A 56,984-nucleotide genomic window follows, 5' to 3' on the forward strand; every position below is an offset into this window, starting at 1 on the left:
ATGTAGGTGTTGATCAATTCGGCCATCTGGTTGTCGCGGCTGCCGCCGGATTTCCCGCCTATGACAACTGCTACGATGCGGCGATCGCCGTCGTCGACCGAGGAGACGAGATTGTAGCCGGAGGCGCGGGTGTAACCCGTCTTGATGCCGTCGACCCCCTTGATGCGCCCAAGCAGGCGGTTATGGCCGTTGATGCGCTTGCGGCCGTAGAGAAATGAACGTTGTGAGAAATAGCCGTAGTATTGGGGAAAATGCTCCCGTAGCGCGATGCCGAGCACCGCCATGTCGCGCGCGGTCGTGAACTGACCGGGATTTGGCAAGCCGTGGGCGTTGCGGAAAACGGTCCCCTTCATGCCCAGTGCACGCGCCTTGGCTGTCATCATGTGGGCGAAATTGGCTTCGTTGCCGCCGAGAAGCTCGCCGAGCGCCGTTGCCGAGTCGTTTGCCGACTTGGTCACCATCGACAGGATCGCGGTCTCGACCGTGATCGCGCCGCCCGGTCTGACGCCGAGTTTCGTCGGCGGTTCGGCAGCAGCATTGGCCGAGAAGACGACCCGGGAGTTCTTGCTGATCTTGCCCTTCGCCATGGCCTCGAAGGCCATGTAAAGCGTCATCATCTTGGTGAGCGAGGCGGGATAGCGCCGACCATCCGCATTCGAAGAATAAAGCACCTTGCCGGTCTTGGCGTCGATGACGATGGCCGCCGACCTCGCCGCCATGGACGAAGCAGCGTCGGCGACGACGAATGTCATCGCCAAAGCGAGGATCATGATCGTTTTCAAAGAGGATTTGGAGAGAATGCCCGACAACGCCTGACGCACCGATGGTTCCTTTGGATTTTTTGTTGCCCTGGAGGCGGCAAAGGTTCCTGCCTCACTTCCAGCCAAGCTATCGCGGTCAGCGTTACCAATCCGTTTATGGTAACCGCCACGTTCACCATTTTCTTCGGGTTTGAGCTTCTCTTTATTCGAATTTTAGCCACCGCTAGTGCCTGGGCCGGCGACCGGGTCGATGTGCCGGGCCGGCGTGCTGGCGTCGCACTCGGCGAACATTGACTTTTTGTGCATTGCACAATATATTGCTTGCATTGCACAACGCGGCCCGGACAGGGCGCGTCCGCCGTTCAAGGGCAACCGTCAAGGGAGCGTGAAATGACCCAGACCTATGAAGATTTCAGCAAATACGGCAAGGAGTTTGCCGACACCGGCTTGAAGAGCTTCGCATCCCTTTCCAAGGGTGCGCAGGCCATCGCCACCGAGGCGGGCGAGTACACCAAGAAGAGCTTCGAAGCCGGCAGTGCAGCAGCAGAGAAACTTTTGTCGGCCAAGTCGCTGGAGAAGGCGATCGAGATCCAGTCCGATTTTGCCAAGCAGTCCTACGAATCCTTCGTCACCGAAGCGACGAAGATCGGCGATCTCTATGCCGAGCTCGCCAAAGAAGCCTACAAGCCGTTCGAATCAATCGTCGCAAAAGCGAAGTAATCTCGCTATAAAATGTGAAGATGGCCCTCGGGCCTGCAAGACAGACCCGGTCGCGAACGCGCGGCCGGGTTTTTTCGTGGCAATTTGAAATTAGGGGCTCTGCCGCCTTCACGATTTCGAAAATCGGCCAAGTTTGGCCACCTAGCCATATTGTCAGCTAAACAGAAGGGCTTAAAATCGTCCATCGAACACCTACATGTCGAACTCGCTTGGGGATTCGAAAAAGGCAGGACTACGTGACTACAGGTTTGACTGCCACAGGAGATGTGGTGCGTATGCAAAACGGCAGCGACGGCAACGAGGCCGGTCGCGGCACGGCTGTTATCACGCGCACTAAAACCAAGACCAAGAAGCCTAGCCTTTATCGGGTCCTCATTCTCAACGACGACTACACACCCATGGAATTCGTGGTTCACGTGCTAGAGCGTTTTTTCCAGAAGGACCGTGAAGCCGCCACACGCATCATGCTACATGTTCACAATCATGGAGTTGGCGAGTGCGGGGTCTATACATTCGAGGTGGCCGAGACCAAAGTGTCTCAGGTCATGGATTTCGCCCGACAGAATCAGCATCCGCTGCAATGCGTGATGGAGAAGAAGTGAGGTAACATGCCGGCTTTCTCCCAAGGCCTGGAAAAGGCGCTTCACCAGGCGCTGACGCTCGCCAATGAGCGGCACCACGAATACGCAACCCTTGAACATTTGCTGCTCGCCCTCATCGACGATACCGAGGCGGCCGCGGTCATGCGCGCCTGCAACGTCGACCTCGACGAGCTGAAGCATACGGTTCTCACCTATATCGACACCGAGCTCGACAATCTCGTCACCGGATACGACGAGGACTCCAAGCCGACGGCCGGTTTCCAGCGCGTCATCCAGCGCGCGGTGATCCATGTTCAGTCGTCCGGCCGCGAGGAAGTGTCCGGCGCTAACGTGCTCGTTGCCATCTTCGCCGAGCGCGAGAGCCATGCCGCCTATTTCCTGCAGGAACAGCAGATGACCCGCTATGACGCGGTCAACTACATCTCGCACGGCATCGCCAAGCGCCCCGGCGCATCCGAGACGCGGTCGCCGCGCGGCGCCGACGACGAGCAGGGCGGCCAGAACGGCGCCGAGCCGCAAGAGGACGGCGGCAAGAAAAAGCAGCAGCAGGACGCGCTGACCGCCTATTGCGTCAACCTGAACAACAAGGCCAAGGCCGGCAAGATCGATCCGCTGATCGGCCGCGAGTCCGAGATCAACCGCACCATCCAGGTGCTGTGCCGCCGCTCCAAGAACAATCCGCTCTATGTCGGCGACCCCGGCGTCGGCAAGACGGCGATCGCCGAAGGCCTTGCCAAGCGCATCGTCGAGGGCGACGTGCCGGAAGTGTTGCACAACGCCACCATCTTCGCGCTCGACATGGGAACATTGCTGGCCGGCACGCGCTATCGCGGCGATTTCGAGGAGCGGCTGAAGCAGGTCGTCAAGGAACTCGAGGATTATCCGGGCGCGGTCCTGTTCATCGATGAGATCCACACGGTGATCGGGGCAGGGGCGACGTCAGGTGGCGCCATGGATGCGTCGAATCTGTTGAAGCCGGCGCTGTCGTCCGGCGCGATCCGCTGCATCGGCTCGACCACCTACAAGGAGTTCCGCCAGTTCTTCGAGAAGGATCGCGCCCTGGTGCGGCGCTTCCAGAAGATCGACGTCAACGAGCCGACCATCGAGGACGCCATCGAGATCATGAAGGGTCTGAAGCCGTATTTCGAGGAGTTCCACAAGGTTCGCTACACGGCTGAGGCGATCAAGGCTTCGGTCGAATTGTCGGCGCGCTATATCAACGACCGCAAGCTGCCGGACAAGGCGATCGACGTGATCGACGAGACCGGCGCCTCACAAATGCTGGTGCCGGAGGCCAAGCGCAAGAAGACGATCGGCATCAAGGAGATCGAAGCGACGATCGCCACCATCGCCCGCATTCCGCCGAAGACGGTTTCTGCCGACGACGAGAAGGTGCTGGCCGGTCTCGACATCGAGCTGAAGCGCGTCGTCTACGGTCAGGATACCGCGATCACGGCGTTGACCTCGGCGATCAAGCTGGCGCGGGCGGGCCTGCGCGAGCCGGAGAAGCCGATCGGCTCCTATCTGTTCTCGGGACCGACCGGCGTCGGCAAGACCGAAGTGGCAAAGCAGCTCGCCGCTTCGCTCGGTGTCGAGCTGATCCGCTTCGACATGTCGGAATACATGGAACGCCACACCGTCTCGCGACTGATCGGCGCGCCTCCCGGCTATGTCGGCTTCGATCAGGGCGGCCTGTTGACCGACGGCGTCGACCAGCATCCGCATTGCGTGCTGTTGCTGGATGAGGTCGAGAAGGCGCATCCGGACCTGTTCAACATCCTGTTGCAGGTCATGGACCATGGCAAGCTGACCGACCACAACGGGAAGCAGATCGACTTCCGCAATGTCATCTTGATCATGACCACCAATGCGGGCGCCTCGGATGCGCAGCGCGCGGCGATCGGTTTCGGCTCGACCAAGCGCGAAGGCGACGACGTCGAAGCGATCAACCGGCTGTTCACGCCGGAGTTCCGCAACCGTCTCGATGCGATCATCCCGTTCGGCTCGCTGCCGGTTCCGGTCATCCACCAGGTGGTGCAGAAGTTCGTCATGCAGCTTGAGGCCCAGCTTTCCGAGCGTGGCGTCACCTTCGACCTGTCGCAGGAGGCGATCGCCTGGCTGGCCGAGAAGGGCTATGACGAGCGCATGGGAGCGCGGCCGCTCGGCCGGGTCATCCAGGAGCACATCAAGAAGCCGTTGGCCGACGAGGTGCTGTTCGGCAAGCTCAAGAAGGGCGGCACGGTGCGTGTCACCGTCGAGAAGAAGGAAACCGGCGAGACCGGCCTGAAGCTCGAGTCGCTCGCCGACGAGGCGCCGGTCAAGCCGAAGAAGGAAGAACCGGACGACACGCCGAAGCCCAAGAAGGCTGCCGCCAAGAAGCCCGTCGCGAAAAAGGCGATAGCGCAGAAGGCGGAGCCTAAGAGCAAGGATGGCAGTAAGCGCAGCCTGGTGCCGCAACTGCCCCGCAAGGCGTGATGGCCCTGAAAGCTGAAAAAAGCCCCGGAAACGGGGCTTTTTTGTTGGATAAAGAGTGGCCGAAGGCATTGTGCGCGCCGCCCGGCTTCAGTTTCCCAGCGCCGTCCGTATCTTGCCAGCGTTCTCAGCCAACACTTCCGGTTTCTCCATCTGCCCGCTATGTGGCTTCAAGGGGATGCCCTCGAAGCGTGGAATGACATGGACATGGAGGTGAAAGACGGTCTGGCCTGAAGCAGGCTCGTTGAACTGCATGATGGTGACGCCATCGGCATCGAAGGCCTTTTTCACTGCCCGCGCAACTTTCTGGACATTTGCGAAGAGCGGGCCGAACACTGCCGGGTCCGCGTCAAGCAGGTTGCGCGACTGCGCCTTCGGCACAACCAGTGTATGACCCGGCCCCTGCGGCATTACATCCATGAAGGCGACAACTGCGTCATCTTCATAGACGCGATGCGACGGAATTTCACCGAGCAGGATTTTCGCGAAGATATTGTTGCTGTCGTAGGTGGGGTCGGCCATGGCGTGCGCTCCCGATTGTGCCTTGCTCTACCGCATCGACCCGAAAATCGGAATCGATTTTCGGAAAGTACGATGAGGAGGTTCAAAGTGTTAGAGCGTACTTTGTGCGTCCAATTGGACGCACGTCGCTCTAATCGTCCGCCAGATCCTTGCGGAACGGAGTGTGTTCTTCGAGATAGTCGCCCATCCGCTCGACCTCGCGCCGCTCGCGTCTGAGATAGTCGGCGACCGCATTGCGCAAGCCGGGATGCGCGATGTAATGTGCCGAATGCATGGTCACCGGCCTATAGCCGCGCGCCAGCTTGTGCTCGCCTTGCGCGCCCGCCTCGACCACTTTCAGCTTACGGTCGATCGCGAAGTCGATCGCCTGATGATAACAGACCTCGAAATGCAGGAAAGGATGGTCTTCGATGCAGCCCCAGTTGCGCCCGTAGAGCGCATCGGAACCGATGAAATTGATGGCGCCGGCAATGTAGCGTCCATTGCGCTTGGCCATCACCAGCAGGATATCGTCGGCCATACGCTCGCCGATCATCGAGAAGAACTCGCGGCTGAGATAGGGCCGCCCCCATTTCCTGCTGCCGGTATCCATGTAGAAGGCAAAGAAGTCGTCCCAGACCCTTTCGGTCAGGTCCTTGCCGGTCAGCCAGTCGATCGAGATGCCGTGAGCGAGCGCCTCGCGCCGCTCCTTCTTCAACGCCTTGCGCTTGCGCGATGCCAGAGTGGCGAGAAAATCGTCGTAGGTCGAAAAACCTTCATTGAAGAAGTGGAACTGCTGGTCGGTGCGGTGCAGAAAACCCGCCGCTTCCAGCGCCCCGACATCTTTCTCCTGCGCGAAGGTCACGTGCGCGGAAGATACGCCGAGCTTTTCCGTCACCGCTTTCAGGCCTGCTGCCAAGCCGGCCTTCACGGCGCAACTGTCCTCGCCCCTGTTGACCAGCAGGCGAGGGCCGGTGACCGGCGTGAACGGCACGGCGCATTGCAGTTTTGGATAATAGCGCCCGCCGGCGCGCTCAAACGCGTCCGACCAGCCGTGGTCGAAGACATATTCGCCCTGGCTGTGCGATTTCAGGTAGCAGGGAACGGCACCGAGCAGTTTTCCCTGCGCTGTCTCCAGCCTAAGATGATGGCCCTGCCAGCCGGTGCGCCGCACGGCGCAGCCGGAATCCTCGAGTGCACTCAGAAAAGCGAATGAAACGAGTGGGTTGTAGCCGTTTTCTGTATCGCCGCGGGTGGTGCCGCCGAGGCCATCCCATTCCGCGCAGGTAAAGGCTCCGATGCCGGAGGCAACCCGGATCGCATACTCTCCATTCGCCGTTTGCCCGTCGCCTTCATCGCCTTGATCCATTGGGCTTATTTAAGCTCCATGCCGGTCCATGCAAGCCCGGTTCAAGCGACCTGTATAAGATCGGGTTCGAATCCTTCGAACGTCATCTGATCGGCATATCTGAAGGTCAGGTCGACCGCCGGTTGGTCGAGCACGGTCCAGGTGATTACCGGCATTTTGAGCCTTTCGCGCACGAAGGAGACGAACCGGTTCGGCAGGTCGCCGGCGGCATAGGAGGTGAAGGCGATGTCATGCGCCAGCATGGCGAAATGCGCCTCGATCAGGGGTGTGTCTTTGCCATAGGCGGTCAGCCCGCCCGGAATGCCGGGCGCGTGTTTCGGGAAATCGCGGATCAGCCAATGGTCGAACGACATGATCGCCGCGTTGCCCTTGTAGCGCTTGAGCATCTTGCCGACGCTTTCCACCAGGCCTTCGTCATGGCCGGGGGCCCCTTTCAGCTCGACGACCATCGGCACACGACCATCGACCAGGTCGAGTGCCTGCTGCAGGGTCGGCAGATGGTCTGATGTGCCGCCGATCTTGAGCGCCGTCATTTCCGCTGCCGTGCGCTGCCAGACGAAACCGTCCTGGCCGGTCAGCCGCTTTAGATCACGGTCATGGATGATGACCGGGATGCGGTCAGACGACAGATGCACGTCGCATTCGATCGCATAGCCGCGTTCGGCTGCAGCGGCGAAGGCGGAAAGCGTGTTCTCCCAGCGCGTCTTGTTCATGTCGTGGAGGCCGCGATGGGCGACGGGTCGGGCGGTCAGCCAAGAAAGGTCGGTCATGTCTGGCTCATTCGACTTCGAAGATGGCTTCGATTTCCACTGCGGCATTAAGCGGCAGGGAGGCGGCGCCGACGGCGGAGCGGGCATGTTTGCCGTGATCGCCGAGCACTGCAACCAGAAAATCCGAGGCGCCGTTGGCAACCAGATGCTGCTCGACAAAATCCGGCGCCGAGGCGACGAAGACGGTGATCTTCACGAGGCGGCGGATTTTCTCAAGATCGCCAAGTGCTGCCTTGGCCTGCGCCAATATGTTGATCGCGCAGTATTTTGCTGCTTCCTTGCCGGTTGCAGTGTCTACGTCGTGGCCGAGCAGTCCGCTCGCCTGCAGCTTGCCATCCTTGAGCGGCAGCTGTCCGGCGGTGAACAGCAGATTGCCTGACCTGGAATAGGGCACGTAGTTGGCGGCGGGCGCGGCGGCGATCGGAAGCGTCACGCCTAGATCGCTTAGCCGCTTTTCGATTGTTTCATTCATGGTATTTCCCTATTGCTTGATGACGCCGCGCAGGTCGGGCCGAAATTGCTATTTTTGCCTCGCTTCCGCCACGACTTTTTTTAAGCTGGACCATCTTTCCCTGCGGCCTGCCATCAGGCGCGATGATCGGAGCCACTCATGCGCGCAACACGCCTCGCATTCCATGCAGTCCTGCTGCCAGCGGTGTTCTCGATGGCGCCGGCTTTTGCCGTACCGGCACTGCAGGCGCATCGCGCGGTTTACGATCTGAGCCTGGACAAGGCTTCCGATCGCTCGGGAATCACTGGCATTTCCGGCCGCATGGTCTATGAGTTCAACGGCTCGCCTTGCGAAGGCTACACGGTGAAGTTTCGCTTCGTCACCCAGATTGCCACCAACGACAACACAACAAAGCTGACCGACCAGCAGACGACCACTTTCGAGGACGCCGAAGGCAAGACTTTCTCGTTCGTGACAAAATCCTTCGTCGACCAGAACCTTGACAAGGAGGTCAAGGGCACGGCGACGAAGGAGACGAAGGGCCTCAAGGTCGACATCGACAAGCCGGAGAAGAACAGCCTCGAACTGGCCGCCACCCAGTTTCCGACCCAGCATCTGGTCGAGCTGATCGACAAGGCCGAAAAAGGCGAAAATTTCTACGAAACCAATCTGTTCGACGGCTCGGAAGATGCAGACAAGGTGATGACCACCACCGTCGTCGTCGGCAAGAAAGCCGATGCCGACAAGACCGATCCGGAAGCGCCGGCACTGGCGAAACTCGCCACCGACAAATACTGGCCAGTCGACATCGCCTATTTCGATGGCACCGACAAGACAGGCGAGGAGGTGCCGGAGTACCGGATCAGCTTCAAGCTGCATGAGAACGGCATCACGCGCGACCTCGTCATGGACTACGGCGAGTTCTCGATGACCGGCAAGCTGGTCAATCTGTCGTTGTTCGATCAGTCGAAGGCCTGTCCGCCGAAATAGGGCTTTCAGCTTAACCACGCCACAAAGCGGCGGCGGCGAATGACTTGAACACGCCGCAATTGCATCTCAACCTCTACGCCGACGGGTCGATCGGGGGGATGGGTTGAACAGAATCGATGTGTTCGTGGCGCCGAGGCCCAATCCGGCGCTGATCAGGATCATGACTGTCGTCAACCGGCTTGTCATGCTGCACGGCATTCCCGGATTTCGCGACCTGTTGCCGTTCAACCGCCTGGCCGGATTGCGCGGCGTCGCCAATGTCCGCCATATCGACTTTCCCGACGACGACCGGCAGCGGCTGAAGGCCTGTTGCGGGCCAGGCAAGGCGACCTTCATCACGCCCAATCATCCGGAATTCTTTACCGACTGGATGATCGACAAGGAGGTCGTCTCGCAGGTCAGTCCGCTCGCGGCATCCTGGGCCACGCATGGCGTCGTCAACGGCCTCGGCCGGATCATGCAGAAATTCTGGCTGGCCAACAATCTGATCGCCCAGATTCCCGGCAACAGTGGGGCTGCCAAGGAACACTCGATCGCCTGGGCGCTGAAAGGGCATGGTGTGCTCTTGCATCCCGAAGGCGGCGTCGGCTGGCATGCCGATGTTGTCGGTCCGCTTCTCCCGGGCGCGGTCGAGATGGGATTCGAAGCGCTCAAGCGCGCTCGCGCCACCGATCAGGATTCTAGGGTTTGGATCGCGCCGGTTGTCTGGAAGCTCGCCTTCACCAAGAATGTCGAGCCGGCTCTGGCGCAGGAATGCGCCTATGTCGAGAAGAGCCTGAAGATCGAGCGCCGTGCCGGCGATACGCTGCCGGAGCGCGTCCACCACATCTATGCGACGCTGCTGTCGCGCGATGAGATTGCCTGCGGCATGGCGCCCGACGAGCGGGCTTCGTATGCCGCGCGTCAAAAGCAACTGCTGCTCGAGCTGAGCCGGCGTCTGGGGGAGGGTATTTCGGTCGATCCCGGCGCCAACGAGGCTGCCGAGCTTTTGCGCCGGTCGCGCCGCTGGCTGCGGGGAAACACCGGTGACGCCGAACGGCAAAAGCAGGTCCGGGCGCTGGCGGACACGATCCAGCGTCTCCAACGCGTTGGGAAGTGGGCCTCAGCCAACCCGCGCATCACGCAAGAGGAGATCGCCGAGCATCTGAAGCGTATCCGCAATGATTATTGCAAAGGCACGCTGCGCGACACGGTCAACCGCTTCGTGCCGCAACCGGCCGGGCCGCGCTGCGCTCATATCCGGGTGCCGGAGCCGTTGGGATTGCACGCCTATCCTGGCTCGATCGAAGATGCGCTTGCAGAGTTGCACAGCCGCATGCAGGAGGCCGTCACCAGGACCGTAGCCGAACTCGAAGCCGCCGGCGGCTTCATTTTCTATCCGAATCCCTTCTATCATCACTAGCATTGGATCTTGGCTCCATTTGAGCTGGCTCCGCTGGACGGCGCAAGATGAAGGAGTGCGGCGAGCCTCATGGCGGTCTATGTCGACGCGGCGATCTGGAAATGGGTCGGCCACCGCTGGTGTCACCTGCTGGCCGACGACACCGACGAGTTGCACCGTTTTGCAGCACAGCTCGGCGTCAAGCGTTCGTCCTATCAGGGACCGCCGAAGACATCGGCGCCGCATTATGACATAACCGGCTTCGAACGCGACCGCGCGGTACGGCTAGGCGCCCTCGAATGCAGCCGCGAGGAGATCGTTGCTGTTTTCCGGCGTGTTCGCGTGCCGAAGGGGAAGATACGACCATGACGCTGACGGTATTTCTGGCTTACTGCGCCGCGATCACATTTGCCGCCGCCACGCCTGGCCCCGCTGTATTCACGGTCATCGCCAACGGCGTCTCGCGTGGCTTCGTTCGCGCTTTCCTGGCTGGTCTCGGCATCGCCGCCGGCGACGCGGTGCTGGTGACTTTGGCGCTGCTCGGTCTCGTGGCACTGGCACAGACCTTCGAATGGGTTTTTCTCATCCTGAAATATGCGGGTGCTGCCTATCTGATGTTTCTTGGCATCAGGATGTGGCGATCGGCTTCGGCGGAATCGAGCGGACTGCAGGCAACGCAGGCAAGACTGTCCCGATCGTTTTTCCTCGGCATCTCCATTGCTCTGGGCAATCCCAAGGCGATCCTGTTCCACGCCTCGATTATGCCGCTGATCCTCGATCTCAACACGATGAGCCTCGCTGAGGGGCTGCTCGTGGTTGCGGTCGTGATCGGCGTCAACATTATCACCATGGGCGTCTATGCGGTGCTTGCCGGGCAGGCTTCGAGCTGGTTCAAAACGCCGAGGCGGATGCGCTTGATGAACAGGTTTGCCGGCGGCGCCATGATCGGCACCGGTGCGCTGATCGCCGCACGCTGAGCCGCAAGACACCGCAGCGCTTGCGTTTGTCGCGCATCCCCTCTATATGCGCGCTCATTCCACACACGGACTTTGGTGTCTGCCCGGGAGAAATCCGGCTGAAACCTCCGGTGGCGTTCGAGGACAAAGTCCAGAAATGCCTGTGTCCGTGGAGGCTAACCGGAAAGGATACTCGAGAATGGCTCTGCCTGATTTCAGCATGCGTCAGCTTTTGGAAGCTGGCATTCACTTCGGCCACCAGACCCACCGCTGGAACCCGAAGATGGCGCCCTATATCTATGGCGCCCGCAACAACATCCACATCATCGACCTCTCACAGACGGTGCCGCTGCTGCACCAGGCGCTGAAGCAGGTTTCCGACACCGTCGCCAAGGGTGGCCGCGTGCTGTTCGTCGGCACCAAGCGTCAGGCGTCCGACATCGTCGCCGACGCCGCGCAGCGCTCGGCCCAGTACTATGTCAACTCCCGCTGGCTCGGCGGCATGATGACCAACTGGAAGACGATCTCGAATTCCATCCAGCGCTTGCGCAAGCTCGACGAGATGCTGGCAGGCGAGGCCCAGGGGCTCACCAAGAAGGAGCGCCTCAACCTTGATCGCGAGCGCGAGAAGCTCGACAAGGCGCTGGGCGGCATCAAGGACATGGGCTCGACGCCCGACCTGATGTTCGTGATCGACACCAACAAGGAAGCGATCGCCATCCTCGAGGCCAAGCGTCTCGGCATCCCGGTCGTCGCCATCATCGATTCCAACTGCGACCCGGACAAGATCGATTTCCCGATTCCGGGCAATGATGACGCTGCCCGCGCCATCCAGCTCTATTGCGATCTGATCGCCAAGGCTGCAATCGACGGCATCGCCCGCCAGCAGGGCGCGCTCGGCGTCGATGTCGGCGCTTTGGCCGAGGCTCCGGTCGAGCCGGCACTCGAGCCGACGCCGGCCGCCGAGACACCGGCTGCCCAGACACCGGAAGCGTAACAGCGAAGGCCGGTTTCGGCCTTCATCTTTCTCATATTTTGGCGCGCTGAGCGCTGGCGCCAGGCGCATCATCGAGGACCGGTGGTGCGTCGGTGCATTTTAAAACAAAGAGGCGACAATGAGCATTTCGGCTGCACAGGTCAAAGAACTCCGCGACTTGACCGGCGCGGGCATGATGGATTGCAAGGCGGCGTTGAACGAGACCAACGGCAACATGGAAGAGGCCGTCGACTGGCTGCGCAAGAAGGGCATCTCCAAGGCCGACAAGAAGGCCGGCCGTACCGCGGCCGAGGGTCTCATCGGCGTCGATTCCGGTATCCGCGAGGCGGCAGTCGTCGAGGTCAATTCCGAGACGGACTTCGTTGCCCGCAACGCCGCCTTCCAGGAGATCGTCGCCAAGGTTGCCAAGGTCGCGCTCGCCTATGGCGGCAAGACCGAGGCCGTCGCAGCCGCGCCGTATCCGGGTTCGGACAAGTCGGTCACCGAGACCATCAAGGACGCTGTCGGCACGATCGGCGAGAATCTTGGTTTCCGCCGTTCGGCCAAGCTCACCGTCGAGCACGGCGCTGTTGCGACCTACGTCCACAATGCGGTTGCCGACGGCCTTGGCAAGCTCGGCGTGCTGGTCGCCATCGAAACAACAGGCAACGCGCAGGCAGCCAACGCCTTTGCCCGCCAAGTCGCCATGCATGTCGCCGCCACCAACCCGATGGCGCTGACGACGGAACAGCTCGATCCGGCCGCGGTCGAGCGCGAGAAGGCGATCTTCGCCGACCAGGCGCGCCAGTCCGGCAAGCCGGAAGCGATCATCGAGAAGATGGTCGAGGGCCGTCTGCGCAAGTTCTACGAAGAGGTCGTGCTGCTCAAGCAGGCTTTTGTGCTCAATCCCGACATCACCGTCGAGAAGGCGCTGACGGATGCCGAAAAGGAAATCGGCGCACCGGCCAAGATCACTGCCTATCTGCGCTTCGCGCTCGGCGAGGGCATCGAGAAGGAAGAGACCGATTTCGCGGCGGAAGTCGCGGCAGCGGTCAAGAAGTAAACCGCACTCTATCTTTCTGAAAAGACTTTACGGCCGGGTGTCCGCGAGGATGCCCGGCCGATTTCTTGCGCGGTGTCGATGAAGGCCCTGAGCTTCGGCGCCATCGCCGCCCGGCGTGGAAAATAGAGGAACAGCCCCGGTTCATCGATCGAGGTGTCGCGCAGGACTTCTACCAGCCGGCCGGCCTCTACGTCAGCCCGGACAAGCGGCTCGAACAGATAGGCGAGGCCGATGCCGGCCAGCGCCATATCTCGCGCCGAAAGCGGATCGGTGAGGACGACGCTGCCGCGCGTCTCGACGCTGATATCCTTGCCCTGGTCGTTCAGGTCCCAGCGGTAGAGAGCACGCGATCGCAGGAGCCTATATCCGATGCAGTTGTGCGCCGAGAGATCGGCCAGCGTCCGTGGCTGCCCATGACGGCCGACATAGGCCGGAGAGGCGACGACGATGGTGCGGAAAGGCTGGGTCAGCCGCACCGTCACCATGTCCTCGGCGATCATCTCGCCAAGCCGGATGCCAGCGTCGAAACCTTCGCCGACGATGTCGCTCAAGCGTTCGTCGGTGACGATCTCCACCGTCACGTCGGGATAACGCTCCGCCATTGCCGACAGGATGGGCATCAGGGCCAGAGGCAGCGCAATGCGCGGCGCGTTGATCCTGAGCAGCCCGCTCGCTCTGCCTTTGACCGAGCGGATACGCTCCATCCGGTCCGCGATGTCTTCCAGCGCCGGCTCCGCTGCCGCGACAAGCGCCTCGCCGGCCTCAGTCAGAGCGACACTGCGCGTGGTGCGGGCAAACAGCGGTTGGCCGATCCGCTCCTCCACCAGCCGCACCGCATGGCTGACTGCCGACGGACTCATGCCGAGTTCGGCGGCGGCCAAGGCAAAGCCGCCGCGCCGCGCCACAGCGACGACGACAGGAAGATGGCTGAGCAGGTCTCGATCCATTCATGAACAATATCGCATAGTCCATGCTAATAATGCAAACCTATCAATCGGACAGAGGAGGCGCATCTAGGCTGCATTGAACACCAATTCTGTAAGCAGCAAGGAGACGACCCATGACCATGTCCTATTACACGCTCGGCAACAGCGGGCTGCGTGTCACCCGCCTCGCGTTCGGCACTATGACCTTCGGCACGGAATGGGGCTGGGGAGCCGAAAAGGAAACGGCCCGCGCGATGGTCGATGCCTATGTCGAGGCCGGCGGCAATTTCTTCGATACGGCCGACGCCTATACCGGAGGCACATCCGAAACCTGGCTTGGCGAATTCATCGCCGAGCGTGGGCTGCGCGACAAGGCGGTGATCAGCACCAAATTCAGCATGAACCTCGAAGAAGGCAATCCGAATGCCGGAGGCAACGGCCGCAAGAACATCATCCGCGCGGTCGAAGGCTCGTTGAAGCGCCTCAGCACCGATTATATCGATCTCTACATCCTGCATGCCTGGGACAGGCTGACGCCTCCGGAGGAGGTGATGCGGACGCTGGATGATCTGGTCCGCGCCGGAAAGATCCGCCATGTCGGCCTGTCGGACGTGCCGGCGTGGTACGCAAGCCGGGCCCAGTCGGTAGCCGAGCACCGCGGCTATGAACCGGTTTCGGCGCTTCAGCTCGAATATTCGCTGGCGGAGCGCAACATCGAACATGAGTTCGTGCCATTCGGCACGCGCCACGGTGCGGGTATAATGGTCTGGAGCCCGTTGGCCAGCGGTCTGCTCAGCGGGAAATATCGTTCCGATACAGTGAATGGGGCAGGCGGCAGGCTGGAGACGATGCGCGGCTCGACCAATCCTGGGTTTCAGAAATTCAACGATCGCAACTGGGAGATCGTCGCCGAGCTGGAAAAGGTCGCAAGTCAGCTCGGCCGCAGCATGGCTCAGGTCGCCTTGAACTGGGCCGCGACCCAGCCCGGCATTGCGTCGGTGATCATCGGTGCGACGAAGCTGGATCAACTCAAGGACAATCTCGGCGCGCTCGATTTCGACATTCCGCAGGAGCTTCGGGCACGGCTCGATGCGGTGAGCCGACCAATCACACCCTTTCCGTATTCGTTCTTCGGCTCGGAAATACAGGGCGGCCTTACGGGAGGCCAGGCGGTCGGCGATAAGCCGGCTGGCTATCTGCCGGATCTGCTCATGCAAGGTGCTTTTGCTGGCGTAAGCTAAGAGGGGAAGAGAGTTTTCCGGCTCGGGCGCCGCGTGACATCGCGGCGCCCTTCGTGTATCGGAACGCCAATGTTTCGGGGCAGCGCCTGCGCGGGGAAGCCGCCCCAGACGCGTCACACGCATAATGATGAGGACCAGATGACGGTGAAGCCCCTCTATCGACGTGTCTTGCTGAAAGCTTCGGGCGAAGCGCTGATGGGTGAACAGCATTTCGGCATCGACGTATCGGTGGTCGATCGCATCGCTGCCGACATCGCCGAGGCCCGCGCCCTGGGCATCGAGGTCGGCGTCGTCATCGGCGGCGGCAACATCTTTCGCGGCGTGGCGGTTGCGTCCAAGGGCGGTGACCGGGTCACCGGCGACCACATGGGCATGCTCGCCACCGTCATCAACTCGCTGGCGCTGCGCACTTCGCTGAACAAGATCGGCGTCGACGCGGTGGTGCTGTCGGCAATCGCCATGCCAGAGCTTTGCGAGAGCTTTTCGCAGCGCCAGGCGACCGCCTACATGAACCAGGGCAAGGTCGTCATTTTCGCCGGCGGCACCGGCAATCCGTTCTTCACCACCGATTCGGCCGCGGCGCTTCGCGCGGCGGAAATCGGCGCCGATGCGCTGTTCAAGGGCACGCAGGTCGACGGCGTCTATTCGGCCGATCCCAAGAAGGACCCGAATGCTACACGCTTCGAGCGCATCAGCCATGGCGACGTCATAAAACGCGGCCTTTCGATCATGGATACAGCCGCGATTGCACTTGCGCGCGAAAACAACATTCCGATAATCGTCTATTCGATCCACGAGAAGGGTGGTTTCGGTGATATTCTGAGGGGCGGCGGCCGTTGCACGGTCGTCGCGGACGACTGATCGGGAGCACTATCCCGAACCGAGGGTCCGCGTAAGCGAAAAGCGGGAGCCGGTTTCGGATTGAGGCTCGAACACGGGGTTATCCCTGAACAGTGAACCCGGGCTAACGGGTCGAGGAGACGATGATGAGTGGCGAATACGATGATCTCAAACGGCGCATGGACGGGGCGATCGCTGCGTTCAAGCACGATCTGGCTTCGCTGCGGACCGGTCGCGCCTCGAGCAACCTGCTCGACGCAATCCAGGTGCAGGCCTATGGCACCACCATGCCTATCAACCAGGTGGCGAACGTGTCGGTGCCGGAGCCGCGCATGATTTCGGTTTCGGTCTGGGACAAGTCGATGGTCGGCGCGGTCGATCGCGCCATCCGCGAATCCAATCTCGGCTTCAATCCGATCGTCGACGGCACCAATCTTAGAATTCCGCTGCCCGAGCTCAACGAGCAGCGCCGCAAGGAGCTGGTCAAGATCTCGCACGGTTATGCCGAGAATGCCCGCATCGCCGTGCGCCACGTGCGCCGGGACGGCATGGAGTTTCTCAAAAAGGCGGAAAAGGACGGCGATATCAGCGAGGACGATCAGCGCAAGCGGTCCGACCAGGTCCAGAAGCTCACCGACGAGATGATCGGCACCATCGACCATCTGCTTTCCGATAAGGAAGCCGAAATCATGCAGGTTTAAGGGTCCGACCCGAAAGCGAAACTATGACAAGCCCCGCGCATGTCGCGATCATCATGGACGGAAACGGACGCTGGGCCAAAGCGCGCGGCATGCCGCGGCTTGCCGGGCATCGTGCCGGCGTCGAGGCGCTGCGCAACACGGTGCGCGCCGCTCCTGGCCTCGGCATCTCCTTCCTGACCGTCTACGCTTTCTCGTCGGAAAACTGGTCGCGACCGAAGTCCGAAGTCAGCGACCTGATGGGCCTCTTGAAAATCTTCATCCGCCGCGATCTCGCCGAACTGCACCAGAGCGGCGTGCGGGTCAGGATCATCGGCGACAGGGCAGGGTTGCAGCCTGATATCAGGACCCTGCTTGAAGAGGCCGAAACGCTGACCATGCGCAACGAGGCGCTGACCCTGGTCATCGCCTTCAACTATGGCGGGCGTGACGAGATCGTGCGCACGGCGCGCAAGCTTGCCTCGGCGGTGGCGCGCGGCGAGCTCGACAGCGAGGCGATCACGGCCGAATCCTTTGCCGGCTCTCTCGATACCCAGGGTATTCCGGACCCTGAACTGGTCATCCGCACCAGCGGCGAACTCAGGCTGTCGAATTTTCTTCTGTGGCAGGCGGCCTATAGCGAGCTCGTCTTCCTGCCTTGCTACTGGCCCGATTTCAGCCGCGAGCATTTGGCCGACGCATTGCGCGATTTCGCTGGCCGCGAGCGCCGTTTCGGCGGGCTTGGCTCTCAAGACGTCGCCGTGACGGCCAAGGGATGAGCAACCTCCAGCTTCGTGTTATTTCCGCCATCGTGCTTGCCGTCGTCACGCTTGGTCTGACCTGGCTCGGCGGACTGCCTTTCCGGTTGCTTTGCGCCGCCATGTCGATCCTGATCTTCTATGAATGGACGCGAATGTGCCGCCCGGTCGCCGCCACGGGTCTTGGTCTTCTGCCGGATGCGCTGCTTCTGGTCTTCGTCGTCGCCTTGGTTGCCGGCCTGCCTGCGTCCTGGCTGCTGCTTCTTGGAGCAGTGATGGTCGTTGTCACCGTGGTCGTGGGTTCGATGCGCCAAACGGGACAGTGGGACCCGTCAGGCCTTGCCTATGCCGCCATTTCTGGCCTGTCGCTTGCTCTTTTGCGCGACGGCGATCATCCCGGCCTCGTCGCCATTCTTTTCCTGTTCGCGGTGGTTTGGGCGACCGACATATCAGCCTATTTCGTCGGCCGCGCTGTCGGCGGCCCGAAACTGGCGCCGTCGATCTCGCCCGGCAAGACGCAGAGCGGGGCACTCGGCGGCGCGGTCGGCGGCGTGGTTGCCGGACTGCTTTTGGCCGCCGCGGCCGGAGCCGGCAATCTCGCAGTGCTTGGCGTCGTTGCGCTCGTGCTTTCGATCGTCGCCCAGGCCGGCGACCTTTTCGAATCATGGGTGAAGCGCCGCCACGACCGCAAGGATTCGGGCACGCTGATACCTGGCCATGGCGGTGTCATGGACCGGGTCGACGGGCTTGTCGCGGCGGCCTTCGCCCTGTACGTCATCGGCTGGATTTCGGCGACCGCCGACCATCCGGCGCAGGGGCTGTTTCCAGCTTGATCGGCATTGTGTCTTGACTTGCGCAGGATGCGCCATGGATTCGCCTGGATTGATGTCACAGTCGCGGTACGCCCGTGCTGCGGACGAGTTTTGAGGACATGAGTTGAACGAGATTCTTCACGCGGTTTTCAGCACGGAGGGCTTTTTCCTCGGCACGCTGGTGCCTTTCCTGTTCGTGCTGACCGTGGTCGTGTTCGTCCACGAGATGGGCCATTACCTCGTCGGCCGCTGGTGCGGCATCGGCGTAAAGGCCTTTTCGATTGGCTTCGGCCCGGAACTCTTCGGCTTCAATGACAGCCATGGCACACGCTGGAAACTCTGCGCCATTCCGCTTGGCGGCTATGTCAAATTCGTCGGCGACATGAATGCCACATCGAGCCAGCCCAGCTCGGAGGAGCTCGAATCGCTGACCACTGCCGAACGCAAGATTGCCTTTCACACGCAGCCGGTCTGGAAGCGCGCGGCGACTGTGGTGGCCGGCCCGCTGTTCAATTTCCTGCTGACGATTGCCGTCTTTGCGGTGCTGTTTTCCGCCTATGGCCGCCCTGTGATGGAGCCAATGGTGGCTGAAGTCACCGCCGGCAGTCCGGCCGCCAGGGCTGGCATCCTGCCCGGTGACCGATTCGTCAGCGTCAACGGCAGCAAGGTCCAGACGTTCTCCGACGTCCAGCGCCTGGTTTCGGGCCGCGGCGGCGATGCTATCACCTTCGTCATGCTGCGCGACGGCAAGGAGATCACCGCCACGGCGACGCCGGAGCTGATGGAGCAGCAAGATGGGCTGGGCAACAAGGTCAAAGTGGCCGTGATCGGCGTCGTCAACAATCAGGAATTCGGCCAACCCAGGCTAGTCACTTACAACCCGATCGAAGCGGTAGGGGCGGCGGTCGAGGAGACGGGATACATCATTCAGCGCACCGGTCAGTTCCTGCAGCGTTTCGTCGTCGGGCGCGAAGACAAGTGCCAGCTGGGCGGCCCAATCAAGATCGCAAAGATGTCGGGGCAGGCGGCGAAATTGGGCTTCGACTGGCTTGTGCAACTTGTCGCGCTGCTGTCGGTCGGCATCGGCATTCTCAACCTTTTGCCGATTCCCCCCCTCGACGGCGGCCATCTCTTATTCTACGGCGTGGAGGCCGTCATTCGGCGACCGGTGTCGGAGCGGATGATGGAGATGGGCTATAGGGCTGGCTTCATGCTCGTGTTGGGCTTCATGGGGTTCGTTTTCTGGAACGATCTGTTTGGGTGCTGAAATCATGAAGAAATTTGGCTTCGGCACAGCCAACGTTGAGACGCCGTTTACCATGCATGGGGATATGCGTGACGCGAAAGCCACGCAACAGGGTTAAGTAAATACAAATTAACCAGGAGCCTTGCGTGTAGGGAAAATCCGGTTAATACGGTAGGGGAAATTACCGCACGTCCGGTTTTCTCGCCGTGGGGACTTCGAGAAAAGGTACAAAAGCCCGATGAAGGCAGCATCCAAGTTTTTGAGCGCCGCGTCCGCGGTGGCCCTGTCCGCCGCTCTGGTCGTGCCAGGTGCGCTCGCAGTGCAATTCGTTGCCACATCGGCGGCCGAGGCCGCTGTTGTCTCAAGAGTTGAAGTCAGCGGCAATCAGCGTGTCGACGCCGACACGATCCGCAACTACATCACAATCAAGCCCGGCAAGGCCTTTTCCAGCGCCGATATCGACGATGCGGTCAAGGCGCTGTTCGGCACCGGGCTGTTCTCGGACGTCCAGATCAACCAGGTCGGTTCGTCGCTGGTCGTCAAGGTTTCCGAATATCAGGTCGTGAACCAGGTGCTGTTCCAAGGCAACAAGAAGCTCAAGGACAACGCCCTTGCGGCCGCGGTTCAGTTGAAGCCGCGCGGAACATTCTCGCAGCAGGCGCTCGATGCCGATGTCGAGGCGGTCAAGGCCGCCTACAGGCGTATCGGTCGCGACGACGCCGCCGTGACCACCCAGATCATGGATCTCGGCGACAACCGCGTGAACGTGGTCTTCAACATCAACGAAGGCGGCCGCACGCAGATCGCCGCGGTCAATTTCGTCGGTAACAGCGCCTATTCAAGCCGTCGCCTGTCCGACGTCATCTCGACCAAGCGCTCGACCTTCCTCTCGTTCGTGCTGCGCGACGACGTCTATGACGACGACAAGCTGCGCGCCGATCAGGAGCTGCTGCGCCGTTTCTATTACAATCACGGCTATGCCGATTTCCAGGTGGTTTCCGCGGTCGGCGAACTCGACGAGACCACCAACAAATATACGGTGACCATCACCGTGCAGGAGGGCGATCGCTACACATTCGGCGACGTCAGCGTCGAGAGCACGATTCCCGAGGTCGACGGTGCGTCGCTGCAGTCGGTGGTCGAGACCCACAAGGGCGATGTCTACAACGCCAAGAACGTTGAAGACACCATCATCGCGCTGACCGAGAAGGTTGCCGGTTCCGGCTATGCCTTCGCTCAGGTGACGCCGCGCGGCGACCGCAATTTCGAGAACCACACCATTTCGGTGGTCTATACGATCGACCAAGGCACCAAGGCCTATGTCGAACGCATCGAGATTCGCGGCAACGACCGGACACGCGACTATGTCATTCGTCGCGAATTCGACGTCAGTGAGGGCGATGCCTTCAACCAGGTTCTCATCCAGCGCGCGAAGAAGCGGCTGGAAGCGCTCGATTACTTTGAAAAAGTCGAGGTTTCCACCGTGCCCGGCTCTGAGCCAGACCAAGTGGTGCTCGTGGTCGACGTGGTCGAGAAATCGACCGGCGAGTTCTCGGTTGGCGCCGGCTATTCGACCGGCGGCGACACGTCAGGCCCATCCATCGAAGGCTCGATCACCGAGCGCAACTTCCTCGGACGCGGCCAGTTCATCAAGTTGTCGGCGGGCGGCGGCAAGAATTCGCGCGACTACAGCTTCTCCTTCACCGAACCCTATTTCCTTGGGCGGCGTATCGCTGCCGGTTTCGATGTCTTCAACCGGACCAGGAACTACGACGAATACGAGAGCGAGACGATAGGCGCGACAGTGCGCTTCGGCCTGCCGATCACCGACAACATCTCGACGCAGCTTGCGTATAATATCTCGCAGGAGAAGTATAAGCTCGATGACGACTGCGATGTTGACAATGATGGCGAGCCCGACGCCGGCTGCGACGTCTCTGAGGCAATCTTTGAAGGTATTCAGGAAAGCCCGTGGCTCAAGTCGTCGGTCAGTCTCGGCCTGGTCTACAACACCATCGACGACATGAAGAACCCGCATGAGGGCATCTACGCCAATGTCACCACGGAGGTGGCCGGGCTCGGCGGTGACGCCAAGTTCGTCAAGGTGACGGCGCGTGGCAGCGTCTACCAGACATTGTCGGAGCAGCTTGATCTGGTCGGCTTGGTTTCGGGCGGGGCAGGCCACGTCCAAGGCTTCGGCGGCGGCGATCTGCGCATCTTCGATCATTTCCAGAGCAGTGACCGCATGATCCGCGGCTTTGCCTATGGCGGCATCGGCCCCGTCGACTCGGACGGATTTGATGACCATCTCGGCGGCACCACCTATTTCAACGCCTCGGCGGAAGCCCAGTTCCCAATGCCGGTCATTCCGGAGAGCTTCGGCCTGCGCGGCGCGGTCTTCGCCGATGCGGCAACGCTCTATGGCAGCAAGGTCAGTGCTGATTTGGTCGATCAATCGACAACCGACATGCAGTGGCGCGCCTCGGTCGGCGTTGGTCTGATGTGGGCGTCGCCGTTCGGCCCGATCCGCATCGACTATGCGATCCCGGTCCTCAAGGAAGACACCGACGACGTGCAGGAATTCAACTTCGGCATATCGACCCGCTTCTGATCGGCGGCAACGATGTTTCCGGGCCGTTGGGGCCCGGAAGAGAGTGATCCGACACTACAGCGCCGCGCGTCCTCTTGGACGCGCAAAGAACGCTGTAGCACTTTGATTTTGCGCATGATCCCCAGCGAAAATCGATTCCGATTTTCCGGGTCATGCGCTAGCTGGATATAGCTTCTGGAATGACCGATCCGGTGTTCTTCGCGCCCTCACGCCGGTACACGGCTGGCGAAGTCGCGAATCTGACCGGCTCGGTGCTTGTCGATACCGGCCTTTCCGATATATCGATCGAAGCCTTGGCACCGGCAAGCGAAGGCGGTGAGCACGCCCTTGTCTTCGTCGACGGCAGACGCAACTTCGCGCTGATGCAATCGCTGCGGGCGGCGGCGGTCCTCTGTCCCGCCGAATTTGCCGGCAAGGCGCCGGCGGGCATCGCGGTTCTGGTCCATCCGCGCCCGCAACAGGCTTTCGCGATGGTCGGACGGCTTCTTTTCCCGGCTGCCGCTACACCGGCGCCGATGACCGGCGAAACCGGTATCTCACCGCATGCCCATATCGATCCTTCGGCGCACATTGAGGCCGGCGCGATCATCGAGGCCGGCGCGATCATCGGCCCCCGCGCTTCTATCGGCAGCGGATCCGTCATTGCTCCTCATGCCGTTATCGGTCCCTCCTGCCAGTTCGGCCGCGATGGCTATGTCGGTCCGGGCGCCAGCATCCAATACGCCCTGATCGGCAACCGCGTCATCATCCATGGCGGCGCCCGCATCGGTCAGGACGGTTTTGGCTTCGTGGCCGGCGCCAAGGGCCCGGAGCGCGTCCCGCAAATCGGCCGGGTCGTTATCCAGGACGATGTCGAGATCGGCTCGAACACCACGGTCGATCGTGGCGCCATGTCCGACACGATCATCGGCCAGGGCACCAAGATCGACAATCTGGTGCAGATCGCCCATAACGTCCGCATCGGCCGCAACTGCATAATCGCCGGTCTTTCGGGTATTTCCGGTTCCGTAACGGTGGGCGACAACGTCACCATGGGTGGCGGTGTCGGCCTTGCGGATCACCTGACCATAGGGACAGGGGCCAAGCTTGCCGCAAGAAGCGGGTTCATGAGCAACGTCCCTGCGGGCGAGATTTGGGGAGGGTATCCGGCACAGCCGATGGCGGAAGCCATGCGGGAGATCGCGGCTCTGCGAAGACTGGCCAGGGCGCGCAAATCCGGCGACGGAGGGAATAGCTGAGATGGTGGCGGCGACGACGCTCGAGGCGGTCGACATATTGGGGCTGATGAAGCTCCTGCCGCATCGCTATCCGTTCCTGATGATCGACCGCATTATCGACATCGATGGCGACGAGTCCGCTATCGGCATCAAGAACGTGACCATAAACGAGCCGCATTTTCAGGGTCATTTCCCGGACCAGCCGGTTATGCCCGGCGTGCTGATCGTCGAGGCGATGGCGCAGACGGCCGGCGCCATCTGCATCCGCAGCCTTGGCACCGAAAAACCGTCGCTGGTCTATTTCCTGACCATCGACAACGCCAAATTCCGCAAACCGGTCGTTCCCGGCGACCAGTTGAAGATCCATGTGAAGAAAATCAAGAAACGCGGCAACCTTCTCAAATTCGCCTGCGAGGCTCTGGTCGACGGCGTCAAGGCCGCGGAAGCCGAGATCTCGGCGATGATGGTTACGAGCGACTGACGATCGAATGCTTATGAAAATCCAGACAGTGATCCATCCATCTTCGGTCATCGAGGCAGGCGCTAAAGTCGGCGAAGGCGTCCGCATCGGGCCGTTCTGCCACATCAGCGCCGACGCAGTGATCGGCGACCGCGTCGAACTGGTCAGCCATATCTCGGTGATGGGCGCGACCACCGTCGGCGCGTCGACCAAGGTCTATCCGATGGCGACACTGGGCGCGCCGCCGCAGAACACCAAGCACAAGGGCGGCCGCACCACGCTGGTCATCGGTGAGAACTGCACGATCCGCGAAGGCGTGACCATGCATCTCGGCACCGATTCCAGCCGCGGCGAGACGACGATCGGCGACAATGGCAACTTCCTTGCCTACGCCCACATCGCCCATGACTGCATCGTCGGCAATAACGCCACCTTCGCCAATGGAGCGACGTTGGGCGGCCATTGCGAGATCGGCGACAACGTCTATATCGGTGGCCTCACCGCCGTTCATCAGTTTGTCCGCGTCGGCGACAACGCCTTTCTCGGCGGTTGCTCGGCAATCGTCGGCGATGTCATTCCCTACGCCATCGCCGTCGGCAATCGCGCCAAACTTCGCGGCCTCAACATCATCGGCCTGAAGCGCGCCGGCCTGCCGCGCTCCGAGATCCATACGCTGCGAAAGGCCTACAGGACGATCTTCGATCGCTCCCGAACCGTCGGCGAAAACGTCGAGTTCGCCAAGGCGGAATTCGCCTCGTCACCGACCGCCATGAAAATCATCGATTTCATCGCCAGTCGCGGCAAACGGCACTATGCCGTCCCGTCGCTTAGGGGTGGCGACGGCGACGATGCAGATGACGAAGATTGAGGCCACCCGGACGGGCCTTGATCTCGCGCCAGATGCCAGGGTCGGCATCATCGCCGGCGGCGGCAGTCTGCCGGTCGAAGTTGCGATCAGCCTGGCCGGACAAGGCTACCCGCCCGTCATTATCCGGATCGAGGGCGAAGTCGACCGCAAGTCCGACCTCAGCGGCTACGAGCATGAGAGTCTCGCTCTGGAAGACATCGGTTCGCTGGCTTCGTTACTGAGGCGTCGACGGATCAGCCATCTCGTCCTTGCCGGCGAGATCAGGCGCCGGCCGAGACTGATCGACATGCGCCCGAGCCTCGGCTTGCTGGCTGTGGTGCCGTCGGTGGTCATGGCGCTTGCCCGTGGTGACGACGGCCTGTTGAAGGTCTTGACGCGGGCTCTGGAGGCGCGTGGGGTCAAGGTCGTCGGCGCCCATGAGATCGTGCCGGAGCTGGTCGCGGCCGAAGGGACGCTGACCAAGGCAGCGCCGCGCAAATCCGACTGGCGCGACATCGAAGCGGCGCATGCCGCGGCAAAGGCCATCGGTGCGCTGGATATCGGCCAGGCAGCTGTCGCGATTGGCGGCCGCGCCATCGCGCTGGAGGGCGTCGAGGGCACCGATGGATTGCTTGATCGAACAAGGCAGTTGCGCGGCCATGGCAGACTTGCCGGCAGAACGCGCGGCGTCCTGGTCAAATGCGCCAAGCCCGGCCAGGAGTTGCGCGCGGACCTGCCCTCCATCGGCCCACAGACGATCGAGGCGGCGCATGCCGCCGGACTTGCCGGCATTGCCGTCGAAGCCGGCCGCTCGCTGGTTCTGGAAGGCCCCACCGTCGTCGCACGCGCCAATGCGCTCGGCCTGTTCGTGATCGGCCTGCCCGCTGCGGAGCCGGCGCATGGCGACTGACAAGCCGCTGAAGATCGCCATCGTCGCCGGTGAGGAATCCGGCGATCTGCTTGGCGCCGACATCGTAGAGGCGCTCAAGCGCACGACCGGCCGCGAGGTCCGGCTCGTCGGCATCGGCGGCCGCCATTTGCAGGCGCTCGGCCTCACGCCGCTCTTCGACGGCGGCGAGATCGCGCTGATGGGCTTGAGCGCCATCCTGCGCGACCTGCCGCGCCTGATGCGGCGGATCAGCCAGACGGCCAGCGCGGTCGTCGGTGAAAAGCCCGACTGTCTCATCACCATCGACAGCCCGGATTTTTCGCTGCGCGTGGCGAAGAAGGTTCGCGCCGCCGATCCGACGATCCCGATCGTTCACTATGTCTGCCCGAGCGTCTGGGCGTGGCGACCGGGCAGGGCGGTGGCGATGAAACCGTATGTCGACCATATCCTCTGCATCCTGCCTTTCGAAGTGAAGGAGCTCGCACGCCTCGGCGGTCCGCCCGGCACCTATGTTGGCCATCGCCTCACACATGATCCGGGCGTGCTCGGCGCTGCCAAAGCGCAAAGCCTGCCGCGCGATCTGTCCGACGATCGTGTGAAGACGCTGCTGGTGCTGCCCGGCTCGCGTCGCGGCGAGGTGCGACGGCTGGTCGGCCCGTTCGGCAAGACGATCTCGATCCTGCGCGCGCGCGGACACCGCTTGCGCCTGCTGTTGCCGACTGTGCCGCATGTCGCCGACCTGGTCAGGGCTTCGGTCGCAAGCTGGGACGAGAAGCCGGAGATCATCCTTGATCCCGAGCGCAAATGGCAGGCCTTCGGCAAGGCCGATGCGGCGCTGATCGCATCGGGAACGGTGTCGCTGGAGTTGGCGCTGTCGGGTGTGCCGATGATCTCCTGCTACCGGCTCGATCCGGTCATGCGGATGGCCCAGCGCCTGATCACCGTATGGAGCGCCGCCTTGCCAAATCTCATCGCCGACCGTCCGGTCGTGCCGGAAAACTACAACGAATATGTGCGGCCGCATTATCTGGCGCGGCAGTTGGAGGGGCTGTTTTCTGACACCCCCTATCGCGCATGGCAGAAGGACGGTTTTGCCGAGGTGGCCAGACGCATGGCCATCGACAGACCTTCGGGCGACATCGCAGCGGGGGTCGTGATGAAGTACATCAAGGGGTGAGTAGTGAGTAGTGAGTAGTGAAGAAAATTCCTATTTACTACTCACTACTCACTTTTTCTTTTTACCGCTTCGCAATCGGCACGTAGTCGCGTTCCGGCGCACCTGTATAGAGCTGGCGCGGGCGGCCGATCTTCTGGTGCGGATCCTCGATCATCTCTTTCCACTGCGCGATCCAGCCGACGGTGCGGGCGACCGCGAACAGCACCGTGAACATGGTGGTGGGGAAGCCCAGCGCCTTCAGCGTGATGCCGGAATAGAAATCGACGTTCGGATAGAGCTTCTTCTCAATGAAATAGGAATCGGTCAGCGCGATCTTCTCCAGCTCCATGGCGATGTCGAGCAGCGGATCGTCCTTGATGCCGAGTTCGCCCAGAACCTCATGTGCCGTCTTCTGCATGATCTTGGCACGCGGATCGTAGTTCTTGTAGACGCGGTGGCCGAAACCCATCAGCCGGAACGGGTCGTTCTTGTCCTTGGCGCGGGCGATGAATTCCGGGATGTGGTCGACATGGCCGATCTCGCCCAGCATGTTCAAGGCCGCCTCGTTGGCGCCGCCATGGGCCGGTCCCCACAGGCAGGCGATGCCGGCTGCGATGCAGGCAAACGGATTGGCGCCCGACGAGCCGGCGAGGCGGACCGTCGATGTCGAGGCGTTCTGCTCGTGATCGGCGTGCAGGATAAAGATGCGCTCCATCGCACGGGCCAGCACCGGGTTGATCTTGTATTCCTCGCACGGCACGGCAAAGCACATATGCAGGAAGTTGGCCGCGAAATTCAGCTCGTTCTTCGGGTAAATGAAGGGCTGGCCGATGTGATATTTGTAGGCCATCGCCGCGATCGTCGGCATTTTCGCGATCAGCCGCATCGATGCGACCATGCGCTGATACGGGTCCGAGATGTCGGTGGAATCGTGATAGAAGGCCGACAGCGCGCCGACCACGCCGCACATCACCGCCATCGGGTGCGCGTCGCGGCGAAAGCCGGTGAAGAAGCGCGACATCTGCTCATGCACCATGGTGTGGCGCGTCACCCGGTAGTCGAAATCGTCCTTCTGCGCCTTGGTCGGCAATTCGCCGTAGAGCAAGAGATAGCAGACTTCGAGGAAGTCGCCATGCTCGGCCAGCTGGTCGATGGGATAGCCGCGATGCAAAAGGATGCCGGCATCGCCGTCGATGAAAGTGATTTCCGACTCGCAGCTTGCCGTCGACGTGAAGCCGGGATCGTAGGTGAAGGCCCCGGTGGTGCTGTAAAGCGAGCCGATATCGATGACATCAGGTCCGACCGAGCCGCTTCGCACCTTGAGTTCGTGAGTTTTGCCGCCGAACTCAAGTTTTGCAGTCGACGCCTGGGTTTTGCCGCCAAATTCCATTTTTGTCGCAGCTTCGGACATTGCAAACTCCTTTTGGTTTTCTCATGCCGGCAAAGGCGAAATATCTGCAACGCAACACGTCGAAAGGATCGGAGTCCGCGCGTTTGCGCCCGCAATTGGATTTGCGTGCCAAATTGGGCCAAGACCTAATGTTGCACTGCGAAACCCACCTTTCAATGCCAATCTTCTTGGGCCAGTTTTGCTAATCGATTTGATCCGTGACGCGCGCCAGGCTTTCCTCGCGGCCAAGCACGGCAAGCACGTCGAACACGCCGGGCGAGGTGCTCTTTCCGGTGAGCGCGGCACGCAAAGGTTGGGCCACGGCGCTGAGCTTATGGCCGCCCGCTAGCGTATACTCGCGGATCGCTGCTTCCGCCGCTTCGGCCGTCCAATCGCCTGAAATCGTCTTCAGCGCCGCGTGCGCGCCCCGCAGGATCTCGCGCGCCCCACCGCCGAGCAATGCAGCCGCCTTCTCATCGATCGGCAGCGGCCGCTCGGCGAACAGGAAGGCGGCACCGTCGGCCAGCTCGACCAGCGTCTTGGCGCGCTCCTTCAGACCTGGCAGGGCGGCAAGCAACTGCGCCTTGCGCGTGTCGTCGAGACGCGCGGCGATCGCCGGGCCGCCTTCGAGATAGGGCAAAGTGGCGATGAAGATATCGAGCAATTCGGCGTCGTTCATGCGGCGCATGTGCACGCCGTTCAGCGCCTCGAGCTTGGCGAAGTCGAAGCGGGCGGCTCCCTTGTTGACGTCGCCGATGTCGAACCACGCAATCATGTCGGCGATCGACATGATCTCGTCGTCGCCGTGGCTCCAGCCGAGCCGCGCCAGGTAGTTGAGCAGTGCCTCGGGCAGATAGCCCATGGCACGATAGGCTTCGACGCCGAGGGCGCCGTGCCGCTTCGACAGCTTGGCGCCGTCGGCGCCATGGATCAGCGGGATATGCGACATCGACGGCACGTCCCAGCCCATGGCTCGATAGATCACCATCTGGCGGGCGGCATTGGTCAGATGGTCGTCGCCGCGGATGATGTGGGTGATGCCCATGTCATGGTCGTCGACGACGACGGCATGCATATAGGTCGGATTGCCGTCCGAGCGCAGGATGATGAAATCGTCGAGATCCTTGTTGGGAAAGCGGACATCGCCCTGCACGAGGTCATGCACCACCGTCTCGCCGTCGGCCGGCGCCTTGATGCGGATCGCGCCCTTGGCGCCGGCCGGCGCCTCCGACGGGTCGCGATCGCGCCAGCGGCCGTCATAGCGGGGAGGCAGCCCCTTGGCCCGCGCGCTCTCACGCATCGCCTCCAGCTCAGCCGGCGTCGCATAGCAGTAATAGGCTTTGCCGAGGCGTACCAGCTCCTCGGCGACAGCGCGGTGGCGCGGCGCGCGCTCGAACTGCGATACCGGCTCGCCGTCCCAGGTGAGGCCGAGCCAGGAGAGCCCGTCGAGAATGGCGGCGGTTGCCGCGTCGGTCGAACGCTCACGATCGGTGTCCTCGATGCGCAGCAGCATCTTGCCGCCGGTGTGTTTTGAATACAGCCAGTTGAACAGCGCCGTCCGGGCTCCGCCAATATGCAGGAAGCCGGTGGGCGAGGGGGCAAAACGGGTGACGACCTTGTCGGGCATGGAACTCTCGGGCAAGCGCAGGAAACCGATGTGGTTGCGCGGACTTTCGCGCGTCGCGCGTTCATGTAGCATAGGAGGTCAAGGGCGCAAGGGGCAGACCCGATGGCTGGACCAGGCCGCGGCGTGGACGAGAGCGAGGGCGCGATCGCGAGCGTCAGCGAACGATCGCTGTTTGCCGACGTTTCTCCCGTCGAGCCGCTACCCGTTTCGCTGCCTGCGTCGCAACCCGGCATCCAGCCTCTCTCGCCGGACCGCTCCGCGCCAATACCGGCTCCAATACCCGGGCCTGTCGTTCATTTCCGCCGTCTTTCACTATCCGCTATCCGCAACAGCGTGGTTTCGGCGGCGGGCATGGAGCTCGACCGCGGCGTCGCCTTCCTGCTGGTGCCGGTTTTCCTGGCATCCGGAGTGATCGTCTATTTCTCGCTTGCCGTGGAACCGGACTTTCCGCAGCCCATTGCCGTGGTGGTCCTCACGGCATTGTGCGCAGCGGTCACGCGGTCATGGCGCAAAACACATTTGTGTTTCATGGCAGCGTTGCTGTGCGCGCTCGGTGTGCTCGCCGCCAAGGTTGAAACCTGGCGCGCGGGAACGCAGATGCTCGGTTCGGTAATCCAGACCCAACTCACCGGCCGCGTCGTCAGGCTCGACCAGATGGCGAATGGCCGGATCAGGCTGACCCTCGACGTGATATCGACCGCCCGGCCGACACTGCGTTATGCACCGGAACGTGTCAGGGTTTCGGCACGCAAAATTCCCGCTGAGATGACCGCAGGCTCGGTGGCAACCGGCTATGCAAGGCTTTTGCCTCCGACTGGCCCGGTTCGGCCCGACAGCTATGACTTCTCCTTTGACAGCTATTTCGCCGGTATCGGCGCCAGTGGCTTTTTCCTCGGCAATCCGAAGATCGTCGCTTCCGAAGATGCACCGGTAGCCGCGCGCCTTTCTTCGTCGATCGAAAAGGCGCGTGAAACCATCGCCGACCATATCAGGGACAGCATCGGTGGCGCCGAGGGGGAGATTGCCGCTGCGCTGATCGTCGGCGTGCGTGCCGGCATCCCCGAAGAGATCAACGAATCGATGCGGCGCACCGGCATCTACCACATCATCTCCATTTCCGGCCTGCACATGGCGCTTGTCGCCGGCACAATCATGGGATTGCTGCGCGGCGCCTTTGCGCTGTTTCCCGATTTTTCGTCGCGCCGGCCGGTCAAAAAATATGCGGCTGCAGCCGCACTCCTTTCCATCGCTGCCTATCTCATTTTTTCCGGCATCGTGGTCGCGGCTGAGCGCAGCTTCATCATGCTGGCGGTAATGCTTGTCGCCGTGCTGTTCGACCGGGCTGCGCTCACCATGCGCAATCTTACGATTTCAGCCATCGCCGTCATCGTCGTGTCGCCGCACGAGGTGGTCGGCCCAAGCTTCCAGATGTCCTTCGCCGCGACCGCGGCTCTCGTGGGCGCCTATGCCGGCTGGTCCGACTATCGTGCCGACAAGGCCACGGCGCCGCCACAACGACGGTCACCGGCCGCTTTCGTCACGCGGAAGCTCGTCGCTGGAACAGGCACCATCGCCATGACCTCCATCATTGCCGGCAGCGCCACCGCGCTCTTCGCCATCTGGCACTTCCAGCGCGTCTCGCCGCTCAGTCTGTTTGCCAATCTGGCCGTCATGCCGATCGTCACGGTCGTCATGTTCCTGGCGGTCGTCAGCGCCTTGGCAATGCCTTTCGGCTTCGACGGACCTTTCCTCTACATGATGGGCAAGGGGCTGACGGCCATGATTGCAATATCGGGATGGATCTCCGAGCGTTCGCCGGTCGATGCAGTCGGGCTGATTTCGTTGCAGTCGGTTCTGCTGGTGACGGTCGCCCTGGTCATCGCCACGATGGCGACGACATGGTTGCGGCTTGCGGCACTTCCCTTTGCGCTTGCCGGCCTGCTGACGATTTCCGAGACGCGAAACCCCGACGTGCTGATCTCGGAGGATGCGCATCTGGTGGCGCTGCCGATCGGCGGCGGCGAACTTGCCGTCAACCGGGTGCGCTCGAACGAATTCACCACCGACAACTGGAAACATGCGCTGACTTCAGCGACCATTGTCGAGCCGGAGACGTTCGAAAAAGGAGACGTGCGGTTCGACATCGCCGACCCGGCCGACCTGCCGCCGGGAGCGCCTTTCTATTGCACTGCCGGCCTGTGCCTCGCCCGGCATCCGTCCGGCGCGATCATCGCGCTCGCCGATGACCGCAAAATCGCGCGGCCAGCCTGTGCCTTTGCGGACTTGATCGTCATCGACGATGCCACGGCCTATTATAATCCCTGCCGCAACCCGCTGGTCCTCGTCGTGACCAAACGGCAGCTCGCTCGCATGGGCAGTGCCGCCGTCTTTTTCGATCCGCTATCGGCGACGACGCGCGCAGAAATCCGTTTTGCCGTCAAACAGCCATATAGGCCTTGGCATGAGCAGCGGAGATTTTCTCGCGAGGCGAGGGGCCTGCCGCCATACCGTAAGCCTGAGAAACCCAAGAAAGCTGCCGTTCAGTAACGTCGGATCAATCCGACGAGCTTGCCTTGCACCTTGACCCGGTCCGGCCCGAAGATGCGCGTCTCATAGGCCGGGTTGGCGGCTTCCAGGGCGATCGAGGCGCCTTTGCGGCGGAACCGCTTCAGCGTCGCTTCCTCCTCGTCGACCAGGGCGACAATGATCTCGCCAGGCTGGGCGGTGTCGGCGTTGCGAATGATGACCGTGTCGCCGTCGAAGATGCCGGCCTCGATCATCGAATCACCCTTGACCTCCAGCGCGTAGTGCGCGCCGCCTGTGATCATGTCCGGTGGCACCGAGATCGAATGCGTCTGGTGCTGGATGGCATCGATCGGCACACCGGCAGCGATGCGGCCCATCACCGGAATGGAGACGGTGGCAACGACGTCGTCGTCATTGCCGGCCGCAGGCATGCGTGACGGCGCCGGCTTGATCTGTCGGCCGAGGCTGCCCTGCCCAAGGCTGCCCTGAATGACGCTCGGCGAGAATTTGCGCGCCGCATTGAGGCCGGGCGCGATCGAATCGGGCAAGCGCAGCACTTCCAGCGCGCGGGCGCGGTTGGGCAGCCGGCGAATGAAGCCGCGCTCCTCCAGCGCCGTGATCAGCCGATGGATTCCCGATTTGGACGCGAGATCGAGCGCTTCCTTCATCTCGTCAAACGAGGGCGGAATGCCGCTTTCCTTCAGCCGCTCGTGGATGAACATCAGCAGCTCATGTTGTTTGCGTGTCAGCATCGCGACCCCCAACAGAATCAGAAAAACAAACCCAGAACAAACACTATCTGTTCCAGTTGTGTTCCGCAACTGTTTAAAGTTTAATGAATGTGTTGACGTTTTGTTCAGCGTAGCATCAGCACGCTGCAGGCGGCGCCTGTCGCGGCGGGGGGAGCGAATGGCTCGCGCACGATCAGCCCGTTGGCGTCGGCCAGCATTCTGAGCATCGAGGAATCCTGGATGCCGAACGGCGTCGCCTTGAGCGTGCCGGCGTCTTCCTTCACCACGGCGCGTACATAGTCCTGCCTGATATCGTTGGCCGCCATGGCGGCACCGAGCCGCGCCTGACGCATGTCCTGCCGGTAGGCGCGTCCGCCAAGCCGCGCAAGCAGCGGCTTCAGGAAGAGCTGCGTGCAGACCAGGCTCGCCACCGGATTGCCGGGCAGGCCGATGCAGCGGATGTCGCCCAGCCGGCCGAACATCAGCGGCTTGCCGGGCCGCATGGCGATCTTCCAGAAATCGAGCGTCATGCCTTCGCCGGTCAGCACGTCGTGGACGAGGTCGTGGTCGCCGACCGAGGCGCCGCCCAGCGTGACGATGACGTCAGCCCCTGCGTTAACCGCCTTTTTCACCAGCGCGGCAATCGCCTCTTTGCGGTCGGGGGCGATGCCGAGGTCGAGCGCGCTGGCGCCGGCCGAGCGGGCCGCGGCAGCGACGCCATAGGCGTTGGACGAGATGATCTGGTCCGGGCCAAGGTCGCTGCCTGGCGGCAGCAATTCGTCGCCGGTGGCGATGATGGCGACCAGCGGCCGTTTCACCACGCTGACCTGCGGATGGTTGGCCGACGCCGCCAGCGACAACGCCGCCGGATCAAGCAGGCGGCCTTTCTCCAGCAGAACGTCGCCCTTCGAGAAATCGAGCCCGAGGCAGCGGATGTTGCGGCCTTCAACCGTCGACGCGGTCACTTCGATGCTGCCGCCGCCGAGGTCGCGGACATTCTCCTGGATGACGATGGTGTCAGCGCCTGCGGGAAGCGGCGCGCCGGTGAAGATGCGCACGGCCTGCGCCGGGCCGACTGTTCCGGCAAAGCCGCGTCCGGCCGGCGCCATGCCGATCACCGCAAGTGTTGCCGGCGCGGAGGCGACATCCTCGGCCCGCACGGCATAGCCGTCCATGGCGGACGCGTTGAAGGGCGGCTGGGTGCGGAGCGCCGTGAGCGGGTCCGCCAGTATCCGGTCGGCGGCGTCCATCAGGGTGACGCTTTCAGCTTGCAAGGGCGCAGCATCTTCAAGCAGGCGCTCGAGCGCGTCGGCAACCGGAAGCAGCGCCATTATTGGCCTGCCCCTTGGGCGCCTACTTTGTAGACGCCGGATTTGCCGCCGGTCTTTTCCACCAGCCTGATGCCGGAGATCACCATGGCGCGGTCGACCGCCTTAGCCATGTCGTAGATGGTCAGGCAAGCGACCGAGACGGCGGTCAGCGCCTCCATCTCGACGCCGGTCTTGCCGGTGACGCGGGCCAGCGCCGTGACCTTCAGGCCAGGCAGCGTCGCGTCCGGTTCGATGTCGACGGATATCTTGGTCAACAGCAGCGGGTGACAGAGCGGGATCAGCTCATGCGTCCTCTTGGCCGCCATGATGCCGGCGATGCGCGCCGTGCCCAGCACGTCGCCTTTCTTGGCATCGCCGTCGAGGATCATCTTCAGCGTTTCTGGCCGCATCGAGACAAGACCTTCGGCGATCGCCGTGCGGGTCGTTTCCGCCTTGTCGCCGACATCGACCATATTGGCTTCGCCTTTCGCGCCAAGATGGGTGAGGGCAGCCGTCATCGTCAGACGGCCTTAGAACGACGTGCGTCCGTTTGGACGCACATAGCACGCTCTAACACTTTGGATTTATGCATCGTGCTCTCCGAAAATCGATTCCGATTTTCGGGCCGATGCATGAGCCGGCGCCTTGCCCGTCAAAAGCAGGTGCGTTGCGGCGGCCACGTCCTGTTGCCGCATCAGGCTCTCGCCGACGAGGAAGGTGCCGATGTCGCTTTTTTCCAGCCTGCGGCAATCTTCGTGCGAGAAAATACCGCTCTCGCTGACCAGCAGGCGGTCGGCCGGCACCATCGTCGCGAGCCGCTCCGAAGTATCGAGACTGGTTTCGAACGTCCGGAGGTTGCGGTTGTTGATGCCGATCAGCCGTGACGACAGTTTCAGCGCGCGTTCCGTCTCGGCTTCGTCATGCACCTCGACCAGCGCGTCCATGCCGAGCTCGAAAGCCGTCATTTCGAGCTCCCTGGCCACGGCGTCATCGACGCTCGCCATGATGATCAGGATGGCGTCAGCGCCCCACGCACGGGCTTCGAACACCTGATAAGGCTCGAACAGAAAATCCTTGCGCAAGGCGGGCAATGTCACGGCACTGCGCGCATCGGTGAGGAATTCAGGCGCGCCCTGGAAGGACGGCGCGTCGGTCAGCACCGAGAGGCAGGCGGCGCCACCTTTCGCATAGGCCCTGGCCAGTGCCGGCGGATCGAAATCGGCTCGGATCAGCCCCTTGGAAGGGCTCGCCTTCTTGATCTCGGCGATCAGCGTGAAGCTGCCGGATTTGCGCTTGGCTTCAAGGGCCGAGAGAAAGCCGCGCGGCGCATCGGTGTCTTTCGCCCGCGCCTTGATCTCGGCAAGCGGCACGCGCGCCTTCGCCGCCGCGATCTCGTCGCGCTTGTAGGCTTCGATCTTGCGCAGGATATCAGACACGGCTCTATCCGTTCGAAATCTCGACCAGCCGGTCGAGCACTTGCAGCGCCCGGCCGCTGTCGATGGCTTGCGCCGCCGTCGCCATGCCGTCGGCAAGCATCGTCGCCTTGCCAGCCACCACCAGTCCGGCGCCGGCGTTCATCAGCACCGTATCACGAAAGGCGCCGGCGGCGCCGCCCAGCATGTCGCGTAGCGCCTGGGCGTTATAGGCGGCGTCGCCGCCGCGCAACTCGTCCTTGGTGTGCCGCTTCAGCCCGACTGCTTCCGGGGTTAGCGTAAAGGTGCGGATCTCACCGCCGACCAGCTCGGCCACTTGGGTTTCGCCAGTGGTGGTGATTTCGTCATAGCCGTCGCCATGGGCGACCCAGGCGTGTTCGGCGCCCAATGCCTTCAGCGTCTCGGCCACCGGCATGATCCATTCCGGCAAAAAGACGCCAACCATCTGCCTGCTGACACCAGCCGGATTGGAGAGCGGGCCAAGCAGGTTGAAGATGGTGCGGGTGCCGAGCTCGACGCGGGTCGGGCCGACATGCTTCATCGCCGGATGATGCGCCGGCGCGAACATGAAGCCGACGCCTGCATCGTGGATGCAGCGGCTGATCGTTTCCGGCGGGATATCGATCTTGACGCCGAGCGCGGTCAGCACGTCGGCGGCGCCGGTCTGCGAGGACAGTCCGCGATTGCCGTGCTTAGCCACCGGCACGCCACAAGCGGCGACGACGAAGGCGGAAGCGGTCGAGATGTTGACGCTGTGCGAATTGTCGCCGCCGGTGCCGACGATGTCGATGGCGTCAGCGGGCGCATCGACACGCAGCATCTTGGCGCGCATCGTGGCGACGGCGCCGGAAATCTCGCTCACCGTCTCGCCGCGCACCCGCAGCGCCATCAGGAAGCCGCCGATCTGGCCGGGCGTAGCGTCGCCCGACATGATGATGTCGAAGGCCTCGCGCGCCTCCTCGAAGGAAAGGGCGGTGCCTGCGGCGACCTTTGCGATATGGGTCTTGAGCGCGCTCATCTGGTCAGGGCTTGGGCAACGGCTGTCTGATCGATACGAACGTCGTATTGCGTCTGCAACTGCGCCACCAACTGGTCGAGCAGGTCGTCGGACATGCCGGATGTGAAGGATTTCTGCGCGTCGTCCGGCACCGAGCTGGCGTCGGCTCCGGCAGGCTCGAAGACTTCGGCAATCTTGAACAGGATCTGTCCGTCGCCGGTGGGCGAGGGGATCAACCCGGTCCCGCCTTCGCCTTCGCCGAACATCGCTGCCGCCCCTTCCTTGCCGAAATCGACGTCGTCCGCCTCGCGCTTGACGCCGCGCTTGGTCTGCTTCTCGAGCTTGAGCTCGCTTGCGATTACATCGAGCGTGGTGCCGGCCTTGAGACGCTTTTCGAGTTCGACCGCTTTTGCGGTGAGCCGCTTGGTCGTTTCCGCCGCCGTCCAGTCGGCCACTACCTTCTGGTGGACTTCATCCAGCGTGCGGTCGCGGGCCGGCGTGATCGAATCCACCTCGTAGAACACGAAGCCGTTGCCGGCGGTGGTGAGGTCGGGCTTCTCGGTGCCGGGTTCGGCGTCGAACACCGCCTTGATAAGCTCCGGCGATTCCGGCAGGTCGTTGACGATGGTGCCGTCCGGCCTCTGGCCGGTGCGATCGATCGCATCGATAGTGACGACCTTCAGCTTCAGTTTTTCGGCAGCTTGCGTAAGCGTGCTGCCCGAAGCGCGCATGTCTTCGTAGTTGTCATGCACGTCCAGCAGAATGCGGCTTGCCTCGCTCAACGCCAGATCCTTGCGGATCTCGGCGGACACTTCGGCCAGCGGCTTCACCACTTCGGGCTTGATGTCGGTGACGCGCAGCAGCACCGCACCAAAGGCGCCCTGAACGACCGGGCTGATCTCGTTGGCGTTGAGCGCGAAGGCGGCGTCGGCCACCGCCTTGTCGGCAATCTTGTCCTTGGGCAGCGTGCCAAGCAGCGTGTCGGCTTGCGTCTTGCCTTCGGCGGCAACGATCTTGTCGAAGGTCGCGCCGGTCTTGAGTGAATCGAGCGCGGCCTTGGCGGCATCAGGCGTCTTGAACACGAGCTGTTCGATGGTGCGCGTTTCCGGCGTAGTGTAGCGCCCCTTGTTCTTGTTGTAGGCGTCGCTGACCTGTTGGTCGGTCACGGCACTCAGATCCATAATGTCTTGCGGCTCGAGCCTGACATAGGAGAATTTGCGGTATTCAGGCGCCGCATAGGTCTTCTTGTTTTCCTCGAAATAGGTCGAAAGCACGCTGTCGGACGGCGCTTCAATCGGCTCGACCAGCGATTTCGGTAAAGGCAGGTAGTCGATGGTGCGGTCTTCGCCACGATAGAGCGCGACCGCCTTCAAGAAGGTATCCGGGGTCTTGAGACCGTCCGAAACCGCCTCGACGATCTGCTGGCGCACAGCCACCTGGGCGCGATTCTTGAGATAGTCTTCAGGCCGCATGCCGACCTGTTGCAGTATGTATTCGAAAGTCCTTCTGTCGAAGGTGCCGCCGGGGCCCTTGAAGGCCGGGTCCTCATGCGTGAGTTGGGCCAGGCGGTCCTTGGACAGCCCAAGCCCGAGCTTGCGGGCCTGCTCATCGAGCACTGCACCCGACACGAGTTGCGCCAGCACCTGGTTGTCCAGGCCGAGCGCCGTCGCCTGCTCGCGGCTGATGCGCTGGCCGAATTGCTGCGACATCACGCTGATCTGGCGATCATAGGCGAGACGATACTCGTTGATCGATACTTTGGTGCCTCCGGCCGTGATAACCGCGTCGTGGCCTGCAAAACCACCCAGAAGCTGTCCCGAAATGCCCCAGACGGCGAAGCTCAACACCAACAATATTAGCAGCGCCTTCGCCACCCAGGTCCCCGCCGCGCTTCTCAAGATACCAAGCATGTCACTTCCGATTTTTTGCGCATTTTCGCATGCGCCGAGTCTGAAACAAGCGCAATAGCGTCCTTCCGGCCCACTGTCGATTGCTTTGTGGGCTGAGTTTGGTAGTGAGGACGCAGCCGAATGTTGCCCGGAGAAACAAATCCCATGACGCCAGGAATCCGCCCGCTGGTCGCAGGCAACTGGAAAATGAACGGCACCAGCGCCTCGCTCAATGAACTCAGGATGATCGGCAACGGCTTCATGAGTGGGCTCGATGCGGAGACCGAAGCGCTGGTCTGCGTTCCGGCGACGCTGCTTGCGCACGCCGCAGAGATTTTGTCGCGCACGCCGGTCCGGGCCGGCGGCGAGGATTGCCACACTAAGGAGAGCGGCGCCCATACCGGCTGCATTTCGGCCGAGATGCTGAAAGATGCGGGCGCCAGCCACGTCATCGTCGGTCATTCCGAACGCCGCGCCGATAACAACGAGGACGACGCGATCGTTCAGGCCAAGGCGTCCGCTGCGTGGCGGGCCGGGCTGGTGGCCATCATCTGCATCGGCGAGACGAGAGCCGAACGCGAAGCTGGCGCTACACTCGACGTGCTGTCGCGCCAGATCGCCGGCTCGGTGCCGCCCAACGCCACGGCGTCGAATACCGTCATCGCCTACGAGCCGGTATGGGCGATCGGCACGGGGCTGACGCCGACCGCCGCCGACGTTACGGAGGCGCATGCGCATATTCGCGAAAAACTGTCGGAAAAGCTTGGCAGTGCAGCGGCGAAGATGCGTATCCTCTATGGCGGCTCGGTCAAGCCGTCGAACGCCGTCGAACTGCTTGGCGTGAAAAATGTCGACGGCGCGCTGGTCGGCGGCGCCAGTCTGAAGGCGGCGGACTTTCTCGGCATCGCCGAAGCCTATCGAAATATCTCGTAGCAGCCAGATCCTGTCGGGCACCTCGGATAGGCCATGCCGCAGCGGAAATCGTTGCAAAGGGCGCATTGCTTCCCATATTCCGGCCACGGGCTTGGAAATGCCGTCAAAGCATTGTATTGAGCCGCCTCCAAATCACCGGTCGTATCCACGGCCGCGCAAGGCTTTGCCAGGATAAACTATGGAAACCGTACTAATCGTCGTCCACCTCATGGTCGTGCTCGCTCTTGTCGGTGTGGTGCTGCTGCAGCGCTCCGAAGGCGGCGGCCTCGGCATCGGCGGCGGATCGGGCTTCATGACCGCGCGCGGCGCCGCCAACGCGCTGACGCGGGCGACGGCGATCCTGGCCGCGGCTTTCTTCGCCACCTCGCTGACGCTGTCGATCATCGCCCGTTACGGCGAGAAGCCGATCGATATTCTCGATCGCGTGCCGGCGGCGAACGGCGCGGGTGGTGGCGTGCTCAACCAGTTGCCTGGCACCACGGCGCCGACGCCGCCTTCCGGCAACACGGCACCTTCCGGCAACACGGCACCAACGCCACCTTCCGGCAATGATGCCGCAGCTCCGGCTCCCGCCGCGCCGCCTGCAGCGGGTTCGACCACACCGCCGGCCACAAACGGCGTCACCCTGCCAGTAACGCCGCAGGTCCCAAACCAGTAATCGGCAGGCGTCCGGCGCCGCGATCTGTTGTTGTTTGAACACAGTCGCGGCAAATGCCGCACGATCACGACGATTCGACCGGGCACGGCACGACAGGGCGCTTGAGGCGTCTCCGCTTAATCGATTATAGATTGCGCGCGGCACTTTCGGGGTCCTTGGGGGACGCCGGGCGACGCCGTGGGCAACAAGCATTGAACGATCGGATCTTCGCCATGCAGCTTCGCAGCTTCATTTTAGCCGGCCTTTGTGCCGTGCTCAGCCTTGGTGCGCCCGCTTACGCGGCTATGCCGGCGGGCAATTCGGCCTCTAAAGCCGCAGTGACAACTGACGTCGTCAACGTCGCCGCCAAAAGCGACTCGGCACAACTAAGACTCCTCAAGAAGAAGAAAAAACCGACCTCGGACGATCTTGCCCAGATCAGCAAGCTCGAAGCCAAGATCGCGGCCGACAAGGAGGCCGCTCGAGCCAAGGCGGTCGAAGCCAGGAAGCTGGCGATGCGGGAGGCGGCCAAAGCCAAGGCCGACGCGGAACGGCAGGCATTTCTTGCCAAGAAGGGCCTTGCCAAGAAAGATAAACCTGCCCAGCTGGCCGACGCCAAGCCGGCTAAGAAGAAGACCGTCAAGATCATCGAACCGGTTCAACCCATCGCGCCGATCCAGTCGGCCGAACCAGTTTCCGCCGAGGCCATGAACGTCGCGCTGGTCCGCAACAACGGCGAATTGCGCAGCGAGCCAGTCGGACAGAAGCCGCAGAACGTCGGGCTCTTTGCCGGTCTGTTCGGCGGCACCGCCTCGTCCTCTTCGATGTCGCTGCTCCCCGAGACGCGCGCTCTTGATGCCGTACTCGCCAGGAAGGAAGCCAAGAAACAGTTCACGGTAAAGCCGGAGTTCGTGCCGCAGAGCGTGGAGTTCACCGGCTACAATCCCGGCACCATCGTCATCGATACGAGCGCGCGCCGCCTCTATCTCGTCGAGTCCTCGTCGACGGCCCGCCGCTACGCCATCGCCGTCGGCCGTGACGGCCTGCAGTTCAAGGGCACGGTCGCGGTCGGCGATAAGCAGGAATGGCCGCGCTGGATCCCGACGCTCGACATGCAGAAGCGCGAACCGAAGAATTATGGCCGGTACAAGGACGGCATGCCCGGCGGCGGCGACAATCCGCTCGGCGCGCGCGCCATCTATCTCTACGAAGGCAAGAAGGACACGCATCTGCGCATTCACGGCACCATCGCGCCGCAGTCGATCGGAACGAGCGCCTCCAATGGCTGCTTCCGCATGATCAACGAGCACGTCATGGACCTTTACCGCAGGGTGAAAGTCGGCACCAAGGTCGTCATCATCTGACGTATTAACCCATACTGCCGAAAGGGCCGGCCTCGCCGGCCCTTTTGTTTTGCTCATCCATCACCACAGCGCCTTCTTGGGAAAAAGCCTTCGCGGCGGTTTTTTCTCTGGCGGAATCAATTCGGCCGCGTTAAGCGATGACTCCCATGGCGCGATATGTATTCATCACAGGCGGCGTGGTCTCCTCACTCGGAAAAGGCATCGCCGCAGCGGCCCTTGGGGCCCTCTTGCAGGCGCGAGGCTATCGCGCGCGCATAAAGAAGCTCGATCCCTATCTCAATGTCGATCCCGGCACGATGTCGCCATACCAGCATGGCGAGGTCTTCGTGACCGATGACGGCGCCGAGACCGATCTCGATCTTGGCCATTATGAGCGCTTCACCGGTCGCTCGGCCAACCAGCAGGACAACATCACCACCGGCCGCATCTACAAGAACATCATCGAGCGGGAGCGGCGCGGCGACTATCTCGGCGCCACGGTGCAGGTCATTCCGCACGTTACCGACGAGATCAAGAATTTCGTCCTCAACGGCAATGACGATTACGACTTCGTCCTGTGCGAGATCGGCGGCACCGTCGGCGACATCGAGGCGATGCCGTTCCTGGAGGCGATCCGCCAGCTCGGTAACGACCTGCCGCGCAACAACGCCGTCTATGTGCATCTGACGCTTATGCCCTACATCCCGACGGCGGGCGAATTGAAGACCAAGCCGACCCAGCATTCGGTCAAGGAATTGCGCGGCATCGGCATCGCGCCCGACATCCTGCTGGTCCGCGCCGACCGTCCCATCCCTAGGGAAGAGCGCCGTAAACTGTCGCTGTTCTGCAACGTGCGCGAAAGTGCAGTCATCCAGGCACTCGACGTGCCGCACATCTACGACGTGCCGATGGCCTATCACAATGAAGGGTTGGATTCGGAAGTGCTGGCCGCTTTCGGCATAGATCCGGCGCCGAAGCCGCGTATGGAGCCCTGGCAAGCGGTGTCGAAGCGCATCCACAATCCGGAAGGCGAGGTGACCATCGCCGTCGTCGGCAAATACACCGGTCTCAAGGACGCTTACAAATCGCTGATCGAGGCGCTGTCGCATGGCGGTCTTGCCAACCGCGTCAAGGTCAAGCTCGACTGGATAGAGAGCGAGATATTCGAGAAGGAAGATCCGGCGCCGTGGCTGGAGAAGGTCCATGGCATTCTGGTCCCCGGCGGCTTTGGCGAGCGCGGCGCGGAAGGCAAGATCCTGGCGGCAAAGTTCGCCCGCGAGCGAAAAGTGCCGTATTTCGGCATATGCTTCGGCATGCAGATGGCCTGCATCGAGGCAGCGCGTTCGCTGGCCGGCGTCGAGCATGCCTCGTCGACCGAATTCGGTCCGACCGAGGAACCGGTCGTCGGCCTGATGACCGAATGGCTGAAGGGCAACATGCTGGAGAAGCGCAGGGAAACCGGCGACCTCGGCGGCACCATGCGGCTCGGTGCCTATCAGGCGGACCTCGCCAAGGGCTCGAAAATCGCCGACATCTATGGTGACACGCAGATTTCCGAGCGCCACCGCCACCGCTACGAAGTCAATGTCGACTACAAGGAGCGGCTCGAGGATTGCGGCCTGGTCTTTGCCGGCATGTCGCCGGACGGCGTGCTGCCGGAGACGGTCGAATACCCTGACCATCCCTGGTTCATCGGCGTGCAGTATCATCCCGAGCTGAAAAGCCGGCCGCTCGACCCGCATCCACTGTTTGCCAGCTTCATCGAAGCGGCGGTGGAACAGAGCCGCCTGGTCTAAAAGGCCGACGGGCCACCATGGAAACCTATGTCGCGCTGCTTTACAGCATCGTCCTGGGCGAGGGACGCCGGGTCGTCATGTCCGATCTCAAGGCCATGGCGGAAGGCTTGGCGCTGAACAACCCGCGCACACTGGTGGCGACCGGCAATCTGGTCTTCGAGGCGCAAGAAGCAGAAATTGCAGTGCTGGAAGGGCGGCTCGAAGCAGCGTTCGAGACAACCTTCGGCCGTCACGTCGATATCATCGTGCGCCGCGCGGATGACTGGTTGAGGCTTGCTGCCGGCAATCCGTTTCCCGCCGAGTCGGCTGCCGCCGCGGATCAGGTGGCGGTGCGCGTTATGCGAAAGCCCGTTCCGGCGGAAGCCGTCGCGGCACTAGAGGCCTATATCGGCAAGGATGAAAGGGTGCAGGCGGTCGGCGGTGACATCTGGATCGTCTTTTCGCGCGAGACGCCAAGTTCGCGTTTGCTTGCGGCGACCGGCCATAAGCGTCTCGGCGTCGGCACCTCGCGCAACTGGAACACAGTCCGCAAATTGGCGGAGATGGTTGGCGGATAGGCGCTTTCCCTTCTCCCCTTGTGGGAGAAGGTGTCGCCGAAGGCGACGGATGAGGGGTGTTCCAGGGAACGCCAACGTCTCACTCCGCTGGAACACCCCTCAACCGTCTCGGCGCTGCGCGCCGATCCACCTTCTCCCACAAGGGGAGAAGGCAGAAACCGCTCAGGCCTTTGCCATCCTGGCCCTGGCGCCCAGTGCCATCGTACGCAGCACGTAATAGATGGCGCCGGCGATGGCCACGCCGAAGAACCAGCCATAGACGCCCCACCACGACGGCAGCCAGTTGGTGAAGTTCGGCAGGACCGAGGCGAAGATCGCGCCGATGCCGGCGGCGACGAAGGCGTTGACGTGCCAGCCGCCCTGGAAGCGGAACTCGCCGTCTTCCCTGTAGAGGGCCTCAACGTCGACCTCGCCCTTCCGGATCAGGTAATAGTCGACCATCATGACACCGAAGATCGGCCCCATCGTCGCACCGATGATGTTGACGAAGGAAGCGGCGCTGCCTTCCCATGGCGCGAAGGGATAGAGCACCAGCGCGATCAACGCCGCGATATAGCCGCCCTTCTTGAAGTCGATCTGCCGTGGAAAGACGTTGGAAAAATCGAATGCCGGCGACACGAAGTTTGCCACCACGTTGATGCCGAGCGTCGCCACGGCGAAGGTCAAGGCGGCGAGCGCCGCCAGGAACCAGCTGTCGAACTTGGCCGATATCTGGTCTGGATGCAGCAGCACCTCGCCATAGACGTCGAAGGCGGCAATCGTGGTGACGCCGGCGACCAGCGAGAACAGGATAAGGTTGACCGGCAGGCCCCAGATATTGCCCTTGCGCAGCGACGCCTTGTCCGGCGCATAGCGGGCGAAATCGCAGAAGTTGAGATAGAGCGCCGAGAAATAGGTCACCCAGATCGCCGCCACCGCGAACAGCGAGGTCCATGAGCCCGGCGTGCCGGGCACGCCAGCGTCCTTGGTCTTGTCGAGCAGCACGTCCATCGGGATGTCGCTGGTGAAGGCAAAAGTCCCGGATTTGACGCAGAGATAGATCGCCAGGATCAGCATCATCACCCATACCGCCGGTCCGGCCCAGTCCTGGAAGCGGCGCACCGTTTCCATGCCTTTCTGGATGATCAGCAGCTGCAGTGCCCAGATCACCGCGAAGCAGATCACCTCCAGGCCCGTGTGCCCGAGGAAATGCGTGTTCTGGTTGAAATCGGCGAACCACTGCGATCGGATCAGCAACGCCACGATCGCGCCGGACGCGGCCGCCGTCTGCGCGCCGTACCAGAAGCAGGCGACGATGGCGCGCACCAGCGCTGGTATGTTGGCGCCCCAGATGCCGAAGGATGCGCGGGCAAGCACGGGGTAGGGCACTCCGGTCTTCACGCCGGCATAGCCGACCATGTTCATCAGCACGTAGATGATCAGCGAACCGATGCCGATGGCGATGATGAAGTTGACGAAGCCACCGCAGAACAGGAACAGGCTTGCCGCCAGATAGTAGCCCCAGAGACTGTGGACGTCCGACGTCCAGACGTTGAAGATCGAGAACGGTCCCCAGTTTCGAACCTTCGCCGGAGCGAGATCTTCGTTGTATAGGTCGGGTGATGCGCCTTGTATGGTCATTGCGATGTCCTCCCCTTGGTTGCCGCGCGCCTCCACGCGTTGACTACGCAGGTTAAGCCTGACGCTGGAGAACCGGCAACCGATTGATTTGCCGGCTTTGACCTTAAAGATATTCAATGAGAATCGCGCTTATCGGCGCTGCGCAACGGTTCGTCGCATGTTTGTCATGTTTGGTGATTCGATTTCGGTCGAACGATGTGAGAGACTTCATTTTAGCCCGACCTCTTTTTTCACCGGGCTCTGTTTGCCGGAATCCAAATGGCCAGCCGTGAGTTTAAAGGTTCGATCAAGCACATAGCGATCGACCGGGAGGAAACGATGGATCGCCTGCAATTCTTTACGCCTGTGCGGATTTCGCGCGGGCAGGAAAGCCCTGTCGAAGAAATTTATAGCGTAGCCGAAGCGATGGGGTTCTTGCGTAAATGGCCAATAGGCCGTCGGGGGCCAGTCTACCAATGCGCGGTGAATTGCTGCTCCGCGGCTCTGGCGGGCCGGATGTCGGCAGAGCAAGCAAGGAAGGCCTTTGCCGGCTTCGCCCGCATCACGCGCTTGCTCGACGACGACATGGCGCTGCCGATGGGCGGCGAAAATATTGATAGCGTGCATGCGCTAAGGCGATGAACCTTCATATTTGCGCCCCGCCGTGAACGTGGCCTACGGCAAAGTCACAGCACCTCAACCGAGGCAGCGAACAGGTAGCCAGCGCCCCGCTCGGTGACAACGAGCTTCGGCTCGCTCGGGTTGACCTCGAGCTTGCGGCGCAGTCGCAGTATTTGCACGTCGATACTGCGGTCAAACACCTCTTCGTCGTGAATCCTGCTGGCAGCGAGAAGCTGCTCGCGGCTCAGGATCTGCTGCGGCGATTGCAGGAACGCTGCCAGCAGGTTGAACTCCCCCGCGGTCAGCGGCGTTGTTTCGCCCGCGGGCGATTTCAGGCGCCGCATCCGCATGTCGAGCTCCCAGCCGGCAAAGCGGTAGCGTTTGTGCTTCTTGCCCCGCGAATTCTGGCGCGTTGACCCCGATCGCCGCAGCACGGCGCGAACGCGCGCAAGCAGTTCCCTGAGGCTGAAGGGCTTGGTGATGTAGTCGTCGGCTCCGAGTTCCAATCCAACGACGCGATCCACTTCGTCGCGCCTGTGGCCGGTGATAATGATGATGGGAGCTTCTGGCGGACTGCCGAGTTGCCGCATGATTTCAAACCCGTCCTCATCGGCAAGCCGCATGTCGAGGATCATCAGGTCTACCGGTCTTTCATTGAGGACACGCGACATGGACCGGCTGTCGGTGACAGCGCTGACCCTGAAGTTCTCGCTCTCCAGGTAATTGGTGAGCATTTCGCGGATTTCGGGGTCGTCATCGACGACAAGAATATGCTTCGGCGTCACTGCCTGTTCGATTCTGCCTTTCGACTGCTCTTTGTAGCGAGTGTTCTGTTCGACTGACATCTCAGACCGTCCGCACGTATGGAACCCATGACCGAGCCGTTGCTTTATTGGACTTACCGTTGATTTTCGGCGATTTGTTGGTAAGCGCCGATGATCTTCGTGATCGGATACCACAGGCTCACTCGATGGCGCATGAGCAGATTGGTAAGGTTCGTGCGGGGCTTTTTGTTCCGCTTTGCCTGGCAGCGGCGGCACCATTTGCGTTGGCCTTGGTTAATCAGCCGGCCCCTCCGATCGGCGAGCCGATTGCTCCGATAGTGGGCATTGGTCCTTCCGACCAGGCGAAGATCGCACTTGGCGAGAGCCTGTTCAACGATGTCCGGCTGTCACATGACGATGTCATCGCCTGCAGCGGCTGCCACAGGCTCGATCTCAGCGGCGACGACGGCAGGGCTCGTTCCACGGCGGCGGATGGCGAGCCGCTCGACTTCAACACGCCGACGGTCTTCAACGCAACGCTCGATTTCCGGCTGAACTGGCGTGGCAATTTCCGCACTCTCGAGGAGCAGAACGAGGCAGCCTTGCTCGATGACAGGCTGATGAACACGAGCTGGGAGGAATTGCTGCCGAAATTGCGCTCCGATCCGGACTATTCGCAGCGATTCGCAGACGTCTACGGCGCCGCCCCCGGCCAGGCGGAAGTGCTCGACGCCCTAGCCATCTTTCAACGCTCGCTGATCACGCCCAACGCCCGTTTCGACCGCTATCTCAAGGGCGAGCGCGGCGCCATCACGGCGGACGAGGAACATGGCTATCAGCTGTTCAAGGCGTATGGCTGCATCGCTTGCCATCAAGGCGCCAATGTAGGAGGCAATTTGTTTCAGAAGTTCGGCATCTTCCAGGATCCCTTCGCCGGCCAGAAGACCTTGAGCCAGGCGGATCTCGGCCGTTTCGCCATTACAGGTGCCGAGAGCGACCGCCATGTGTTCCGCGTTCCCAGCCTGCGCAACGTCGCGGTGACGGCGCCGTATTTTCACGACGGCCGTACCGCATCGCTTGGACAGGCAGTGAGGATCATGGCGCGGAACCAGCTCGGCAGGGAGATCGACCAGCGCGATGCCGATCTTATCGTCGAATTCCTCGGGACGCTGACGGGCGAGTATCGCGGCCAGCCGTTGACCAGCGCAGCCGATCGTCTGCAGCAATGAAGTCGCTACGCGTCCTGGCGCCGGTCGTCGCCTGCCTGCTCATCGTCCTGACCTATTTCCTGGTGCAGGGCGCGGCTCCTGATGCCGCGCGCCACGAACGCACGCTCGATGCTCTCAGGACCGTCATCCTCTATAACGCCGCCCTCCAGCGCGATGTGTTGCGGGCACGCACGGGACTGCTGCGCAGCTACGATCCGCTTGTGCGGTCGATCGAGAACCTGAACGCTGCGACGCAGACGCTGCCAGCCGCCCGGGACATCGCCAGCGGCGGAGTTCGGGCGGAGATCGACCGGGGGATCGCCGATGTCGCCGCCGCGGTGCGCGACGAGGAAACGCTTGTCGAGGCGTTCAAGTCGGACAACGCGCTGCTGCAGAACTCGCTGAACTATTTCAACTACATGAGCGGTCGGCTTACGAGCGAGGGTGACGGCCTTCGAGCGGTCGAGATCGGAGCCCTGATGATCACAATGTCGCGGTTCATCAGCGATCCCCAACCGGAGGCGGCAAGGGCAGTGACCGCTGCGCTCGACCGGCTGGCCAAGCCGTCCGTCGATGCCGTGCAGCCAAGCGACGTCCACTCGCTCGTCTCCCACGGCCGGCTTATCGTCACCAGGCTTCCGGCGGTCGACGACCTCGTCGCCCGTCTACAGACTGCGCCAACGAGCGAACTGGCCCGCGCGCTGCAGGACCTTTATCTCGATGCGCATGGGCGCGCTGCGGCGCGGGCCGCGCGGTTTCAGACGCTGCTCTACATCGCCGTGCTGGTTCTCGTGTGCTATGTGGTCTATCTGTTCGCCCGGCTGCGCCACAATGCGCGGATCCTGCGCGAGCGGCTGGAATTCGAGGGTCTGATCGCCTCGATCTCCACCCAGTTCATCAATCTGCCGCGCGACCGCATCCGGGCCGGCATCAGCAAGGGCCTCGCGCGCCTGGTGGAACATGCCGGGCTCGACGGCGCCCAGATTATCGTCAGCCGCACACAAGATGCGGAATCTTCCGGAGGCTACTTCTATCGCCGTCCGAGCGGGAACACGCCGGCCCGCCTGTCGAAAGACATGATCGAGCTCGCTTCACGCTGGACGCTGGCGGGCCACGAGCGGCAAGGCTGCATCGACGTTCCCCGCGTCGGCGAGCTTCCTGAAGGGCGGGAGAAGGCATGCCTGCAGGCGCACCAGTTTCAATCCTGGCTGTGCATACCGATGTCGCATGCCGGCGAGCGGCTAGGTTTTCTGGCTCTCGATACCGTCACGCACGAAAAGCGTTGGACCGACGACGACATCGCCCTGCTGCGCACCGCCGCCGAGATTTTCGCCAATGCCATCGCGCGCGAGCACAATGAACGTGAACGCGAGGCGCTGCAGGCGCGGCTCAACCAGTCGCAGCGGCTGGAAGCAATCGGAATACTCGCCGGTGGCATAGCGCACGAGTTCAACAACATCCTCGGCGCCGTCCTCGGCTATGGCGAGATGGCGCTGGCGGTGCTGCTGAAGGAGTCTCGCGCGCGGCGCTACGTCCAGCAGATCATGAAGGCCGGCCGGCGGGCGCAGGACGTCACGGAGCAGATCCTTGCCTTCGGCCGTCGCCGCGAGCGGCAGCACCACGCGCTGCGGGCGCAGCCCGTGGTTGCGGAGGCGGTCGACCTGCTGCGCGCCTCGTTCCCGGCCACACTTTCAGTGGAGACGCATCTTGCAGGCGCGGATGCCGCGATGATGGGCGATCCGACCGAACTTCAGCAGGTGGTGATGAACCTCGGCACCAACGCGGCGCAGGCGATGAACAACCGCGGCGTATTGGAGGTCGCTCTCAACACGACGGAACTCGTGGAGGCGCGGATGCTTTCGCACGGAAACCTGCCGGCCGGCCGCCATCTCCGCCTCGCCGTCAGGGACAACGGCAGCGGCATGGATCAGGCGACGCTCGAGCGTATTTTCGAGCCGTTCTTCACGACCAAGCCGGCGGGGCAAGGCACCGGGCTCGGCCTGTCGACGGTGCACGGCATCGTCGCGGCGCATAGAGGCGCGGTGGACGTGAAGAGCCAACTTGGCGAAGGCACGATCTTCGAGGTCTATTTTCCGCAGATCGAATCCGCTGCGACCGATGCGGACGAGGACGAGGACGAGGGCGCCGAGGTTCCGATCCAGCATGGCAATGGCGAGACGATCCTGGTCGTGGACGACGACACGCCGCTGATGCAACTTGCCGAGGAGATGCTCGCCGCGCTTGGCTACGAGCCCGTCGGGTTCGACCGAAGCCCTGCGGCTCTCAATGCATTCCGCACCGATCCGGAGCGCTTCGACCTGGTGCTGACGGACGAGGTCATGCCTGACATGACAGGCATCGAGTTCTCCGGCCAGTTGCATGAGATCCGGTCGGACCTTCCAATTGTCCTGATGACCGGTTACGGCCGCCCGCTCCGATCGCGTCAACTGACGGCAGCCGGCATAAGCGAAGTCATCAAGAAGCCGCTGCTGCCGGCCGCCATTGCAAAATGCCTCGCCCGCCATCTGCATTCAGGCTGATCAGGGTCGGGTGGGTTTCTTCGTTACAGACGTAACCAAAAGTCCCCCTGGCTGAAATCAACCCGTAGCCGGGCTGTTCGATGTTTCTCCTGCGCCCAAACCATGATCCCTGAAAAATGGAAACCGGTTTTCGGAAAAGATCATGGTCTCGTCGGCGTCAAATGGCAGCAAACCGGAGAAGCTGATGATACGACGGGCTCTCATCGGAATTGCCGCCCTTGGGCTGGGCGGAGTGCTCACAGTCGCGATGCTCGACCGAAATGGGCTGGGTTCGGCGACAGCGGCCGACTCGATCGAGCACGGTCGATACCTGGTGAAAATTGGCGGCTGTAACGACTGCCACACGCCAGGGTACTTGGAGAAGGCCGGCAACGTCCCCGAGGATCGATGGCTGATCGGCGGCTCTCTCGGCTTCAATGGGCCGTGGGGCACGACTTATCCAACCAATCTTCGCTACCTTTTGCGCACCATGGACGAGGACGACTGGGTACAGTTAGCGCGTACAATCGAGACGCGCCCCCCTATGCCGTGGTTCAACCTGCGTGCCATGACCGAGGCCGACCTGCGCGCCATACACCGATATGTGCTTTCGCTGCCGGCAGACGATACGCCGGTTCCAGACTATGTGCCGCCCGATCGTCCGCCGAAGACACCGCACATTGTGTTCGTACCGCAGGCTCCGAAGTCATAGGCGCATCCTAAGGCCCGGCGGAGGGTTCTCCGCCTCTGCGGTACGTCAGACACGGCCGCGTGTTTCAGTCGTAACGCAATTCCCGATTCCGGAAATCACCTTGTAGCACTGATCTCCGATCGTGACGGTCCAGCTCAGGCGGCCATATGGCAGCCGAGGGCCAGATAATCGGGAGTCAAATCCAGATAATCATGGAGTCAAATGATGTACAATCTGCTTGCCGAACACGCGCCGAAGATCGATCGCGATCAGAGCACCACGGATCCGCGTCCCTATGCCTTGGGTTACACGGAGGGTGAATTCAAGCGCCTGGAGCTGCAGGGAGCGCTCATTCACGACCTTACGGAGCATGTCCTGCGCAGCGCGGGGATAGGACCGGGCATGCGCGTGCTCGACATCGGGTGCGGCGTCGGCGACGTCTCCTTGCTGGCCGGGAAGCTGGTCGGACCGACCGGAAGGGTGCTCGGCGTCGATCGCTCGGCAGAGGCTGTAGACATTGCCGAGCGGCGCGCCACCGAATCCGGCCAGTGTTACTGGACACGCTTCACTGTGGGCGAGCTTGATAAATTCTCGCGCGACGAGACCTTCGATGCGGTGATCGGCAGGCTGGTCCTGATGTATCTGCCCGACCCGGCTGCAACCCTGCGCAGGCTTGCCGGGTTTCTTCGGCCGGGCGGCCTCATCGCCTTCCAGGAAATGGCGATGCCGCTCGCCCGCAGTTTTCCAGAGGCGCCGCTGTTCAGCAAATGCCGCGGCTGGATCATCGAGACGATCGAGCGGGCGGGTTTCGAGGTCGACATGGGTGGCAGGCTGCCCATGGTCTTCGCCGGCGCAGGGCTGCCTGCGCCGCAGCTGAATTCCGCCGGCCTCGCCGGCAGCGGGCCTGACTCGCCGATCTACGACTATATCGCGGGCACCTTGCGTAGCCTGTTGCCGATGGCCGAGGCCGTCGGTGCCGCGACCGCTGCCGAAATGAAGGTCGACACGCTCGCCGAGCGACTGCGCAACGAGGCTGTCGAACAGCAGATGTGCATCATGCTGCCGCCCTTTGTCGGCGCATGGGCAAATACGCCGGGATAACGAACCAAAGAGAGATATCGGATGCTCGACACTGCCATCAGCGAGCGCGCGGCGCATCTCGTCGACCCTCGCAATGTCGAGACGCTCGACATGCTGGGCCCTGTGGTCCAGTTTCTTACAGCGCCGCGCGACGGCGAGCCTTGCGTCATGCGCGGCACCATCCCGCCGGGTGTTACCGTGCCGCTGCACAGCCACGCCGACCCGGAGACCTTCATCCAGATTTCCGGCGAGATCGAAGGGCTTTCGCAGTCGCCGAAAGGCTTCGTCTGGGTATCGATCCGGCCGGGCGACATTTTCCATGTGCCGGGCGGGGCGAAGCACGCCTTTCGAAACCTGTCGACTGAGGCGGCCGTGATGATCCTCGTCAGCACGTCAAGGATAGGCCGGTTCTTCCGGGAAGTCGGAAAGCCGACCGCCGGGGAAAGCAGGCATTCGGATCCTCCCTCAGCCGAAGCGGTCCAGCATTTCCTGAAGACTGCCGCGGCATACGGCTACTGGAACGCGACGCCGGAAGAGAATGCGAGTGTAGGTCTTTCACTGACGTGATTTGAACAGCATCGGCAAAGCCCTCTCCACGGCAGTACGAGGAGTCGCTGGGTCGGGGTGGGTCCGATCTACCGAAGCGGTGAATTGCTGCTCCGCGGCCTGGCGGGCTCGGCGGATCACGGACCTGATTCGAGGAAAGCCCGGGCAAACCCGGGTTGCGCCGCTTCTATCGTTCCATCGGGTAGCTTCAAAAGCCGGTCGATTGCGATGCCATAGAGCCGCAGCCGGTCGTCGAGCAGCCGCGCCGCTTCGTCGATATTGCCCTGCTCGGCCTTCAGCAAGGCGCGGTGCATCACATCCCGAAAGATCAGCCGCAGCTGCAAAAACATCTCGGCAAAAGCTTCCGGGTCGGGCACGTCGAAGATGCCTTCCTCGCTCCCTTTCCCGAGCAGGTCGGTGATTATCGGCATGGCCAATTCCCTGGCCGCCTGGTCGACCCGATGGAAGAGGGCAAGGTTCTCGGGCCGGAACAGGACGAAAAATGTCTTGCGCAATTGCGGGGCAAGCTCGACGTTCAGCCGCCGCGAACCGGCAAAGAGCGCATTAAGCCGGCCAAGCCCATCGAGTGAGGGATCGTTGAGCACGGGTTGCAGCTCGGTGAAACTGTCGCGCGCCAGACGTGTGGCGAGCGCCTCTAGCAGAGCCTCTTTCGATGCGAAATAGTGGTAGAACGCGCCCTTCGACAGGCCGGCCTCGCGGATGATGTCGTTCACCGTCGTGCTGTCGTAGCCTTGCTCGAAGAACAGCCGCTGGGCACAGTCGAGGAGTTCGGCGGATCGTATCTCCGGCGGCTTTATCACTCGGGGCAAAATCGACCTCGCAAAGTACAGGTTGGGGCAAGAGGAGCACGAACCGTATCTTTATGCAACTTTTATAGACCGACGGTCGGTCTAGTGCTATGTCTGCTATCGCCCTACGTTCGGATTCGATGATGGAGGGAGAGTTTCTTGCGACGGCTACGCTGGACTGTTGGCATCGTTTTTGTCGCGGCGGCTGCCGCTGTCGGCGCTTGGTATCTGTGGCAGCCGGCCAAGGTTTCGGTCGTGACGCCACAACGCGGCGACGCGGCGGAAATCGTTTACGCGAGTGGCTCCGTCGAGCCGCAAACCTGGGCCAAGGTCACTCCCGTGGTCCGCGAGAGGATCGTCGAGCAATGTAATTGCGAGGGGTCGAGGGTTGCACAAGGCGACGTGCTCGCCAAGCTCGACGACAGCGAAGCCCGGGCCGTGCTTGGCGAGCTCGAAGCGCGCCAGGCGCTTGCCCAGGAAGAGCTTCGGCGGCTGACGGTGCTTGCTGAAAGGCGTGCGGCGAGCCAGCAGGCGCTCGATCGTGCGCAGAGCGAGCTCGGCCAGATCGAGGCGCTGGTTGCCGGACAGAAAGCGCGACTCGACACCTACGTCTTACGTGCGCCGAGCGCCGGTGTCGTGCTCAGGCAGGACGGCGAGGTGGGTGAAGTCGCCGAGCTCGGCACGGTGTTGTTCTGGGTCGGCGAGCCCAAGCCACTCCTGGTGGTCGCCGAGGTCAACGAGGAGGACATACCCCGGGTCGAGGTCGGCCAGCGCGCGCTGCTTAAATCCGATGCGTTTCTCAGGCAGAACCTGGAAGCGGTGGTCGACAGCATCACGCCCAAGGGCGATCCGGTGACGAAGACCTATCGCGTCCGTTTCCGCCTGCCGGACGACACGCCGCTTCGTATAGGCATGTCGACCGACGTGAACATCGTCATCCGCGTTGCGAAAAATGCCCTGTTGATCCCGTCCGCTGCGATGGATGGGAACAAGGTGTTCGTAGTCGAAGGCGACAAGGCCTCGCGGCGTGAAATCCGAACGGGCATTCGCGGCACCAATGGCGTCGAGGTTCTGTCGGGTGCCGACGGGAAGGTTGGTGTCGACGAGAAGGCTCGCGTCATCTCGCCCTATCCCGCCGATCTGGCCGATGGAGGGCGCGTAAGCATCACCGCCGCTCAGGAGAGATAAAGCTACGATGCCGCTCATCTTCGACATCGCCATCACGCATATCGCCGGCCGCGGTCGCCAGACGCTGGTTGCCGTGATCGGCGTTGCGGTCGGTGTCGGATTCTCCATCGCCATGGCGGCGCTGATGCAGGGCGGGCAGGACGATTTCGTCAGGCAGCTCGTCGACACGATGCCGCATGTCGACATCACCGACGAGCAGCGCACCGCTCGCCGACAGCCAGCCGAGGATGCCTTCGCGACAGTTGCGATCTCCGGGCTCAGGCCGCGCGACGATCGCCGCGGCATCATCAATCCGACCGCCGCGACCTCCTGGCTCGAGAGCTGGCTTCCCGGCCGGTTCGCGGCAAGCCTCAAAACGCAAGGTGTGATCCGCTATTCCAGCCGCGAAGTGGGCGCGGCGATCATTGGGATCGAACCGGAGCGCGAGTCCGGCGTGTCGCCGATCGTCGGAGACTTCGTCGAAGGCAGCTTTTCGGCACTTGCCGCGGGCGGCAATAACGTGCTCATCGGCGACACGATGGCGAGCCGACTCGGCGCCGGGTTCGGCGACACGATAACGGCGGTCTCCTCCGAGGGGCTGACGCGCAACTTCAAGATCGCTGGCCTGTTCCACACCGGCACCACCGCGCGCGACGAAGGTGAGGCCTATGTGCTGCTGAAGAACGCGCAGATCCTCTCCGCGCGGCCGAACGCCATCAACGAGATCCGCATCAAGCTCGACGATCCCAACCGCGCTCCGGCGGTGGCGCACCGTGCCGAGGCCGAACTGGGCTACAAAGCCGTGGCGTGGCAGGAGGCGAATGAATCGATCCTCGAAGCGCTCGTCGTGCGCAACGTCATCATGTACACCGTCGTCGGCGCGATCATGCTGGTCGCTGGCTTCGGCATCTACAACATCATCTCCACGATCACGCATGAGAAGGCGCGCGATATCGCCATCATGAAATCGCTTGGCTTCCCGGAGTCCGACATGCGCCGGCTCTTTCTGCTGGAAGGCGTGGCCATCGGCGCTGCCGGCTCCGTGCTCGGCGCGCTGCTCGGCTTCTCCATGACCTATGCGCTGTCGCTGGTGCGCTTCGAGATCGCCGCGACCGGCCAGGAGATGACCCGGCTACCGATCGCCTGGAGCTTGATGCACTACGTCATCGCGTCGGCTTTCGCGCTGGGCTCGGCGGCAGTGGCCGGCTACCTGCCGGCGCGCCGTGCGGCGCGCCTGAACCCCGTCGAGATCATCAGAGGCGCGTCATGAGCGCACTCATCGAGGCCGAGAAACTGACGCGCGTGTTGCCTGAGACGGTTCCCGTCACGCTGGTCAAGGACATCACGCTCGCGATCGACGAGAGAGAATTCGTCGCCGTCACCGGTCCCTCCGGCTCCGGCAAATCCTCATTGCTCTATCTGCTCGGGCTGCTCGACCGGCCGACCGCTGGGACGTTGAGGATAGGCGGCCGCGACACCGAGCCGATGAATGAAAGGGAGCGCGCGCGGACCAGGCTTTCGATGCTGGGCTTCGTGTTCCAGTTTCATTTTCTGCTGCCGGAGTTCACGGCGCGCGAAAATGTCGAAATCCCAATGCGCAAGCTGGGCCGACTGGCGCGGCCTCAGATGCGCGAACGGGCAGGGGAGCTGCTTTCATCCCTCGGGCTCGGCGAGCATCTCGACAAGCGGCCTGACCAGCTCTCTGGCGGCCAGCGTCAGCGGGTCGCGGTGGCGCGCTCGCTCGCCAACGACCCGCCGCTTATCCTGGCCGATGAGCCGACGGGGAGCCTCGACAGCAAGAGCTCCGAGCAGGTTTTTGCAATCCTGGAGAATCTGGTGCGCGAGCGCGGCAAGACCGTCGTGGCGGTTACGCATGATCTCGACATGGCGGCGCGCATGGATCGCCGCATTCACATCGTGGACGGGAAGATCGGCTGATCAGCTTCTTCGGTTGCCGGGGCCATGGGGCAGGGCGCGTTTGATGCGATCGAGGGCATCTTTTCCGACAGCTTCGGCGCCGGCGTCAGCGAAGGATCGTCACGACACCGCCTTTCTTGCCCGCTCGAATATGGGAATGACGTTGTTGTTGTTCGATGGTCGCTCGCCGTTACCCATCACC

Annotated in this window: 53 protein-coding genes and 1 pseudogene (1 of these 54 running past the window's edge); 36 read left to right on the forward strand and 18 right to left on the reverse strand. The window is 62.4% G+C overall.

Annotated features, from left to right (window positions below):
- The coding region (locus tag EOC93_RS03245) for a D-alanyl-D-alanine carboxypeptidase family protein (protein ID WP_348627584.1) at window positions 1-770 on the reverse strand (770 nt) is incomplete at its 3' end.
- A 381-nt stretch (window positions 771-1,151) separates the two neighbouring features.
- On the opposite strand from EOC93_RS03245, the gene EOC93_RS03250 reads away from it, so the two are divergent.
- From EOC93_RS03250 to clpA, 3 genes are all read left to right on the forward strand, one after another.
- Entirely contained in the window at window positions 1,152-1,481 is a 330-nt protein-coding gene (locus EOC93_RS03250; protein ID WP_127203828.1) for a phasin family protein, read from the forward strand.
- Between the two features lie 275 nt (window positions 1,482-1,756).
- Window positions 1,757-2,083 (forward strand): ATP-dependent Clp protease adapter ClpS, encoded by a 327-nt coding sequence (clpS, locus tag EOC93_RS03255; RefSeq protein WP_036241697.1) that lies wholly within the window; start codon window positions 1,757-1,759, stop codon window positions 2,081-2,083.
- 6 nt (window positions 2,084-2,089) lie between these two features.
- On the forward strand, window positions 2,090-4,558 hold the full coding sequence (gene clpA / locus EOC93_RS03260; RefSeq protein ID WP_127203829.1) for an ATP-dependent Clp protease ATP-binding subunit ClpA: 2,469 nt from the start codon (window positions 2,090-2,092) through the stop codon (window positions 4,556-4,558).
- A gap of 87 nt (window positions 4,559-4,645) precedes the next feature.
- On the opposite strand, the gene EOC93_RS03265 is transcribed toward clpA, so the two are convergent.
- The 4 genes from EOC93_RS03265 to EOC93_RS03280 form a co-directional block, all read right to left on the reverse strand.
- Window positions 4,646-5,077, reverse strand: a complete 432-nt coding sequence (locus EOC93_RS03265) for an HIT family protein (RefSeq protein WP_127203830.1) — start codon at window positions 5,075-5,077, stop codon at window positions 4,646-4,648.
- A 130-nt stretch (window positions 5,078-5,207) separates the two neighbouring features.
- The gene (locus EOC93_RS03270; RefSeq protein WP_127203831.1) at window positions 5,208-6,425 is read right to left on the reverse strand and encodes a GNAT family N-acetyltransferase; all 1,218 of its coding nucleotides are present in this window, start codon (window positions 6,423-6,425) and stop codon (window positions 5,208-5,210) included.
- A 41-nt stretch (window positions 6,426-6,466) separates the two neighbouring features.
- Window positions 6,467-7,195, reverse strand: a complete 729-nt coding sequence (locus tag EOC93_RS03275) for a glycerophosphodiester phosphodiesterase (protein WP_127203832.1) — start codon at window positions 7,193-7,195, stop codon at window positions 6,467-6,469.
- A 7-nt stretch (window positions 7,196-7,202) separates the two neighbouring features.
- A complete protein-coding gene (locus EOC93_RS03280) occupies window positions 7,203-7,667 on the reverse strand; it encodes a RidA family protein (RefSeq protein WP_127203833.1) in 465 nt (154 codons plus the stop codon).
- A gap of 138 nt (window positions 7,668-7,805) precedes the next feature.
- On the opposite strand from EOC93_RS03280, the gene EOC93_RS03285 reads away from it, so the two are divergent.
- From EOC93_RS03285 to tsf, 6 genes are all read left to right on the forward strand, one after another.
- Window positions 7,806-8,636 (forward strand): cell envelope integrity EipB family protein, encoded by an 831-nt coding sequence (locus tag EOC93_RS03285; RefSeq protein WP_095485259.1) that lies wholly within the window; start codon window positions 7,806-7,808, stop codon window positions 8,634-8,636.
- Between the two features lie 103 nt (window positions 8,637-8,739).
- On the forward strand, window positions 8,740-10,038 hold the full coding sequence (locus EOC93_RS03290; protein WP_127203834.1) for a hypothetical protein: 1,299 nt from the start codon (window positions 8,740-8,742) through the stop codon (window positions 10,036-10,038).
- A 69-nt stretch (window positions 10,039-10,107) separates the two neighbouring features.
- Entirely contained in the window at window positions 10,108-10,386 is a 279-nt protein-coding gene (locus tag EOC93_RS03295; protein WP_126106476.1) for a DUF4031 domain-containing protein, read from the forward strand.
- Window positions 10,383-10,994, forward strand: coding sequence for a LysE family translocator (locus EOC93_RS03300; protein ID WP_127203835.1), 612 nt, complete (start codon window positions 10,383-10,385; stop codon window positions 10,992-10,994). The genes EOC93_RS03295 and EOC93_RS03300 overlap by 4 nt, the downstream gene beginning before the upstream one ends.
- A 178-nt stretch (window positions 10,995-11,172) precedes the next feature.
- Complete coding sequence (rpsB, locus tag EOC93_RS03305; RefSeq protein WP_095485256.1) at window positions 11,173-11,970, forward strand: 30S ribosomal protein S2; 798 nt, start codon at window positions 11,173-11,175, stop codon at window positions 11,968-11,970.
- A gap of 118 nt (window positions 11,971-12,088) precedes the next feature.
- Entirely contained in the window at window positions 12,089-13,012 is a 924-nt protein-coding gene (gene tsf, locus EOC93_RS03310) for a translation elongation factor Ts (protein WP_095485255.1), read from the forward strand.
- Window positions 13,013-13,020: 8 nt separating this feature from the next.
- Here tsf and EOC93_RS03315 read toward each other — a convergent pair whose 3' ends face one another.
- The gene (locus EOC93_RS03315; RefSeq protein WP_127203836.1) at window positions 13,021-13,959 is read right to left on the reverse strand and encodes a LysR family transcriptional regulator; all 939 of its coding nucleotides are present in this window, start codon (window positions 13,957-13,959) and stop codon (window positions 13,021-13,023) included.
- A 113-nt stretch (window positions 13,960-14,072) separates the two neighbouring features.
- On the opposite strand from EOC93_RS03315, the gene EOC93_RS03320 reads away from it, so the two are divergent.
- From EOC93_RS03320 to lpxB, 12 genes and pseudogenes are all read left to right on the forward strand, one after another.
- Complete coding sequence (locus EOC93_RS03320) at window positions 14,073-15,179, forward strand: aldo/keto reductase (RefSeq protein WP_127203837.1); 1,107 nt, start codon at window positions 14,073-14,075, stop codon at window positions 15,177-15,179.
- Window positions 15,180-15,317: 138 nt separating this feature from the next.
- The gene (gene pyrH / locus EOC93_RS03325) at window positions 15,318-16,040 is read left to right on the forward strand and encodes a UMP kinase (protein WP_095485560.1); all 723 of its coding nucleotides are present in this window, start codon (window positions 15,318-15,320) and stop codon (window positions 16,038-16,040) included.
- Between the two features lie 125 nt (window positions 16,041-16,165).
- Window positions 16,166-16,720: a ribosome recycling factor gene (gene frr, locus EOC93_RS03330; RefSeq protein ID WP_095485252.1), complete on the forward strand. Its 555-nt coding sequence runs from the start codon at window positions 16,166-16,168 to the stop codon at window positions 16,718-16,720.
- An 11-nt stretch (window positions 16,721-16,731) separates the two neighbouring features.
- Window positions 16,732-17,475 (forward strand): annotated as a pseudogene (locus tag EOC93_RS03335) (isoprenyl transferase); the annotation flags it as partial.
- The gene (locus tag EOC93_RS03340; protein WP_095485250.1) at window positions 17,472-18,287 is read left to right on the forward strand and encodes a phosphatidate cytidylyltransferase; all 816 of its coding nucleotides are present in this window, start codon (window positions 17,472-17,474) and stop codon (window positions 18,285-18,287) included. The pseudogene EOC93_RS03335 and the gene EOC93_RS03340, both read left to right, overlap by 4 nt.
- A 103-nt stretch (window positions 18,288-18,390) precedes the next feature.
- Window positions 18,391-19,533, forward strand: coding sequence for an RIP metalloprotease RseP (rseP, locus tag EOC93_RS03345; protein WP_095485249.1), 1,143 nt, complete (start codon window positions 18,391-18,393; stop codon window positions 19,531-19,533).
- 217 nt (window positions 19,534-19,750) lie between these two features.
- A complete protein-coding gene (gene bamA / locus EOC93_RS03350; protein ID WP_126106483.1) occupies window positions 19,751-22,123 on the forward strand; it encodes an outer membrane protein assembly factor BamA in 2,373 nt (790 codons plus the stop codon).
- 179 nt (window positions 22,124-22,302) lie between these two features.
- Entirely contained in the window at window positions 22,303-23,361 is a 1,059-nt protein-coding gene (lpxD, locus tag EOC93_RS03360; RefSeq protein WP_127203838.1) for a UDP-3-O-(3-hydroxymyristoyl)glucosamine N-acyltransferase, read from the forward strand.
- Window positions 23,354-23,821 (forward strand): 3-hydroxyacyl-ACP dehydratase FabZ, encoded by a 468-nt coding sequence (gene fabZ, locus EOC93_RS03365; RefSeq protein ID WP_095485245.1) that lies wholly within the window; start codon window positions 23,354-23,356, stop codon window positions 23,819-23,821. Before lpxD ends, fabZ begins: the two co-directional genes overlap by 8 nt.
- A gap of 13 nt (window positions 23,822-23,834) precedes the next feature.
- Window positions 23,835-24,668 (forward strand): acyl-ACP--UDP-N-acetylglucosamine O-acyltransferase, encoded by an 834-nt coding sequence (lpxA, locus tag EOC93_RS03370; protein ID WP_127203839.1) that lies wholly within the window; start codon window positions 23,835-23,837, stop codon window positions 24,666-24,668.
- Window positions 24,655-25,557, forward strand: a complete 903-nt coding sequence (gene lpxI / locus EOC93_RS03375; protein WP_164759027.1) for a UDP-2,3-diacylglucosamine diphosphatase LpxI — start codon at window positions 24,655-24,657, stop codon at window positions 25,555-25,557. Before lpxA ends, lpxI begins: the two co-directional genes overlap by 14 nt.
- Entirely contained in the window at window positions 25,547-26,713 is a 1,167-nt protein-coding gene (gene lpxB / locus EOC93_RS03380; RefSeq protein ID WP_127203841.1) for a lipid-A-disaccharide synthase, read from the forward strand. The genes lpxI and lpxB overlap by 11 nt, the downstream gene beginning before the upstream one ends.
- Before the next feature lie 61 nt (window positions 26,714-26,774).
- Here lpxB and gltA read toward each other — a convergent pair whose 3' ends face one another.
- Window positions 26,775-28,103, reverse strand: coding sequence for a citrate synthase (gene gltA / locus EOC93_RS03385; protein WP_095485242.1), 1,329 nt, complete (start codon window positions 28,101-28,103; stop codon window positions 26,775-26,777).
- A gap of 181 nt (window positions 28,104-28,284) precedes the next feature.
- Complete coding sequence (gene gltX, locus EOC93_RS03390; protein WP_127203842.1) at window positions 28,285-29,709, reverse strand: glutamate--tRNA ligase; 1,425 nt, start codon at window positions 29,707-29,709, stop codon at window positions 28,285-28,287.
- Between the two features lie 102 nt (window positions 29,710-29,811).
- Here gltX and EOC93_RS03395 point away from each other — a divergent pair, with 102 nt between their 5' ends.
- Entirely contained in the window at window positions 29,812-32,256 is a 2,445-nt protein-coding gene (locus EOC93_RS03395) for a ComEC/Rec2 family competence protein (protein ID WP_127203843.1), read from the forward strand.
- On the opposite strand, the gene lexA is transcribed toward EOC93_RS03395, so the two are convergent.
- From lexA to EOC93_RS03425, 6 genes are all read right to left on the reverse strand, one after another.
- Complete coding sequence (gene lexA / locus EOC93_RS03400; protein WP_126106489.1) at window positions 32,250-32,987, reverse strand: transcriptional repressor LexA; 738 nt, start codon at window positions 32,985-32,987, stop codon at window positions 32,250-32,252. The genes EOC93_RS03395 and lexA overlap by 7 nt on opposite strands.
- Window positions 32,988-33,091: 104 nt before the next feature.
- A complete protein-coding gene (gene glp / locus EOC93_RS03405; RefSeq protein WP_127203844.1) occupies window positions 33,092-34,297 on the reverse strand; it encodes a gephyrin-like molybdotransferase Glp in 1,206 nt (401 codons plus the stop codon).
- The gene (moaC, locus tag EOC93_RS03410; RefSeq protein ID WP_127203845.1) at window positions 34,297-34,794 is read right to left on the reverse strand and encodes a cyclic pyranopterin monophosphate synthase MoaC; all 498 of its coding nucleotides are present in this window, start codon (window positions 34,792-34,794) and stop codon (window positions 34,297-34,299) included. Before moaC ends, glp begins: the two co-directional genes overlap by 1 nt.
- A gap of 66 nt (window positions 34,795-34,860) precedes the next feature.
- The gene (trpC, locus tag EOC93_RS03415; protein WP_127203846.1) at window positions 34,861-35,712 is read right to left on the reverse strand and encodes an indole-3-glycerol phosphate synthase TrpC; all 852 of its coding nucleotides are present in this window, start codon (window positions 35,710-35,712) and stop codon (window positions 34,861-34,863) included.
- 4 nt (window positions 35,713-35,716) lie between these two features.
- A complete protein-coding gene (trpD, locus tag EOC93_RS03420) occupies window positions 35,717-36,727 on the reverse strand; it encodes an anthranilate phosphoribosyltransferase (RefSeq protein WP_127203847.1) in 1,011 nt (336 codons plus the stop codon).
- A complete protein-coding gene (locus EOC93_RS03425) occupies window positions 36,724-38,616 on the reverse strand; it encodes a SurA N-terminal domain-containing protein (RefSeq protein ID WP_127203848.1) in 1,893 nt (630 codons plus the stop codon). The genes trpD and EOC93_RS03425 overlap by 4 nt, the downstream gene beginning before the upstream one ends.
- Window positions 38,617-38,760: 144 nt before the next feature.
- On the opposite strand from EOC93_RS03425, the gene tpiA reads away from it, so the two are divergent.
- The 5 genes from tpiA (at window position 38,761) to EOC93_RS03450 (ending at window position 43,861) form a co-directional block, all read left to right on the forward strand.
- Window positions 38,761-39,528 carry a triose-phosphate isomerase gene (tpiA, locus tag EOC93_RS03430; RefSeq protein WP_095485234.1) on the forward strand — a complete coding sequence of 256 codons (768 nt, stop codon included), beginning with the start codon at window positions 38,761-38,763 and terminating at the stop codon, window positions 39,526-39,528.
- A 178-nt stretch (window positions 39,529-39,706) separates the two neighbouring features.
- On the forward strand, window positions 39,707-40,186 hold the full coding sequence (gene secG / locus EOC93_RS03435; RefSeq protein WP_095485233.1) for a preprotein translocase subunit SecG: 480 nt from the start codon (window positions 39,707-39,709) through the stop codon (window positions 40,184-40,186).
- 212 nt (window positions 40,187-40,398) lie between these two features.
- Window positions 40,399-41,529: a L,D-transpeptidase gene (locus EOC93_RS03440; protein WP_127203872.1), complete on the forward strand. Its 1,131-nt coding sequence runs from the start codon at window positions 40,399-40,401 to the stop codon at window positions 41,527-41,529.
- A gap of 137 nt (window positions 41,530-41,666) precedes the next feature.
- Complete coding sequence (locus EOC93_RS03445; RefSeq protein ID WP_095485232.1) at window positions 41,667-43,304, forward strand: CTP synthase; 1,638 nt, start codon at window positions 41,667-41,669, stop codon at window positions 43,302-43,304.
- 17 nt (window positions 43,305-43,321) lie between these two features.
- Window positions 43,322-43,861: a DUF1697 domain-containing protein gene (locus EOC93_RS03450; RefSeq protein ID WP_127203849.1), complete on the forward strand. Its 540-nt coding sequence runs from the start codon at window positions 43,322-43,324 to the stop codon at window positions 43,859-43,861.
- Between the two features lie 162 nt (window positions 43,862-44,023).
- On the opposite strand, the gene EOC93_RS03455 is transcribed toward EOC93_RS03450, so the two are convergent.
- Entirely contained in the window at window positions 44,024-45,481 is a 1,458-nt protein-coding gene (locus EOC93_RS03455) for an NCS1 family nucleobase:cation symporter-1 (RefSeq protein ID WP_127203850.1), read from the reverse strand.
- 318 nt (window positions 45,482-45,799) lie between these two features.
- On the opposite strand from EOC93_RS03455, the gene EOC93_RS03460 reads away from it, so the two are divergent.
- Window positions 45,800-46,102 (forward strand): DUF982 domain-containing protein, encoded by a 303-nt coding sequence (locus tag EOC93_RS03460; protein WP_095485556.1) that lies wholly within the window; start codon window positions 45,800-45,802, stop codon window positions 46,100-46,102.
- Window positions 46,103-46,146: 44 nt separating this feature from the next.
- Here the strand turns inward: EOC93_RS03460 and EOC93_RS03465 are convergent, their stop codons facing one another.
- Entirely contained in the window at window positions 46,147-47,124 is a 978-nt protein-coding gene (locus EOC93_RS03465; protein ID WP_348627585.1) for a response regulator, read from the reverse strand.
- Window positions 47,125-47,183: 59 nt separating this feature from the next.
- Between EOC93_RS03465 and EOC93_RS03470 the strand changes: the two genes are divergently transcribed.
- The 5 genes from EOC93_RS03470 (at window position 47,184) to EOC93_RS03490 (ending at window position 52,910) form a co-directional block, all read left to right on the forward strand.
- Window positions 47,184-48,074, forward strand: coding sequence for a cytochrome c peroxidase (locus EOC93_RS03470; protein ID WP_164759029.1), 891 nt, complete (start codon window positions 47,184-47,186; stop codon window positions 48,072-48,074).
- Window positions 48,071-50,593, forward strand: coding sequence for a two-component system VirA-like sensor kinase (locus tag EOC93_RS03475; RefSeq protein WP_127203852.1), 2,523 nt, complete (start codon window positions 48,071-48,073; stop codon window positions 50,591-50,593). Before EOC93_RS03470 ends, EOC93_RS03475 begins: the two co-directional genes overlap by 4 nt.
- A gap of 142 nt (window positions 50,594-50,735) precedes the next feature.
- On the forward strand, window positions 50,736-51,284 hold the full coding sequence (locus EOC93_RS03480; RefSeq protein ID WP_095485226.1) for a cytochrome c: 549 nt from the start codon (window positions 50,736-50,738) through the stop codon (window positions 51,282-51,284).
- Window positions 51,285-51,485: 201 nt separating this feature from the next.
- Window positions 51,486-52,364 carry a methyltransferase domain-containing protein gene (locus EOC93_RS03485; protein WP_127203853.1) on the forward strand — a complete coding sequence of 293 codons (879 nt, stop codon included), beginning with the start codon at window positions 51,486-51,488 and terminating at the stop codon, window positions 52,362-52,364.
- A 21-nt stretch (window positions 52,365-52,385) separates the two neighbouring features.
- Complete coding sequence (locus EOC93_RS03490) at window positions 52,386-52,910, forward strand: cupin domain-containing protein (protein WP_126106497.1); 525 nt, start codon at window positions 52,386-52,388, stop codon at window positions 52,908-52,910.
- 116 nt (window positions 52,911-53,026) lie between these two features.
- On the opposite strand, the gene EOC93_RS03495 is transcribed toward EOC93_RS03490, so the two are convergent.
- Window positions 53,027-53,710, reverse strand: a complete 684-nt coding sequence (locus EOC93_RS03495; RefSeq protein ID WP_245461348.1) for a TetR/AcrR family transcriptional regulator — start codon at window positions 53,708-53,710, stop codon at window positions 53,027-53,029.
- Between the two features lie 174 nt (window positions 53,711-53,884).
- Here EOC93_RS03495 and EOC93_RS03500 point away from each other — a divergent pair, with 174 nt between their 5' ends.
- The 3 genes from EOC93_RS03500 to EOC93_RS03510 are packed head-to-tail and all read left to right on the forward strand — an operon-like array spanning window position 53,885 to window position 56,803.
- Window positions 53,885-54,886, forward strand: coding sequence for an efflux RND transporter periplasmic adaptor subunit (locus EOC93_RS03500; protein ID WP_245329867.1), 1,002 nt, complete (start codon window positions 53,885-53,887; stop codon window positions 54,884-54,886).
- Window positions 54,887-54,893: 7 nt separating this feature from the next.
- Entirely contained in the window at window positions 54,894-56,135 is a 1,242-nt protein-coding gene (locus tag EOC93_RS03505) for an ABC transporter permease (protein ID WP_127203855.1), read from the forward strand.
- Entirely contained in the window at window positions 56,132-56,803 is a 672-nt protein-coding gene (locus EOC93_RS03510) for an ABC transporter ATP-binding protein (protein WP_127203856.1), read from the forward strand. The genes EOC93_RS03505 and EOC93_RS03510 overlap by 4 nt, the downstream gene beginning before the upstream one ends.
- Before the next feature lie 99 nt (window positions 56,804-56,902).
- Here EOC93_RS03510 and EOC93_RS03515 read toward each other — a convergent pair whose 3' ends face one another.
- Window positions 56,903-56,984, reverse strand: the 3' end of a protein-coding gene (locus tag EOC93_RS03515) for a trehalose-6-phosphate synthase (protein WP_127203857.1). The gene runs 1,697 nt beyond the window's last position; 82 of the gene's 1,779 nt are visible here — the last part of the coding sequence; its start codon lies beyond the right edge, outside the window — the gene reads right to left on this strand; it ends in the stop codon at window positions 56,903-56,905.

It is taken from the genome of Mesorhizobium sp. M6A.T.Ce.TU.002.03.1.1 (assembly GCF_003997275.1).
Classification (GTDB): Bacteria; Pseudomonadota; Alphaproteobacteria; order Rhizobiales; family Rhizobiaceae; genus Mesorhizobium; species Mesorhizobium mediterraneum.

Coding starts and splice junctions, on each gene's coding strand:
- EOC93_RS03250 (WP_127203828.1), top strand. CDS start 1,152: ATGACCCAGACCTATGAAGATTTCAGCAAATACGGCAAGGAGTTTGCC.
- clpS (WP_036241697.1), top strand. CDS start 1,757: ATGCAAAACGGCAGCGACGGCAACGAGGCCGGTCGCGGCACGGCTGTT.
- clpA (WP_127203829.1), top strand. CDS start 2,090: ATGCCGGCTTTCTCCCAAGGCCTGGAAAAGGCGCTTCACCAGGCGCTG.
- EOC93_RS03265 (WP_127203830.1), bottom strand. CDS start 5,077: ATGGCCGACCCCACCTACGACAGCAACAATATCTTCGCGAAAATCCTG.
- EOC93_RS03270 (WP_127203831.1), bottom strand. CDS start 6,425: ATGGATCAAGGCGATGAAGGCGACGGGCAAACGGCGAATGGAGAGTAT.
- EOC93_RS03275 (WP_127203832.1), bottom strand. CDS start 7,195: ATGACCGACCTTTCTTGGCTGACCGCCCGACCCGTCGCCCATCGCGGC.
- EOC93_RS03280 (WP_127203833.1), bottom strand. CDS start 7,667: ATGAATGAAACAATCGAAAAGCGGCTAAGCGATCTAGGCGTGACGCTT.
- EOC93_RS03285 (WP_095485259.1), top strand. CDS start 7,806: ATGCGCGCAACACGCCTCGCATTCCATGCAGTCCTGCTGCCAGCGGTG.
- EOC93_RS03295 (WP_126106476.1), top strand. CDS start 10,108: ATGGCGGTCTATGTCGACGCGGCGATCTGGAAATGGGTCGGCCACCGC.
- EOC93_RS03300 (WP_127203835.1), top strand. CDS start 10,383: ATGACGCTGACGGTATTTCTGGCTTACTGCGCCGCGATCACATTTGCC.
- rpsB (WP_095485256.1), top strand. CDS start 11,173: ATGGCTCTGCCTGATTTCAGCATGCGTCAGCTTTTGGAAGCTGGCATT.
- tsf (WP_095485255.1), top strand. CDS start 12,089: ATGAGCATTTCGGCTGCACAGGTCAAAGAACTCCGCGACTTGACCGGC.
- EOC93_RS03315 (WP_127203836.1), bottom strand. CDS start 13,959: ATGGATCGAGACCTGCTCAGCCATCTTCCTGTCGTCGTCGCTGTGGCG.
- EOC93_RS03320 (WP_127203837.1), top strand. CDS start 14,073: ATGACCATGTCCTATTACACGCTCGGCAACAGCGGGCTGCGTGTCACC.
- pyrH (WP_095485560.1), top strand. CDS start 15,318: ATGACGGTGAAGCCCCTCTATCGACGTGTCTTGCTGAAAGCTTCGGGC.
- frr (WP_095485252.1), top strand. CDS start 16,166: ATGAGTGGCGAATACGATGATCTCAAACGGCGCATGGACGGGGCGATC.
- EOC93_RS03340 (WP_095485250.1), top strand. CDS start 17,472: ATGAGCAACCTCCAGCTTCGTGTTATTTCCGCCATCGTGCTTGCCGTC.
- bamA (WP_126106483.1), top strand. CDS start 19,751: ATGAAGGCAGCATCCAAGTTTTTGAGCGCCGCGTCCGCGGTGGCCCTG.
- lpxD (WP_127203838.1), top strand. CDS start 22,303: ATGACCGATCCGGTGTTCTTCGCGCCCTCACGCCGGTACACGGCTGGC.
- lpxA (WP_127203839.1), top strand. CDS start 23,835: ATGAAAATCCAGACAGTGATCCATCCATCTTCGGTCATCGAGGCAGGC.
- lpxI (WP_164759027.1), top strand. CDS start 24,655: ATGACGAAGATTGAGGCCACCCGGACGGGCCTTGATCTCGCGCCAGAT.
- lpxB (WP_127203841.1), top strand. CDS start 25,547: ATGGCGACTGACAAGCCGCTGAAGATCGCCATCGTCGCCGGTGAGGAA.
- gltA (WP_095485242.1), bottom strand. CDS start 28,103: ATGTCCGAAGCTGCGACAAAAATGGAATTTGGCGGCAAAACCCAGGCG.
- gltX (WP_127203842.1), bottom strand. CDS start 29,709: ATGCCCGACAAGGTCGTCACCCGTTTTGCCCCCTCGCCCACCGGCTTC.
- EOC93_RS03395 (WP_127203843.1), top strand. CDS start 29,812: ATGGCTGGACCAGGCCGCGGCGTGGACGAGAGCGAGGGCGCGATCGCG.
- lexA (WP_126106489.1), bottom strand. CDS start 32,987: ATGCTGACACGCAAACAACATGAGCTGCTGATGTTCATCCACGAGCGG.
- glp (WP_127203844.1), bottom strand. CDS start 34,297: ATGGCGCTGCTTCCGGTTGCCGACGCGCTCGAGCGCCTGCTTGAAGAT.
- moaC (WP_127203845.1), bottom strand. CDS start 34,794: ATGACGGCTGCCCTCACCCATCTTGGCGCGAAAGGCGAAGCCAATATG.
- trpD (WP_127203847.1), bottom strand. CDS start 36,727: ATGAGCGCGCTCAAGACCCATATCGCAAAGGTCGCCGCAGGCACCGCC.
- EOC93_RS03425 (WP_127203848.1), bottom strand. CDS start 38,616: ATGCTTGGTATCTTGAGAAGCGCGGCGGGGACCTGGGTGGCGAAGGCG.
- tpiA (WP_095485234.1), top strand. CDS start 38,761: ATGACGCCAGGAATCCGCCCGCTGGTCGCAGGCAACTGGAAAATGAAC.
- secG (WP_095485233.1), top strand. CDS start 39,707: ATGGAAACCGTACTAATCGTCGTCCACCTCATGGTCGTGCTCGCTCTT.
- EOC93_RS03440 (WP_127203872.1), top strand. CDS start 40,399: ATGCAGCTTCGCAGCTTCATTTTAGCCGGCCTTTGTGCCGTGCTCAGC.
- EOC93_RS03445 (WP_095485232.1), top strand. CDS start 41,667: ATGACTCCCATGGCGCGATATGTATTCATCACAGGCGGCGTGGTCTCC.
- EOC93_RS03450 (WP_127203849.1), top strand. CDS start 43,322: ATGGAAACCTATGTCGCGCTGCTTTACAGCATCGTCCTGGGCGAGGGA.
- EOC93_RS03455 (WP_127203850.1), bottom strand. CDS start 45,481: ATGACCATACAAGGCGCATCACCCGACCTATACAACGAAGATCTCGCT.
- EOC93_RS03460 (WP_095485556.1), top strand. CDS start 45,800: ATGGATCGCCTGCAATTCTTTACGCCTGTGCGGATTTCGCGCGGGCAG.
- EOC93_RS03465 (WP_348627585.1), bottom strand. CDS start 47,124: ATGGTGCCGCCGCTGCCAGGCAAAGCGGAACAAAAAGCCCCGCACGAA.
- EOC93_RS03475 (WP_127203852.1), top strand. CDS start 48,071: ATGAAGTCGCTACGCGTCCTGGCGCCGGTCGTCGCCTGCCTGCTCATC.
- EOC93_RS03480 (WP_095485226.1), top strand. CDS start 50,736: ATGGTCTCGTCGGCGTCAAATGGCAGCAAACCGGAGAAGCTGATGATA.
- EOC93_RS03485 (WP_127203853.1), top strand. CDS start 51,486: ATGATGTACAATCTGCTTGCCGAACACGCGCCGAAGATCGATCGCGAT.
- EOC93_RS03490 (WP_126106497.1), top strand. CDS start 52,386: ATGCTCGACACTGCCATCAGCGAGCGCGCGGCGCATCTCGTCGACCCT.
- EOC93_RS03505 (WP_127203855.1), top strand. CDS start 54,894: ATGCCGCTCATCTTCGACATCGCCATCACGCATATCGCCGGCCGCGGT.
- EOC93_RS03510 (WP_127203856.1), top strand. CDS start 56,132: ATGAGCGCACTCATCGAGGCCGAGAAACTGACGCGCGTGTTGCCTGAG.